The 56,075-nt window shown below is 68.6% G+C and carries 51 protein-coding genes (2 of these 51 cut by a window edge); 21 read left to right on the top strand and 30 right to left on the bottom strand.

What is annotated here, in order from left to right; all coding sequences use genetic code 11:
* From ACRSCF_RS02795 to ACRSCF_RS02775, 5 genes are all read left to right on the top strand, one after another.
* On the top strand, window positions 1-203 hold the 3' end of the coding sequence (locus ACRSCF_RS02795; protein ID WP_016449270.1) for an MBL fold metallo-hydrolase. The gene continues 763 nt to the left of window position 1, outside the view; 203 of the gene's 966 nt are visible here — the last part of the coding sequence; its start codon lies beyond the left edge, outside the window; its stop codon occupies window positions 201-203.
* A 134-nt stretch (window positions 204-337) separates the two neighbouring features.
* Entirely contained in the window at window positions 338-2,029 is a 1,692-nt protein-coding gene (locus tag ACRSCF_RS02790; protein ID WP_034368449.1) for an FAD-dependent oxidoreductase, read from the top strand.
* 31 nt (window positions 2,030-2,060) lie between these two features.
* Window positions 2,061-2,327, top strand: coding sequence for a DUF2783 domain-containing protein (locus ACRSCF_RS02785; RefSeq protein ID WP_013800326.1), 267 nt, complete (start codon window positions 2,061-2,063; stop codon window positions 2,325-2,327).
* A gap of 104 nt (window positions 2,328-2,431) precedes the next feature.
* Window positions 2,432-3,403, top strand: a complete 972-nt coding sequence (locus tag ACRSCF_RS02780) for a Bug family tripartite tricarboxylate transporter substrate binding protein (RefSeq protein ID WP_034368445.1) — start codon at window positions 2,432-2,434, stop codon at window positions 3,401-3,403.
* A 651-nt stretch (window positions 3,404-4,054) separates the two neighbouring features.
* Window positions 4,055-5,245 (top strand): hypothetical protein, encoded by a 1,191-nt coding sequence (locus ACRSCF_RS02775; protein ID WP_244387752.1) that lies wholly within the window; start codon window positions 4,055-4,057, stop codon window positions 5,243-5,245.
* A gap of 100 nt (window positions 5,246-5,345) precedes the next feature.
* Here the strand turns inward: ACRSCF_RS02775 and ACRSCF_RS02770 are convergent, their stop codons facing one another.
* The 9 genes from ACRSCF_RS02770 to ACRSCF_RS02730 form a co-directional block, all read right to left on the bottom strand.
* Window positions 5,346-6,092 carry an ABC transporter ATP-binding protein gene (locus ACRSCF_RS02770; RefSeq protein ID WP_034368442.1) on the bottom strand — a complete coding sequence of 249 codons (747 nt, stop codon included), beginning with the start codon at window positions 6,090-6,092 and terminating at the stop codon, window positions 5,346-5,348.
* Window positions 6,089-7,981 (bottom strand): branched-chain amino acid ABC transporter ATP-binding protein/permease, encoded by a 1,893-nt coding sequence (locus ACRSCF_RS02765; RefSeq protein ID WP_244387751.1) that lies wholly within the window; start codon window positions 7,979-7,981, stop codon window positions 6,089-6,091. Before ACRSCF_RS02765 ends, ACRSCF_RS02770 begins: the two co-directional genes overlap by 4 nt.
* Window positions 7,978-9,006, bottom strand: a complete 1,029-nt coding sequence (locus tag ACRSCF_RS02760) for a branched-chain amino acid ABC transporter permease (protein WP_012202505.1) — start codon at window positions 9,004-9,006, stop codon at window positions 7,978-7,980. Before ACRSCF_RS02760 ends, ACRSCF_RS02765 begins: the two co-directional genes overlap by 4 nt.
* Before the next feature lie 83 nt (window positions 9,007-9,089).
* On the bottom strand, window positions 9,090-10,241 hold the full coding sequence (locus ACRSCF_RS02755; RefSeq protein ID WP_016454722.1) for an ABC transporter substrate-binding protein: 1,152 nt from the start codon (window positions 10,239-10,241) through the stop codon (window positions 9,090-9,092).
* A gap of 36 nt (window positions 10,242-10,277) precedes the next feature.
* A complete protein-coding gene (locus tag ACRSCF_RS02750; RefSeq protein WP_016449263.1) occupies window positions 10,278-10,937 on the bottom strand; it encodes a TetR/AcrR family transcriptional regulator in 660 nt (219 codons plus the stop codon).
* A gap of 17 nt (window positions 10,938-10,954) precedes the next feature.
* Window positions 10,955-12,259: a phenylacetate--CoA ligase PaaK gene (paaK, locus tag ACRSCF_RS02745; protein WP_212646619.1), complete on the bottom strand. Its 1,305-nt coding sequence runs from the start codon at window positions 12,257-12,259 to the stop codon at window positions 10,955-10,957.
* 12 nt (window positions 12,260-12,271) lie between these two features.
* Window positions 12,272-12,739, bottom strand: a complete 468-nt coding sequence (gene paaI / locus ACRSCF_RS02740) for a hydroxyphenylacetyl-CoA thioesterase PaaI (protein ID WP_034368708.1) — start codon at window positions 12,737-12,739, stop codon at window positions 12,272-12,274.
* Between the two features lie 10 nt (window positions 12,740-12,749).
* Entirely contained in the window at window positions 12,750-13,532 is a 783-nt protein-coding gene (locus ACRSCF_RS02735; protein WP_013800319.1) for an enoyl-CoA hydratase-related protein, read from the bottom strand.
* Between the two features lie 230 nt (window positions 13,533-13,762).
* The gene (locus ACRSCF_RS02730) at window positions 13,763-14,758 is read right to left on the bottom strand and encodes a tripartite tricarboxylate transporter substrate-binding protein (protein WP_016450384.1); all 996 of its coding nucleotides are present in this window, start codon (window positions 14,756-14,758) and stop codon (window positions 13,763-13,765) included.
* Window positions 14,759-14,935: 177 nt separating this feature from the next.
* Here ACRSCF_RS02730 and hemE point away from each other — a divergent pair, with 177 nt between their 5' ends.
* The 3 genes from hemE to ACRSCF_RS02715 all read left to right on the top strand — a co-directional run bounded on the left by hemE (window position 14,936) and on the right by ACRSCF_RS02715 (window position 20,120).
* Complete coding sequence (gene hemE / locus ACRSCF_RS02725) at window positions 14,936-16,048, top strand: uroporphyrinogen decarboxylase (protein WP_016450383.1); 1,113 nt, start codon at window positions 14,936-14,938, stop codon at window positions 16,046-16,048.
* A gap of 510 nt (window positions 16,049-16,558) precedes the next feature.
* Entirely contained in the window at window positions 16,559-18,760 is a 2,202-nt protein-coding gene (gene priA, locus ACRSCF_RS02720) for a replication restart helicase PriA (protein ID WP_047219278.1), read from the top strand.
* Window positions 18,761-18,983: 223 nt separating this feature from the next.
* Window positions 18,984-20,120, top strand: coding sequence for an asparaginase (locus ACRSCF_RS02715; RefSeq protein ID WP_016450381.1), 1,137 nt, complete (start codon window positions 18,984-18,986; stop codon window positions 20,118-20,120).
* A gap of 198 nt (window positions 20,121-20,318) precedes the next feature.
* Here ACRSCF_RS02715 and ACRSCF_RS02710 read toward each other — a convergent pair whose 3' ends face one another.
* The 9 genes from ACRSCF_RS02710 to ACRSCF_RS02670 all read right to left on the bottom strand — a co-directional run bounded on the left by ACRSCF_RS02710 (window position 20,319) and on the right by ACRSCF_RS02670 (window position 27,577).
* Entirely contained in the window at window positions 20,319-21,182 is an 864-nt protein-coding gene (locus tag ACRSCF_RS02710; RefSeq protein WP_016450380.1) for a ChbG/HpnK family deacetylase, read from the bottom strand.
* Window positions 21,179-21,601, bottom strand: a complete 423-nt coding sequence (locus tag ACRSCF_RS02705; RefSeq protein ID WP_017406517.1) for a GtrA family protein — start codon at window positions 21,599-21,601, stop codon at window positions 21,179-21,181. Before ACRSCF_RS02705 ends, ACRSCF_RS02710 begins: the two co-directional genes overlap by 4 nt.
* 2 nt (window positions 21,602-21,603) lie before the next feature.
* A complete protein-coding gene (locus ACRSCF_RS02700) occupies window positions 21,604-22,608 on the bottom strand; it encodes a glycosyltransferase family 2 protein (protein WP_016450378.1) in 1,005 nt (334 codons plus the stop codon).
* On the bottom strand, window positions 22,605-24,224 hold the full coding sequence (locus ACRSCF_RS02695; protein ID WP_034368704.1) for a glycosyltransferase family 39 protein: 1,620 nt from the start codon (window positions 24,222-24,224) through the stop codon (window positions 22,605-22,607). Before ACRSCF_RS02695 ends, ACRSCF_RS02700 begins: the two co-directional genes overlap by 4 nt.
* Window positions 24,225-24,332: 108 nt before the next feature.
* Entirely contained in the window at window positions 24,333-25,283 is a 951-nt protein-coding gene (locus ACRSCF_RS02690) for an AEC family transporter (protein ID WP_016454507.1), read from the bottom strand.
* A 124-nt stretch (window positions 25,284-25,407) separates the two neighbouring features.
* A complete protein-coding gene (locus tag ACRSCF_RS02685; protein ID WP_016450375.1) occupies window positions 25,408-25,767 on the bottom strand; it encodes a hypothetical protein in 360 nt (119 codons plus the stop codon).
* Between the two features lie 93 nt (window positions 25,768-25,860).
* On the bottom strand, window positions 25,861-26,262 hold the full coding sequence (locus ACRSCF_RS02680; RefSeq protein ID WP_016450374.1) for a roadblock/LC7 domain-containing protein: 402 nt from the start codon (window positions 26,260-26,262) through the stop codon (window positions 25,861-25,863).
* Entirely contained in the window at window positions 26,259-26,822 is a 564-nt protein-coding gene (locus ACRSCF_RS02675; protein WP_016450373.1) for a GTP-binding protein, read from the bottom strand. The genes ACRSCF_RS02680 and ACRSCF_RS02675 overlap by 4 nt, the downstream gene beginning before the upstream one ends.
* Window positions 26,819-27,577 carry a hypothetical protein gene (locus ACRSCF_RS02670; RefSeq protein ID WP_016450372.1) on the bottom strand — a complete coding sequence of 253 codons (759 nt, stop codon included), beginning with the start codon at window positions 27,575-27,577 and terminating at the stop codon, window positions 26,819-26,821. The genes ACRSCF_RS02675 and ACRSCF_RS02670 overlap by 4 nt, the downstream gene beginning before the upstream one ends.
* 281 nt (window positions 27,578-27,858) lie before the next feature.
* On the opposite strand from ACRSCF_RS02670, the gene ACRSCF_RS02665 reads away from it, so the two are divergent.
* From ACRSCF_RS02665 to ACRSCF_RS02650, 4 genes are all read left to right on the top strand, one after another.
* Entirely contained in the window at window positions 27,859-29,928 is a 2,070-nt protein-coding gene (locus ACRSCF_RS02665) for an ATP-dependent helicase (protein WP_016450371.1), read from the top strand.
* A gap of 18 nt (window positions 29,929-29,946) precedes the next feature.
* On the top strand, window positions 29,947-30,453 hold the full coding sequence (locus ACRSCF_RS02660; protein ID WP_034368701.1) for a hypothetical protein: 507 nt from the start codon (window positions 29,947-29,949) through the stop codon (window positions 30,451-30,453).
* 87 nt (window positions 30,454-30,540) lie between these two features.
* A complete protein-coding gene (locus ACRSCF_RS02655; RefSeq protein WP_016450369.1) occupies window positions 30,541-31,761 on the top strand; it encodes a phospholipase A in 1,221 nt (406 codons plus the stop codon).
* A 166-nt stretch (window positions 31,762-31,927) separates the two neighbouring features.
* Entirely contained in the window at window positions 31,928-32,380 is a 453-nt protein-coding gene (locus ACRSCF_RS02650) for a hypothetical protein (RefSeq protein WP_012202483.1), read from the top strand.
* Window positions 32,381-32,404: 24 nt separating this feature from the next.
* Here ACRSCF_RS02650 and ACRSCF_RS02645 read toward each other — a convergent pair whose 3' ends face one another.
* Window positions 32,405-32,875: a universal stress protein gene (locus tag ACRSCF_RS02645; RefSeq protein WP_012202482.1), complete on the bottom strand. Its 471-nt coding sequence runs from the start codon at window positions 32,873-32,875 to the stop codon at window positions 32,405-32,407.
* A gap of 135 nt (window positions 32,876-33,010) precedes the next feature.
* Between ACRSCF_RS02645 and tgt the strand changes: the two genes are divergently transcribed.
* Window positions 33,011-34,183, top strand: coding sequence for a tRNA guanosine(34) transglycosylase Tgt (tgt, locus tag ACRSCF_RS02640; protein WP_012202481.1), 1,173 nt, complete (start codon window positions 33,011-33,013; stop codon window positions 34,181-34,183).
* Between the two features lie 45 nt (window positions 34,184-34,228).
* On the opposite strand, the gene ACRSCF_RS02635 is transcribed toward tgt, so the two are convergent.
* The gene (locus tag ACRSCF_RS02635; RefSeq protein ID WP_012202480.1) at window positions 34,229-35,179 is read right to left on the bottom strand and encodes a LysR family transcriptional regulator; all 951 of its coding nucleotides are present in this window, start codon (window positions 35,177-35,179) and stop codon (window positions 34,229-34,231) included.
* 111 nt (window positions 35,180-35,290) lie between these two features.
* On the opposite strand from ACRSCF_RS02635, the gene ACRSCF_RS02630 reads away from it, so the two are divergent.
* Together ACRSCF_RS02630 and ACRSCF_RS02625 are read left to right on the top strand one after the other, a co-directional pair.
* Window positions 35,291-36,421 carry an aryl-sulfate sulfotransferase gene (locus ACRSCF_RS02630; RefSeq protein ID WP_034369025.1) on the top strand — a complete coding sequence of 377 codons (1,131 nt, stop codon included), beginning with the start codon at window positions 35,291-35,293 and terminating at the stop codon, window positions 36,419-36,421.
* A complete protein-coding gene (locus ACRSCF_RS02625) occupies window positions 36,418-37,416 on the top strand; it encodes a Bug family tripartite tricarboxylate transporter substrate binding protein (RefSeq protein ID WP_016454503.1) in 999 nt (332 codons plus the stop codon). Before ACRSCF_RS02630 ends, ACRSCF_RS02625 begins: the two co-directional genes overlap by 4 nt.
* A gap of 34 nt (window positions 37,417-37,450) precedes the next feature.
* On the opposite strand, the gene ACRSCF_RS02620 is transcribed toward ACRSCF_RS02625, so the two are convergent.
* From ACRSCF_RS02620 to ACRSCF_RS02590, 7 genes are all read right to left on the bottom strand, one after another.
* Window positions 37,451-38,227 (bottom strand): hypothetical protein, encoded by a 777-nt coding sequence (locus ACRSCF_RS02620; protein ID WP_017406527.1) that lies wholly within the window; start codon window positions 38,225-38,227, stop codon window positions 37,451-37,453.
* Window positions 38,228-38,324: 97 nt separating this feature from the next.
* Window positions 38,325-39,485 (bottom strand): GGDEF domain-containing protein, encoded by a 1,161-nt coding sequence (locus ACRSCF_RS02615; RefSeq protein WP_034369027.1) that lies wholly within the window; start codon window positions 39,483-39,485, stop codon window positions 38,325-38,327.
* A 193-nt stretch (window positions 39,486-39,678) separates the two neighbouring features.
* Complete coding sequence (locus tag ACRSCF_RS02610; RefSeq protein ID WP_016450360.1) at window positions 39,679-40,893, bottom strand: GGDEF domain-containing protein; 1,215 nt, start codon at window positions 40,891-40,893, stop codon at window positions 39,679-39,681.
* Window positions 40,894-41,000: 107 nt separating this feature from the next.
* Entirely contained in the window at window positions 41,001-42,098 is a 1,098-nt protein-coding gene (locus tag ACRSCF_RS02605; RefSeq protein WP_034369029.1) for a zinc ribbon domain-containing protein, read from the bottom strand.
* A gap of 67 nt (window positions 42,099-42,165) precedes the next feature.
* Window positions 42,166-42,984 (bottom strand): DUF2145 domain-containing protein, encoded by an 819-nt coding sequence (locus ACRSCF_RS02600; RefSeq protein WP_016450358.1) that lies wholly within the window; start codon window positions 42,982-42,984, stop codon window positions 42,166-42,168.
* An 8-nt stretch (window positions 42,985-42,992) separates the two neighbouring features.
* Window positions 42,993-43,463: a hypothetical protein gene (locus tag ACRSCF_RS02595; protein ID WP_016454497.1), complete on the bottom strand. Its 471-nt coding sequence runs from the start codon at window positions 43,461-43,463 to the stop codon at window positions 42,993-42,995.
* 37 nt (window positions 43,464-43,500) lie between these two features.
* The gene (locus tag ACRSCF_RS02590; RefSeq protein WP_012202471.1) at window positions 43,501-43,974 is read right to left on the bottom strand and encodes a YiaA/YiaB family inner membrane protein; all 474 of its coding nucleotides are present in this window, start codon (window positions 43,972-43,974) and stop codon (window positions 43,501-43,503) included.
* Between the two features lie 310 nt (window positions 43,975-44,284).
* Between ACRSCF_RS02590 and ACRSCF_RS02585 the strand changes: the two genes are divergently transcribed.
* A complete protein-coding gene (locus tag ACRSCF_RS02585; RefSeq protein ID WP_034368814.1) occupies window positions 44,285-45,469 on the top strand; it encodes a saccharopine dehydrogenase family protein in 1,185 nt (394 codons plus the stop codon).
* Here ACRSCF_RS02585 and ACRSCF_RS02580 read toward each other — a convergent pair.
* The gene (locus tag ACRSCF_RS02580) at window positions 45,466-47,430 is read right to left on the bottom strand and encodes an MFS transporter (RefSeq protein ID WP_034368816.1); all 1,965 of its coding nucleotides are present in this window, start codon (window positions 47,428-47,430) and stop codon (window positions 45,466-45,468) included. The two genes, ACRSCF_RS02585 and ACRSCF_RS02580, sit on opposite strands and share 4 nt — an antisense overlap.
* A gap of 11 nt (window positions 47,431-47,441) precedes the next feature.
* Window positions 47,442-48,266, bottom strand: coding sequence for a hypothetical protein (locus ACRSCF_RS02575; RefSeq protein ID WP_034368819.1), 825 nt, complete (start codon window positions 48,264-48,266; stop codon window positions 47,442-47,444).
* Between the two features lie 114 nt (window positions 48,267-48,380).
* On the opposite strand from ACRSCF_RS02575, the gene ACRSCF_RS02570 reads away from it, so the two are divergent.
* The 5 genes from ACRSCF_RS02570 (at window position 48,381) to ACRSCF_RS02550 (ending at window position 53,578) form a co-directional block, all read left to right on the top strand.
* On the top strand, window positions 48,381-49,121 hold the full coding sequence (locus ACRSCF_RS02570) for a helix-turn-helix domain-containing protein (protein ID WP_012202467.1): 741 nt from the start codon (window positions 48,381-48,383) through the stop codon (window positions 49,119-49,121).
* A 182-nt stretch (window positions 49,122-49,303) separates the two neighbouring features.
* Window positions 49,304-49,693 carry a YXWGXW repeat-containing protein gene (locus tag ACRSCF_RS02565; protein WP_012202466.1) on the top strand — a complete coding sequence of 130 codons (390 nt, stop codon included), beginning with the start codon at window positions 49,304-49,306 and terminating at the stop codon, window positions 49,691-49,693.
* A gap of 162 nt (window positions 49,694-49,855) precedes the next feature.
* Window positions 49,856-50,863, top strand: coding sequence for a Bug family tripartite tricarboxylate transporter substrate binding protein (locus ACRSCF_RS02560; RefSeq protein WP_034368821.1), 1,008 nt, complete (start codon window positions 49,856-49,858; stop codon window positions 50,861-50,863).
* 65 nt (window positions 50,864-50,928) lie between these two features.
* Window positions 50,929-52,410 carry a SidA/IucD/PvdA family monooxygenase gene (locus ACRSCF_RS02555; protein ID WP_244387750.1) on the top strand — a complete coding sequence of 494 codons (1,482 nt, stop codon included), beginning with the start codon at window positions 50,929-50,931 and terminating at the stop codon, window positions 52,408-52,410.
* 7 nt (window positions 52,411-52,417) lie between these two features.
* Window positions 52,418-53,578: a CMD domain-containing protein gene (locus ACRSCF_RS02550; protein WP_244387749.1), complete on the top strand. Its 1,161-nt coding sequence runs from the start codon at window positions 52,418-52,420 to the stop codon at window positions 53,576-53,578.
* 152 nt (window positions 53,579-53,730) lie between these two features.
* On the opposite strand, the gene ACRSCF_RS02545 is transcribed toward ACRSCF_RS02550, so the two are convergent.
* Window positions 53,731-56,075: the 3' portion of a PepSY domain-containing protein gene (locus ACRSCF_RS02545; RefSeq protein WP_034368826.1), read on the bottom strand. 274 nt of this gene lie beyond the right edge of the window; only the last 2,345 of its 2,619 coding nucleotides appear in the window; its start codon lies beyond the right edge, outside the window; its stop codon occupies window positions 53,731-53,733.

The following is a 56,075-nucleotide window of genomic DNA, read 5'->3' as shown; positions in this document are numbered from 1 at the left end:
GCGCCGACGCCCAGCAGGACCTGCGCAAGGTCTACGAGGCCGCCTTCGCCAAGCTGCAGCCCAAGTACGGCCAGTGGGTGATCTTCAACCACTGCATGCCCTTCGATGTGACCCGCGCCTACGACGAGGCCTCGGGCCATGCCGACCCGCGCATCTGGACCGCCGAGCGCGACCGCCAGATGTGGGAAGCGCTCGAAGGCTGAACCACGGCGGCGTGCCGGTCCTGAGCACCGGCACGCCTGCCCATCGCACCCGCCCGCGCACCGGCATTCCCTGATGCCGGCGGGGATGGCTGCGCCTTTTCTCTCTCATACGCCCACGACAGAGGACGAACCCCATGTCCCACCCCGCCATCTCCCTGCAAGCGCTGCGCGGCAGCGGCGCAGACATACAGGCCATCCACATCCCCTACGAGCGCCATGCCGACCAGGACGCCGGTGCGGACACGCCCGCCCGGCATCCCGTGGTCATCGTCGGCGCCGGCCCCGTGGGCCTGTCGCTGGCCATCGACCTGGCCCAGCGCGGCCAGCGCGTGGTGCTGCTGGACAACGACTGCCGGCTGTCCACGGGCTCGCGCGCCATCTGCTTTTCCAAGCGCACGCTGGAGATCTGGGACCGCCTGGGCGTGGGCCAGGCGATGGTGGACAAGGGCGTGTCCTGGAACCTGGGCAAGGTCTTCTTCAAGGACCAGCCGCTGTACCGCTTCGACCTGCTGCCCGAGGACGGCCACGAGCGCCCGGCCTTCATCAACCTGCAGCAGTACTACGCCGAGGCCTACCTGGTCGAGCGCGCCCTGCAGCTGCCGCTGATCGACCTGCGCTGGCACAGCAAGGTCACGGCGCTCGAGCCGCAGGCCGAGGGCGCGCTGCTGACCGTGGAGACGCCCGACGGCAGCTACCGCATCGATGCGCAATGGGTCCTGGCCTGCGACGGCTCGCGCTCGCCGCTGCGCGGCCTGCTGGGCCAGGAAAGCCATGGCCGCATCTTCCGCGACCGCTTCCTGATCGCCGACGTGAAGATGCACGCCGAATTCCCCACCGAGCGCTGGTTCTGGTTCGACCCGCCCTTCCACCCGGGCCAGAGCGTGCTGCTGCACCGCCAGCCCGACGATGTCTGGCGCATCGACTTCCAGCTGGGCTGGGACGCCGATCCCGAGGAAGAGAAAAAGCCCGAGAACATCATTCCCCGCATCCGCGCCCTGCTGGGCAAGGACGCGCCCTTCGAGCTGGAATGGGCCAGCGTCTACACCTTCGCCTGCCTGCGCATGGACCGCTTCGTCCATGGCCGCGTGGTCTTTGCGGGCGACAGCGCCCACGGCGTCTCGCCGTTTGGCGCACGCGGCGCCAACAGCGGCGTGCAGGATGCCGAGAACCTGGCCTGGAAGCTGGACCGCGTGCTGCGCGGCCAGGCCGATGCCTCGCTGATCGCCACCTATGGCGCCGAGCGCGAATACGCGGCCGACGAGAACATCCGCAACTCCACGCGCGCCACCGACTTCATCACGCCCAAGAGCGAGATCAGCCGCCTGTTCCGCGACGCCGTGCTGGACCTGGCGCGCGACCATGAATTCGCGCGCCGCATCGTCAACAGCGGGCGGCTGTCCGTGCCGGCCACGCTGCATGGCTCGGCGCTCAACACGCCCGACACCGACACCTTCGACGGAACGCAGCTGCCCGGCGCCGTGCTGGCCGATGCGCCCATGCGCCGGCCCGGCGTGGACGGCACGGCCTGGCTGCTGCGCGCACTGGGACCGGACTTCACGCTGCTGCACTTCGGCCCCACGCCGGCCTGGGCGCAGGCGCTGCCCGGCGTGCTCAACCTGTCCATCGCGACAGAGGGCGAGGCCCATGCACCTGACGCCGACCTCATCGATGCGCGCGGCCTGGCGGCCAGACGCCTCGATGCGCGCCCCGGCACCAGCTACCTGCTGCGGCCCGACCAGCATGTCTGCGCGCGCTGGCGCCGCCCCGACGAGGCCGGCGTGCGCGCCGCTCTCCAAAGAGCCTGCGGCGCCGCCGCCACGGCCTGAACCTCTTACGCCCCGTCCACAGGAGACCGCCATGCTGCTGTCCACCCACCCCAACCTGCAGGCCTGCGACGATTTCTACGAAGCCCTGATCGCCACCCACCAGGGGCTCGACACCGCGCAAAGCCATGCCCTCAATGCCCGCCTCGTGCTGCTGCTGGCCAACCACATCGGCCACCAGGGCACCTTGCTGCATGCGCTCGAACTGGCCCGCGCCAGCGCAGGACTTGCGCCTGCCGGCGCGGACCCGGCCGAGCGCGGCGCCGTGACACCGGTCGCCCCGGTGCACGCGGCCGCCTGAAGCCGCGCGCCGCCGCCCGCGCGGCGGCCTGCCATCCCCACAAAGGCGCCCGCCTCACACCTTGGACATCTCACAAGGGCGCCGCATACAACATGGAGACAAGGATGCAACGCAAGCAGTTTCTGGCCGCACTGGCCTGCTCGGGCCTGGCCCTGGCCGCAGGGCCTGCCGCCCTGGCACAGGACAAGCCCTTGGAATGGGTCGTGGGCTATGCGGCCGGCGGCGGCTCGGACGTGGTCGCCCGCGTCATCGCCGAAGCCATGGGCCGCAACATGGAGCGGGTCATCGTCATCAACAACAAGCCCGGCGCGGGCACCAACATCGCGGCCGAGTACAGCGCCCGCTCGCGCGACCACGGCAACCTCATGTTCACGGCCGACTTCGCCACGCTGGCGGCCAACCCCTTCCTGTTCAGCAAGCTCAACTACAACGCCGAGCGCGACTTCAAGCCCGTGGGCATGCTGGTGCGCTTTCCCATGCTGCTGGTGGTCAACAACGAGGTGCCCGCCACCAACCTCGCCGAATTCCTGGCCTGGGCCAAACAGCAAAAGACCGGCGTGAGCTGGGGCTCGGCCGGCCTGGGCAGCCCCCACCACCTGGTGGGCGAGCTGTTCCGGGAGCAGGCGGGCCTCACCAACATGACCCATGTGCCCTACCGCGGAGCAGCCCCTGCCGTGCAGGACGTGGTCGGCGGCCAGATTCCCGCCATGTGGGCCGACAGCGCCACCATCATTCCCTTCCTGAGCGAGAAAAAGCTCAAGGCCATCGGCGTGGCCAGCCCCGCCCGCGTGGACGTGCTGCCCCAGGTCGCCACGCTGCAGGAGCAGGGTCTGAAAGGTTTCGAGGGCTATGCCTGGCAGGGCATCGTCGTGCCCACGGGCAGCTCGGCCGAGGTGGTCAAGAAGTTCAGCCAGTCGCTGCAGCAGGCCCTGGCCGACACCCGCACCAAGGCACGCCTGGCCGCCATGGGCGTGGAGCCCATGCCCGGCAGCGCCGAGCAGATGGACCAGTTCGTGCGCGCCGAGCGCGGCAAGTGGGGCCGGGTGATCGCGACCAACAACATCAAGCTGGACTGAGCGAGCCCTCGCCGCCCCGAGCGGCGATGACTCCATGAAAGTGCCCGACCTCAGCAGGCCCTTGCGCCGATGGTCGGCACTTCCAGCAAATCCAGGGGACAGATGCCGCCTTGCTGGGAATTCCCGTGCGCTCCAGGCAAGACATCCACAGTGGCAAAGCCCCGTTCAGCAAATCCACCACACCTCCCAGACGGCTCTACCTGGCAAGCCTTTGCCTTTCCAAGCTTGCGGGCGCAGGACCGCCCGGCCCGCCCCTGGTTCCCAAGCCTTCGGATCACCAGCGCATGGCGTTCATGGTCATAGGCAGCGGTCCTCTACCTGGATCTCAGGTCGAATGGCGTCTCCGGTGCGCCTTTGGGAACCGCAACCTGTTTCGGTCTTGCCATGGATTGACAGATGTGCCTAGGGTTCAGCCCATGGACCATTTCCAAATTAGACGGCCGAGCGCATACACCAGCGCGTGGCATTGACGACTTCCACAACTCGCCCTCTCGCCCAGGCTCCGGAAATCCGTCCCCATCAGATAACGGGCGACAACCCTCCTTTTCACACACCTCCCTGTCAACCAGGGCGTGCATTTGCCTACCTGTGGCGGTGCTCTTGCCAAGGCAGCGTTCATAAGCCACTCACGGATTTATCCGAGCAAATCCTGTGAAATATCAGAATATTCTTATAGGCTGCGTCCTCATTTTCAGATTCAGCCGTATTCCATACATCCCCCAAAAAACTTCCAATACACCTTGCCCAGAAAATAACAGAGAAAAATTAAAACACCCTTCTCACTTCAAATTCTGCGTTTTCTTAGAATTTTTCAAGAGCAATTCGGGATTGCAAAGTATAAATCGCAAGGGAAAATCATCTCAAAAGCCCAATCTCTGGAAAAATCTCCCGGCATGGCAAGGAAATTTCAGGCAGCGTATTGCGATGACAAACGAGCTATCAAATCGCGTGGAACAGAATCATTGCTCCGGCCAATGTGCATGCAAACCTTCAACAAAGAAATTGGTAGATATGTCTTCGAACAATAATATGATCATATTAGTGGCAGTCTTGATCACCACTGCCTCGGCAATAGGCTTATATGTCTACCTAGATACCAACTCATCGGAGCCCATCAATCCGCAGACGGGTATGCTGGCAAGCGAACACAGGGCGCCATCCTCAACGGCGCAAGGCACTGCATCGATCAGCATGGAGGAACTTCTCGAAAAAAAGAAACAAGCAGTTTTCAGCTACTCCAGGGAGGGAAATTTCCCTGACACTCGTGCTCGTCTGAAAAATTCCTTCGACGATAAAACCCTGACCGCAAACGAGTATTACGGCGAATTGGCCCATATGCTTTCAATCTCGGCGGATGCCCCTGCAAGTATCATCAAGGAAGTTCTGGAATCAGGAAATAAATATGGCCGTGATGTACTGCTGGGCAATCTAGGCAGCAACCTTGAACTGCCCAACAGCATCTCCGCTGCCGAGAGGAATGCCATTTTCGACATGGTAAACGGCGCCAAACCGGAATTGGGTGGTGGTATCCATGAACTGGGATTTTCAGATGTCTTCAGATATGAGGATTGGCTGAAATCCCTCAAGGCGTATGCTCCTGACGAAGCGATTTTTCATAAAACGCTTGAAAATCTCATTCAAACAAGGATGGCTGACCCCAGGGAAATGCTGGCGCTGCAGTCCGCATTTCGGGACGAAAAATTCTTGAACCACATAGACCCCATCGCCCGCAAAAGATACTTGTTTTATATTTCGGGATACATCAAAGACTATCCAGGCAACAGCGTCGCCCAAAGCATCAACAAGGCAAGGCAGGATTATCTGGATGAGATGAAGCGCTGATGCTGGCGGTGGATTGAATTGGATGACTTGGCGGCATGCCTGTATGTCACGACCACAACCACAGTCACCAGAACCAGACAACAGCGCTCACTCCACTCACTTATGCGGCCACCGCCTCCGCACTGCGCCCCATCCCCAGATAGGTATCGATGATGCGCCGGTCATGCAGCAGCTCCCTGGCCGCGCCGCTGAGGGCCACGGCGCCCATCTCCAGCACGTAGGCACGGTCGGCCACCTTGAGGGCGGCGCGCGCGTTCTGCTCGACCAGCAGCACCGAGACGCCGTGGTCGCGCAGGCCGGCCACGACCTGCAGCACCTCGCGCACGATCAGCGGCGCCAGGCCCAGCGAGGGCTCGTCCAGCAGCAGCAGGCGCGGGCGTGCCATCAGCGCGCGGCCGATGGCCAGCATCTGGCGCTCGCCGCCCGACAGGGTGGAGGCCATCTGCGGGCGCCGCTCCCTCAGGCGCGGGAAGATGGCAAAGACCTCGTCCATGCGCTGCGTCTGGTCGCGCAGGCCCCGGCGCCAGCGCGAGAAGCCGCCCAGCAGCAGGTTGTCCTCCACCGACATCTCGCCGAACAGCTCGCGCTTTTCGGGCACCAGGGCCACGCCGTTGGCCACCATGACCTCGACGCCGGGGCGTGCGATGCGCTTGCCGTCCAGATGGATCTCGCCGCGCGAGGGCAGCAGGCCCATGGCGGCCGACAACAGCGTGGTCTTGCCCGCGCCGTTGGGGCCGATGACGGTGACGATCTCGCCACTGCGCACATCCAGATCCACCTGGTGCACGGCCTCCACGGGACCGTAGGACACGCTCAGGCCCTTGAGCTGCAAAAGGGTGTCGCTCATGCCGTCTCTCCGGTTGCCTCGTCGTCGTCGTCGCCGCCCAGGTAGGCATCCAGCACGCGCTGGTTGACCTGGATCTGGGCCGGCGTGCCTTCGGCGATCACGGTGCCGAACTCCAGCACCGTGATGCGGTCCGCAAGATTCATGACGAACTCCATGTCGTGCTCCACGACGAGAATGCCCAGCCCCTCGGCGCGCAGCTGGCGCAGCAGGTCGGCCAGGGCCTGTTTTTCCAGGTGGCGCAGGCCGGCGGCCGGCTCGTCCAGCAGCAGGGCCGCGGGCTGTCCGGCCAGGGCGCGTGCGATCTCCACGATGCGCTGCTGGCCCAGGGCCAGCGAGGCGGCCGGCACATCGGCGAAGGCGCCCAGGCCGCAGCGCTCGATCTGGCGGCGCGCCTCGGCCAGTACCGAGGCCTCCTCGGCCCGGTCCAGGCGCAGCATGGAGGCCAGCCAGCCCCGGTGCGCGCGCCGGTGCGCGCCCACGGCCACGTTCTCCAGCACGCTGCGCTGGCCCAGCAGGCGCACATGCTGGAAGGTGCGGCCCAGGCCCAGGGCGGCAAAGCGGCGCGAGGGCGCATCGTTCATGGCCTGGTCCATGAAGCGCACCTGACCCTCGGTGGGCGAGTCCACGCCCGAGACCATGTTGAAGAAAGTGCTCTTGCCCGCGCCGTTGGGACCGATCAGCGCATGCACCTCGCCGGCCTTGAGCGTCATGGCCACATCGTTGTTGGCCACCAGGCCGCCGAAGCGCTTGGTCACATGCTCGGCCGCCAGCAGCACCTGGCCCGCCGCAGGCAGCGCGCGCTGCGCCAGCGGCGCCGCGTCCGCCAGCTTCAGATCGGACACGGGCCGGCGCACCCAGCGTGCCGTGAGCGCCTGCAGCGTGGGCCACAGGCCTTCTGCAAAGCGCTGCAGCACCAGCACCATCAGCAGGCCGAAGACGATGACCTCGAAGTTGCCGCTGGTGCCCAGCAGGGCCGGCAATATGTCCTGCAGCTTTTGCTTGATCAGCGTGATCAGCGTGGCGCCCAGCACCGCGCCCCACAGGTGGCCGGCGCCGCCGACCACGGCCATGAACAGGTACTCGATGCCCACGTTGAGGTTGAAGGGCGCCGGGCTCACGAAGCGCTGCATGTGGGCGTAGAGCCAGCCCGACAGCGTGGCCAGCAGGGCCGCCAGCACGAAGAGCTTGACGCGGTAGTGCGCCGTGTCGATGCCCATGGACTCGGCCATGACGCGGCCGCCGCGCAGCGCGCGGATGGCCCGGCCCTCGCGCGAGTCCAGCAGGTTGTGCAGCAGCCACAGCGCCACCAGCAGCACGGCCCAGATCACCACGCCCATGGCGCGCGGCGAGGCCAGCGAGACGCCGCCGATCACCAGCGGCGCAATGCCCGTGATGCCGGTCTGCCCGCCCAGGAATTCCATGTTGCCGAACAGGTAGTACAGGCTCAGCCCCCAGGCGATGGTGCACAGCGGCAGGTAGTGGCCCTGCAGCTTGACCGTGACCGCGCCCAGCAGCCAGGCCACGACGAAGGTGATGAGCAGGCCCAGCGCCAGGCCCACCCAGGGCAGGCCCGCCGCGCCCACCAGCCCGCCCAGCGCGGCCACCGAGGCCGGTGCCGTGCACACCCAGGCCGTGGCATAGGCGCCGATGCCCACGAAGGCCGCCTGGCCGAACGAGGTCATGCCGCCCACGCCGGTCAGCATCACCAGGCCTGCCGCCACCATGGCGAACAGGCCGATGTAGCTGAGGATGACGACGGTGAAATCAGGCAGAAAGCCCCAGGACGCGGCCAGCAGCGCAATGGCGGCCACCGTGAGCACGCGCGTGCTGATGCCGCCCGAGGCGGCCTTGGCAGGCGCTGCGGCCTGCGAGGAAACGGGGGCGCTCATTCTTCTTCCTCCACATGGTGGCTATTGCGCGATCGCCACCACAGCACCGGGATGATCAGCGTGAACACCAGCACCTCCTTGTAGGCACTGGCCCAGAACGACGAGAAGGCCTCCAGCAGCCCGACCAGCAGCGCGCCGGCCAGGGCCAGCGGGTAGCTGGCCAGCCCGCCCACGATGGCGGCCACGAAGCCCTTGAGGCCGATCAGAAAGCCGGTGTCGTAGTACACCGTGGTCAGCGGCGCGATCAGCAGGCCCGAGATGGCGCCGATCAGCGCGGCCAGCGCAAAGCTCACGTCGCCGGCCATGGCCGTGGGAATGCCCATGAGGCGTGCACCCACGCGGTTGATGGCCGTGGCGCGCAGCGCCTTGCCGATCATGGAGCGCTCGAAGAACACGAACAGCAGGGCCACCAGCACCAGGGTCACGCCCACCACCACCAGGGACTGGCCCGAGATCGTGATGTCGCCCAGGCGCAGCTGCGCCTCGGAAAACGCGGGGGTGCGCGAGCCTTCGGCCCCGAAGAACAGCAGCCCCAGGCCGACCAGCACGCCGTGCATGGCCACCGAGACGATGAGCAGCATCAGCACCGAGGCATGGGCCAGCGGCCGGTAGGCCAGGCGGTACAGCAGCGGCCCCATGGGCGTGATCAGCACCAGGGTGGCCAGCGCCTGCAGCATCAGCGAGGACGGGCGCAGCCCCCAGGCCAGGGCCACGGCAATGGCCGGCAGCGCCAGGCACCACAGGAAGGTGGCGGGCCAGCTCACCTGGCTGCCCGCGCGCCAGCGCAGCAGGTCCACCACCAGCACGGCGGCGGCCAGGGCCAGCAGCAGCCACAGCGTGGTGGGCACGCGTCCGGCCTGCATCATGGCCAGGGTGAGCGCGCCGAAGGCGACGAACTCCCCCTGCGGGATGAAGATGATGCGGGTGACCGAGAACACCAGCACCAGGGCCAGCGCCATCAGGCCGTAGACGGCGCCGTTGACGATGCCGTCCTGCCCCAGCAGCAGGGCGATTTGCAGATCCATGATCGACTTTCGAGCAGACGCGGCCAAGCGCCACAGCGGCCGCCACCAGGCGCGGCAGCCGCTGCGGCCTCAGACCTGCAGGTTCAGGGCTGGTACTTCCAGGTACCGTTCTCGATCTTGACCATGACGGCCGCGCGCTGGTCCAGGCCCAGGTGGTCGGTGGGCGTCATGTTGAAGATGCCGTGGGCGCCGGCCACGTCCTTGGTCTGCTCCAGCGCATCGCGCAGCGCGGCGCGGAACTCGGCCGTGCCGGGCTGGGCCTTCTTGAGCGCGGCGGGAATCGCCGCTTCGAGCACGCGGCCCGCATCCCAGGAATGCGCGCCAAAGGTCGAAGCCGTGCCCTTGCCGTTGGCGGCCTCGTAGGCCTCCACATAGGAGACGGCGGACTTCTTGACCGGATTGCTGTCGGGCAGCTGGTGGGCCACCAGCACGGGGCCGGCGGGCAGCAGCGTGCCTTCCACATCCTTGCCGCCCACGCGCAGGAAGTCGGCATTGGCCACGCCGTGGGTCTGGTAGATCTTGCCCTGGTAGCCGCGCTCCTTGAGCGACTTCTGCGGCAGTGCGGCCGGCGTGCCCGAGCCGGCGATCAGCACCGCATCGGGCTTGGCTGCCATGAGCTTGAGCGTCTGGCCCGTGACCGAGGTGTCGCTGCGCGAATAGGCCTCGGTGGCGGTGAGCTTGAGGCCCTTGGCCTCGGCCACCTTGCGGAATTCCTGCAGCCAGCTTTCACCGTAGGCGTCGTTGAAGCCGATGTAGCCCACGGTCTTGATGCCGGCCTTGGCCATGTGCTCGCCGATGGCGGCGGCCATCATGGCGTCGTGCTGGGGCGTCTTGAAGACCCAGAACTTCTTGGCATCCACGGGCTCGACGATCTTGGCCGAGGCCGCCAGCGTGATCATGGGCGTCTTGGCCTCGGAGACCACGTCCACCATGGCCAGGGAGTTGGGCGTGATGCTGGAGCCCAGGATCACGTCGACCTTGCTCTCGCTGATCAGCTTGCGCGTGTTGGCCACGGCCGCCGTGGTGTCGGAGGCGTCGTCCAGGATGATGTAGTTGACCTTCTGGCCCGCCACCGTGCGCGGCATCAGCGCCACCGTGTTCTTTTCGGGAATGCCCAGCGACGCGGCCGGCCCGGTGGCCGAGACCACCACGCCCACGTTGATGTCGGCCAGGGCCGAGCCCCAGACCGTGGCCAGGGTTGCGGCCAGCAGGCCCAGTTTTGTCATGCGCTTCATGTCTGTCTCCTTTGTGTTGGATGGGGCGCGGTGCCGTCAGGCGCCACAATTTACCGTGGTAACTATTTTTTTGCCAGCGGTTTGATGCACGGGTTTGCCTGGGGTCTGCACGGCAGGCAAGCCTCCGAGGAACAGGTCGGCCACCACAGGGGCCATGGCCTCGTGGTCCAGCGTTCCGTCGGGCCGCAGCCAGGTGAACATCCAGTTCATCATCCCGAACAGCAGCATGGCCAGCGCCTTGGACAGGCCCGCGCCGTCGGCGTCCGGCCGCAGCTGGGCCACCGCCTGGGCAAAGGCCTCGACCACAGCGCGCTCCTTGCCCACCACGCGCTGGCGGTCCTCGTCCTGCAGGAAGCGCACGTCCTCGGTCAGCACGCGGTGGGCATGGCGGGCATGGGCGTACTCCTGCACGAAGCGCTCGATCAGCATGCGCAGCCGCGGCTCGGGCGGCAGGCCCATGGCCTGCACCTCGTCCACCAGGGCCTGCAGCCGCGTCATGTGGCCGTCGGTGATGTCCACCAGCAGCGCGTACTTGTCGCGGAAGTAGTGGTAGATGGTGGGCTTGGACAGGCCGCAGGCCTGGGCCACCTCGTTCATCGAAGTGCCGGGGTAGCCGCTGCGCGCGAACAGCGCGGCGGCATGGCCCAGGATCAGTTCGCGCTGGTCGTCGTATCCGGAAGATCGGCCTCGGGCCATGGGACTCCTGTGCGCGCTCAGCGGCTGCGGTGGTCGATCACGCGGCGGGCCTTGCCCACCAGGGTGCGCTCTATGGAATCGGGCCGCAGCACCTCGACCTCGGCGCTCACGCCGACCAGGGTCTTGATGCGCTGCTGCACCCACAGGGCCAGCGCCTCGGTGTCGCCCTGCGTGCCCGGCTGCATCTCGCAGCGCACGGCCAGCCGGTCCAGGTTGCCGTCGCGCGTGACCACCAGCTGGTACTGGCCCGACAGCTGGGCGTTCTGCAGCACGATCTCCTCGATCTGCGTGGGAAACAGGTTCACGCCGCGGATGATGAGCATGTCGTCGCTGCGCCCCACGATCTTGCCCATGCGCCGGAAGCTGCGCGAAGTCGGCGCCAGCAGCCGCGTCAGGTCCCGCGTGCGGTAACGAATGATGGGCATGGCTTCCTTGGACAGCGACGTGAAGACCAGCTCGCCCTCGCTGCCGTCGGGCAGCACCTCGCCCGTGTCCGGGTCGATGATCTCGGGATAGAAATGGTCTTCCCAGATCACCGGCCCGTCCTTGCTTTCCACGCATTCGCTGGCCACGCCCGGGCCCATGACTTCGGACAGGCCGTAGATGTCCACGGCATCCAGCCCCGCCTTGCCCTCGATCTCGCGGCGCATGGCCTCGGTCCAGGGCTCGGCGCCGAAGATGCCGATCTTGAGCGAGCTCTCGCGCGGGTCCATCCCCTGGCGCTGCATCTCCTCCACGATCACCTGCATGTAGCTGGGCGTGACCATGATGATGTCGGGGCGGAAGTCCTGGATCAGCTGCACCTGCTTTTCGGTCTGCCCGCCCGACATGGGCACCACGGTGCAGCCCGCGCGCTCGGCTCCGTAGTGGGCGCCCAGGCCGCCCGTGAACAGGCCGTAGCCGTAGGCCACATGCACCATGTCGCCGGGCCGCCCGCCCGCCGCGCGGATGGAGCGCGCCACCAGGTTCGCCCAGTTGTCGATGTCATTCAACGTGTAGCCCACGACCGTGGGCTTGCCCGTGGTGCCCGAGGAGGCATGCACGCGCGCCACCTTCTGGCGCGGCACGGCGAACATGCCGAACGGGTAGTTCTCGCGCAGGTCCTTCTTGGTGGTGAAGGGAAAGCGGGCCAGGTCGGACAGCGTGCGCAGGTCGGACGGATGAACGCCCTTCTCGTCGAAGGCGCGGCGGTAATGCGGCACATGGTCGTAGGCATGCTGCAGCGACCAGCGCAGGCGCAGCAGCTGCAGCGAGGCGATCTCGTCGCGGCTGGCGGTTTCGATGGGATCGAGTTCGCCGGGGGCGGGGCGCTGGACAGGCATGGCTGGGCCCTTTCAGACGGGCTGGTTCAGGCCGGGCACGGTGGGCCGGCCCTTGAAGCTGTGCGAGCGGCCACGGAACAGCGCGATCACTTCCTGGCGCTGGTTGGTGACCTGCACGTCATAGACGCCGGTGCGGCCTGCGCGCGAGACTTCGCGGGCCTGCGCGGTGAGCACGTCGCCGGGCCGGCCGGGCGCGACGAAGTCCACGCTCAGGCCCGAGGCCACCGTCATCTCGTTGCGCGCATTGCAGGCATAGGCAAAGGCCGTGTCGGCCAGCGCCGTGATGAAGCCGCCGTGGCAGATGTCGAAGCCATTGAGCATGTCGTTGCGCACGGCCATCTCCATGCGCGCCGTGCCGGGCGCGATCTCGGTGATGCGCAGGCCCAGTCCTTGCGCGGCGCGGTCGCGCGCCAGCATGCCGTCGCGCACCTGCTCGGCCAGTCGCTGGGCGGCCTCGCCCGGGGTGTGGTTGTCTTGCATGGCGGGCTCCTCAGCGGTCCGAGAACACGGCAGCCCGCTTGCCCAGAAAGGCGGCCACGCCCTCCTGGTAGTCGTGGGCTGCGCCCAGCTGGCCCTGCTGGCGCGCCTCGCGCGTGAGCGCATGTTCGTAGTCCAGCAGCTGGGCCGAGTCCATGGCCTCCCGCGTGCGCGCCAGGGCCCGCACCGGCATGGCGGCCAGGCGCTGCGCCAGGGCCTGGGCCTCGCTGCGCAAATCGGCATCTTCCACGCAGCGCCAGATCAGGCCGATGCGTTCGGCCTCGGCCGCAGGCAGCTTGTCGCCCAGCAGCGCAAGGCCCAGGGCGCGCGCACGGCCCACCAGGCGCGGCAGCAGCCAGGTGCCGCCGCAGTCGGGCACCAGGCCGATCTTGGCAAAGGCCTGGATGAAGCTGGCCGAGCGTGCGGCCAGCACCAGGTCGCAGGCCAGCGCGATATTGGCGCCCGCGCCGGCAGCCACGCCGTTGACGGCGGCCACCACGGGCACGGGCATGGACTTGAGACGCAGGCACAGCGGCTGGTAGCGGCGCTCGATCAGGTCGCCCAGGTTCTGGTCGGGCGCGGCCTCGGGGTCGGAGAGATCCTGGCCCGCGCAAAAGCCGCGCCCCGCGCCCGTGAGCACCACGCAGCGCACCGAGGCATCGCCGGCAGCCTGTTCCAGGGCCGAAAGCAGCTGCTCGTGCAGCTGCGCGTTGAAGCTGTTGAGCGCGTCGGGGCGATTGAGCACCAGGGTGCGGACGGCGTCGTGCTGCTCAACCAGAACCAGCGATGGGGGCATGGAAGTCTCCGTGGCCTGTCTGCCGTCTTTATGCGGCAGATCAAACATAATTTACCGAATGGTCGGTAAATGTTAGTCGCCAGACCCTTTCCACCACAAGCGCCCAGGCACCGAGGAAACCCTAGGCCCCATGAAAAATGACCCCCACGCTGCCCCCCGAGGGGGCGTTTTTCATCTTGGGGCGGCCCGGCGATGAAAAAAGGCCCGCACGGGCCATTTTTCTTGAAGGTTCAGGGCTTGAAACCCGAGCGCTGCACCACCGGCGTCCACTGGGCGCGGTAGGCCTTGAGCATCTCGGCCGTCTGCGCGCTGCTGCTGGAGACCGGGGTCAGCCGGCTGGCCTCGAATTTCTGGCGCGTGTCGGGCTCCTTCATGATCTCCTGCACCATGCGCGACAGGCGCTCGGCAATGTCGGGCGCCATGCTCTGGGGCGCGAACAAGGTGTTCCAGCCCATGCCCGACAGGTTCAGGCCCGATTCCTTGAGCGTGGGGATGTCCGGCGCCATCGTGCTGCGGCGCTCGCCCGACACGGCCAGCACGCGGATCTTGCCGGCCTCGTGCTGGGGCAGCAGCACGTCGAAGGTGTCGATGGCCAGCGGCACCTGGCCGCCCACCAGGTCGGTCAGCAGCGGGGCCGAGCCCTTGTAGCCCACGGTTTCGGTCCGGACCTTGGCGGCCTCGCCCAGCATCAGCGAGAAGAAGTGCGGCAGGCTGCCCGTGGCCGGCACGCCCACGTTGGCCTGCTGCGGATTGGCACGCAGCCAGGCCAGCAGGTGCGACAGCTGCCTGACGGGCACGGCACTGGCCACGGCCACGCCGAATTCATAGCGGTTGACCTCGCTGACCGGGCGGAAGTCCTTGTCGGGGTCGTAGCCCGAGTCGGGGAACACCAGGGGCGCCACCAGCATCACGGCCGGGTTGGCCAGCAGCAGCGCGGGCTGGGAGGCCGGCGCGTTCTTCACATACTGGGCCGACAGGCGGCCGCCCGCGCCGGGCTTGTTCTCCACCACTACGGGCGAGCCCACGCGCGCCTGCAGCTTGTCGGCCACGATGCGCGCCACGCGGTCGGTGGCGCCACCGGGCGGGTAGCCCACGACGATGCGCAGCGGCGCCTTGCCCGGAAACAGCGGCTCGGCCGCCGTGGCACTTCCAGCCAGCCCGCTGGCAGCCCAAACGGCCGAGGCCGGTGCCAGGGCCAGGATCTGGGTCAGGGTTCTTCGCTGCATCGCAAACTCTCTCCTTGCATGGACGGATTCCTGTGCGGAACGCACGCCGCACAATGTAGCGGCCTCAAAAAGCCCGTTGCCGCCGATATTGACCAGGGTTAACCCGGGGCAAGACGCCCTGCGCTGCTCGGGCATCGCGGCAACCTGGCGAAGCCGACTCGGCGACAATCGCCCACCATGAGCTTCGCCCCCCTGACCAACGACACCTTCCTGCGCGCCTGCCGGCGCCAGGCCACCGACTACACGCCGCTGTGGCTGATGCGCCAGGCGGGCCGCTATCTCCCCGAATACAAGGCCACGCGCGCCCGGGCCGGCAGCTTCATGGGCCTGGCCACCAACGTGGACTACGCCACCGAGGTCACGCTGCAGCCTCTGGAGCGCTTCCCGCTGGACGCGGCCATCCTGTTCTCCGACATCCTGACCGTGCCCGACGCCATGGGCCTGGGCCTGTCCTTTGCCGAAGGCGAAGGCCCGCGCTTTGCCAAGGTGGTGCGCGACGAGGCCGCCGTGGCCGAGCTGGCCGTGCCCGACATGGACAAGCTGCGCTATGTGTTCGACGCCGTGACCAGCATCCGCCGCGCGCTCGATGGCCGCGTGCCGCTGATCGGTTTCTCGGGCAGTCCCTGGACCCTGGCCTGCTACATGGTCGAGGGCAAGGGCAGCGACGACTACCGCCTGGTCAAGAGCCTGATGTATGCGCGCCCCGACCTGATGCACCGCATCCTGGCCATCAACGCCGACAGCGTGGCCGCCTACCTCAACGCCCAGATCGATGCGGGCGCCCAGGCCGTGATGGTGTTCGACAGCTGGGGCGGCGTGCTGGCCGATGGCGCCTTCCAGGAATTCAGCCTGGCCTACACGAAGCGCGTGCTGGCCGGACTCAAGCGCACGGGCGTCGATGGGCAGGACGTGCCGCGCATCGTCTTCACCAAGGGCGGCGGCATCTGGCTGCCCGACATGAAGGACCTGGACTGCGAGGTGCTGGGCCTGGACTGGACGGCCAACCTGGCCCGCGCCCGCGCCATCGTCGGCGGCGAGGTGGGCGGACCCGGCAAGGCGCTGCAGGGCAACATCGACCCCAATGTGCTGTTCGCGCCGCCCGAGCGCGTGGCCGAGCAGGCGCGCGCCGTGCTCGACAGCTTCGGCGCCCCGCACACCGACAGGACCACCACGGGCCCCACGCACATCTTCAACCTGGGCCACGGCATCAGCCAGTTCACGCCGCCCGAGCATGTGGCCGCCCTGGTCGAGGCCGTCCACGGCCATTCGCGCGCCATGCGCCAGCGCTGAGCGCCCGCCCTGCTCCTCATCACACGCAGGACCGGATGCCAGCGCAGCGCCGGCCCCCTGCCGTGACAGCCACCGGCCCGGCTGGGCCGCGCTGTCCACAGTCCGCGCGCCCGGCCGGCGCTTGCTGCACAAGATGGCCACAGACCATCTTATGCACAGAAAAATCTGAGCGAGGTCTTAGGACTCACAGTTGTCACCCGCACCTGCACGCGGGCGACATATCGATATAAGCCGTTGTTTTTGAAGATTTTTTTTGATAGCACCGTTTTCAGAATGCACCACTCGGAAAGGTCAGACAAATGGGGGGATGGCCATAGATCCGAATAATCCCCACAAAGTTATCCACAGAAATTGACGATATACCCAGAAACCCGTAGCCACCGCCCGGGATGTCTGGTGTAGAACGCCGCTTCCCACGCCTCGGACGCTGCCCAAGGCTTATGCTTGGCGGCTTTGTTGCCGCTGTTCGTGCCCTGCGGCGCCAGCGTTTTCAGGCCCCGCTTTCTTCCCATGCCCCTTCCCGCCCATACCGTCCATGTCGCCGTCCAGACGCCGGCGCACAGCGCCGTGGGTGATCTGCTGAGCTACACCTGCGAGCAGCCGCTGGAGCCGGGCACCCTGGTGCGCGTGCCGCTGGGACGCCGGGAACTGCTGGGCGTGGTCTGGGACGCGCCGGCCCAGCCGCCCGCCGTGCCCGAAGGCGTGGAGCTGCGCGCCATCTGCGCCGTGCTGGAGGGCATCGCGCCGCTGCCGGCGGCCTGGCGGCGGCTGGTGGCCTTCGCCGCCTACTACTACCAGCGCAGCGTGGGCGAGATCGCCGTGACGGCCCTGCCGCCGCAGCTGCGCGACATGACGGCCGAGCAACTGGCGCGCCGGCTCAGGCCGACCAAGGCCGCGGCGAAGAGAGCGGCCAAGGCTGCAAAGGCGGAACAGGCGCAACCGGCGCCTGGCGCTGCGCCTGCATCAGCGCTCGCACCGGCCCCGGCCGCCGCAGACATTCCCCCCATCGTCCTCAGCGCCGAGCAGGCCGACGTCTTCACGCAGATCGCCGCCCACCCCGGCCCCTTCCTGCTCTACGGCAGCACGGGTAGCGGCAAGACCGAGGTCTACCTGAGGACCACCCAGGCCGCGCTGGATGCCGACCCCGGCGCCCAGGTGCTGGTGATGGTGCCCGAGATCAATCTCACGCCCCAGCTGGAGCAGCGCTTCCTGGCGCGCTTTGCGCCGCAGTATGGCGCGGCCTGCGTGGTCAGCATGCACAGCGGCATGACCAACCCGCAGCGGCTCAAGAGCTGGCTGGCGGCACACACGGGCACGGCGCGCATCGTGCTGGGCACGCGCATGTCGGTGTTCGCCAGCCTGCCGGGGCTGTCGCTGATCGTGGTGGACGAGGAGCACGACGCCAGCTACAAGCAGCAGGAAGGCGCACGCTACTCGGCGCGCGACCTGGCCATCTGGCGCGGGCGCGATACCGGCGCCAAGGTCATCCTGGGCAGCGCCACCCCCTCGCTGGAGAGCTGGCACGCCAGCCGCCCGCCCAATGCCGAAGAGCCGCAGGGCGGCCGCTACCTGCGCCTGCACATGCCCAGCCGCATCGGCGCGGCCGCCCTGCCGCGCGTGCGCCTGGTGGACATGGGCCAGCAGCCGCGCAAGGCCGTGTTCTCGCCGCCGCTGATCGATGCCATCACCGAGCGTGTGCAGCGCGGCGAGCAAAGCCTGGTGCTGCTCAACCGCCGCGGCTTCGCGCCCGTGCTGTTCTGCGCCGACTGCGGCTGGAAAAGCGACTGCCCGCACTGCAGTGCCCACCAGGTCTTCCACAAGGCCGACCGCACGCTGCGCTGCCACCACTGCGGCTACACCCAGCGCGTGCCCATGGCCTGCCCCGGCTGCGGCAATCCCGACATCCTGCCGCTGGGCAAGGGCACGGAGCAGCTGGAGGAAGAACTGGCCCGCCTGCTGCGCAACGTGCAGCGCCCCGACCGCGAGCCCGCCCGCGTGGCGCGCATAGACGCCGACACCACGCGCGCCAAGGGCGCGCTGGAGGAGCAGCTGGCCCAGGTGCATGCCGGCGACATCGACGTGCTGGTCGGCACCCAGATGGTGGCCAAGGGCCATGACTTCCGGCGTATCACCCTGGTGGCCGCCGTCCAGCCCGACAGCGCGCTGTTTTCCAGCGACTACCGCGCGCCCGAACGCCTGTTCAGCCTGCTGATGCAGGCGGCCGGCCGCGCAGGGCGCGACGCGCACTACGTGGCCGCCCAGGGCAGCCATCCGGAGATGTGGATACAGACGCACGACCCGTCCCATCCCGTCTACACCGCGCTGCGCTCGCACGACTACCCTGCCTTTGCGGCGCGCCAGCTGCGCGAGCGGCGCGATGCGGGCATGCCGCCGTTTGCCTTCCAGGCCATCGTGCGGGCCGATGCGCGCAGCCAGGAGGCCGCCCAGGCCTTTCTGGCCGCCGCCGCCCAAGCCGCGCGCCAGGCCGGCCTGCCCCATGTGGACGATGTGTTTCTCTACCCGCCCATTCCCATGTCCGTCCAGCGCGTGGCCAATGTGGAGCGGGCGCAGATGCTGATCGAGTCGGCCCAGCGGCCCGCCCTGCTGCGCTTTCTCTGGGCCTGGCAGGCGCATCTGCACTGGATCAGGGCACAGCCCGAGCACCGCGCCCTGGTGCGCTGGCTGGTGGACGTGGACCCGCTGGCCATCTGAACGTGGCACAGCCTCTGGAACGGCCCCAAAAAACCTCAAGCCTTTCAGGCCTTTGGCGCAATCCCACAAAGCATTCACCGCTACTTTTTCGGAAGCGCTTTTAGCGCATCCGCCGCACGGCTCCCATCGGGATTTGCGCTGATGCAGGCGGGGCATGTTTATTGCATCGTGCCGCATTCAGCCCACAAGGCTGGATCATTCAATGCCTTTCCAGGAGCGATACATGCCGTTCACCCCCTTCCGTATGACCTTGATGGCCGTCGCGCTTGCGCTGGCAGGCTGCGCGTCCCAGCCCGGCGCCAGCCAGGCCCCCGCAGCCGCAGCGCCCGCCACGGCGACCGCCCCTGCACCCGCTCCCGCCGCACAGGCCGGCAAGCCCAACGTGGTCGTCCTGGCCACGGGCGGCACCATTGCCGGCGCGGGCGCCAGCGCCGTCAACAGCGCCACCTACACGGCCGCCAAGGTCCCCGTGGACAAGCTGCTGGCCGGCCTGCCCGAGCTGAGCAACATCGCCAACGTCTCTGGCGAGCAGGTGTTCCAGATCGCCTCCGAAAGCTTCACCAACAAGGAACTGCTGACGCTGGCACGCCGCGTCAACGAGCTGGCCAAGCAGCCCGGCGTGGACGGCATCGTCGTCACCCACGGCACGGACACGCTGGAGGAGACCGGCTACTTCCTGAACCTGGTGGTGCCTACCGACAAGCCCATCGTCATGGTCGGCTCCATGCGCCCCGGCACGGCCATCTCGGCCGACGGCGCGCTGAACCTGCTGGGCGCCGTGGCCACGGCCGCCTCCAAGGACTCGGCGGGCAAGGGCGTGCTGGTCAGCATGAACGACAACATCGACTCCGCGCGCGATGTGGCCAAGCTCACCAACATCAAGACCAATGCCTTCTCCAGCCAGTGGGGCCCGCTGGGCATGGTGGTCGAGGGCAAGACCTACTGGTTCCGCGCCCCCGTCAAGCGCCACACCAGGGGCAGCGAGTTCAACATCGAGCAGATCACCGACCTGCCCGCCGTGGACATCGTCTATGGCTACGGCAACGTGCCCGCCACGGCCATCGACGCGCTGGGCAAGGCCGGCGTCAAGGCCATCGTGCACGCCGGCACGGGCAACGGCTCGGTGGCCGACCGCATCGTGCCCAAGCTCAATGAACTGCGCCAAAAGGGCGTGATCGTGGTGCGCAGCTCGCGCGTGCCGGCCGGCTTCGTGCTGCGCAACGCCGAGCAGCCCGACGACAAGTACGACTGGGTCGTCGCCCATGACCTGAACCCGCAGAAGGCCCGCCTGCTGGCCGCCGTGGCCCTGACCAAGACGCAGGACACGAAGCAGCTGCAGCGCATCTTCTGGGAATATTGATAGGCACCCCCTGAGGCGCTGGCGCGCCTTCCCCCCGTGGCACGGCGCCTCTCTACCCGCTTCGCGGGGGAGGGGGACGACAGCCTCGCTGCGGGGCGGCCCTTGCTTGCTGTCCCTTGCTTTGGGCCTCGTCGGTTTTTTGCGCTGCGCCCACATGGCCCGGTCCATTTTTGGCCGGGCCTTTTCTATTGCTGCTTCTTAGTTCGTTGTGAACAGCGGGGTGAGGGGGCCTTGGGCGATGTGGCAGTGCGCTTGTTCGAGGGCCTGGGCGAAGGCGTCGGAGCGCAGGTAGGCGTATTCGACGGCGCGCTGGGCGCCTATGGCGTCGCCCTGGACGGGGGCGGTGGCGGGGTGGCACATCATGAGGCTGCCGGGCTGCAGCTGGGCCAGCCATTGGGCCATGTGGCGGCCATAGCCTTCGGGCGTGGGCTGGTCGAAGGCGTAGACGCCGCCGAAGCCGTGGTTGAGCGGCACGCCCTGGCGGCGCAGGCGGCGGGTGGTGGTCCAGCCGCCGAGCAGGGCGATGATGGCGGCCTTGGGGTCGCGCCAGAGCTGGCCGGCCGGGGTGGTGGAGCGGACCCAGGGCAGGTCGTCGGCGTTGTCGCCATAGCGCTGGCGCAATTCCTGCACCAGCGCGGCGCGCACGCCGGGAAGCTGGTGCACGTGCTGGTGGCCGTCGATGAAGTCGGGGGCCATGCCCAGCGCGTCCTCGAAGGCGTCGAGCTGGCGGCGCCAGGCGTCGCGCATGGCGGCGCCGCCGAGTGCGCCGGCATAGGCGCGCGCGATCACGGCACCGATGCCGGCGGCGGGCTGCAGGCCATGGCCCTCGGTCAGGTTGAAGTGCAGGCCCAGCGACAGGCGCGGGCGCAGCGCGGGCAGGCGCCTGGCCGCCTGCCTCCAGTGCGGCGAGGTGGTCATGCAGCTGGTGGCCGACAGCCGGCCCTGCAGCGTGAGCTGCTCCACGGCCTCGTCGACCAGGGGGTGCAGCGCATAGTCGTCGGCGCACAGGACGACGGTTCTGGCCGGGGACTTCTCCCCGTTTATGGCAGGCATGGTGTTCATGGGGATTCCTTGCGTCCGGGGGCCGCAAAGGCCCAGAACTTGGCCAGGACGAAGGTGCCCACCGCCACCAGCACCAGCACCAGGGCCAGGCTCCAGAAATAGTGCCAGTGCAGCCAGTGCAGGGCCGCCCAGTACAGCAGCTCGTTGGCCACGAAGGAGACGCAGGCCACGGCGAAGTATTTGGCCACCACGGCCCGGCCACGTGCCTGGGTCTGCACGAAGGTGAACAGCGCATGGCCGTTGTAGCTGACCACGAAGGCCACGAGAAAGGCCAGCACATTCGCATGCAGCGGCGCCATGCCCGCCAGCTGCACCAGCAGGGCGACCACGGCCAGGTGCGTGGCGGCCGCGCAGCCGCCCACCAGCACGAACTGCAGCGCCTGCGGCAGGCGGCGCAGCTGCGCGATCACATCGTGCATGGCTACTCCCGCGGCGCCAGCGGGCTGCGGTCCTCGTCGCGCGCCAGCAGATAGGTGGGGCGGCGCTTGACCTCGTCATAGATCCGGCCGATGTACTCGCCCAGGATGCCGATGGACATCAGCTGCACGCCCGAGAACAGCATGATGCTGGCCGCCAGCGTAGGCCAGCCGTCCAGCGGGTTGCCGAAGATCAGCGTCTCCATGGTGATCCACAGCCCGTAGAGCAGGGCCGCCAGCGAGATCATCCCGCCCACGATGCTCCACACGCGCAGCGGCAAGGTGGTGAACGAGGTCAGCCCCAGCAGGGCCAGCGAGCCCAGGCGCCGGAAATTGAAGCTGGACGCCCCGGCCGTGCGGTCGGCCGGCACGAACGGCAGTGCCGCCGCCTTGAAGCCCACCCAGGCGTACAGGCCCTTCATGAACCGGTGGCTCTCGGGCAGGGCCTTGAGCGCGTCGGCCACGCAGCGGTCCAGCCAGCGGAAGTCGCCGGCATTGGGCGGGATCTTCACCAGGTTGCCGGCATTCATGAGCCGGTAGAACAGGTTGGTGCCCACCCGCTTGGCGCCGCTTTCGGCGCCCCGGTCGGCGATCACGCCATAGACCATGTCGTAGCCGGACTGCCACAGTTCGCACATCTGGGGCAGCATCTGCAGCGGATGCTGGAAGTCGGCGTCGATCAGCACCACGGCATTGCCGCGCGCATGGTCTATGCCGGCCGACAGGGCCGCCTCCTTGCCGAAGTTGCGAGACAGCGCCAGGTAGCGCACGGGCAGCTCCTGCGCCATGCGCAGCGCGATCTCGTGCGTGGCGTCGCGGCTGCCATCGTTGACGACGATCAGCTCGTAGTCGGGCGTCAGCGTGCGCACCATCGCGTCCAGGGCGCGCAGGAACGCCTCCAGGTTGCCCTCTTCATTGTGGGCCGGCACCACGCAGCTCAGCCGCAGCGGCGCGCGCGGCAGCATTCCCTTGGGAGCGGCCGGAGCAATGTCAGCATGCAATTCGGTCATAGGCCAGCATTGTCAGCGGGCTGGCTGCCCGCGCGCGGCAACACATCAAAAACCGCATACGCATAAGGTGTGGGCACAGGAAAACGCCAGCCCGAGCGTTGCAGCGTGAGCACACGCGGCTCCTGCGGCAGGCCCAGCTTCGCCAGCCAGGCCTGCGCCTGCTGCTCGCAATCGCGCGATTTCGCGGTCGGCCCGGGCTCGCCGGCCACGGGGCCGCGCGGGCACAGCAGCAGGCCGGGCTGGCGGCGCCAGTCCGCCAGCGCCAGCACACGAGCATATTCGCTGTCGGGCAGGCCGGGGATGGTGCGCAGATGCGGCTGTGCATAGAAGGAGAGCATGGCGTTTTCCGCCCAGTCGCCGCCCACCCACTGCAGCGGCTGCTGCGGGTGGCGCTGGTTCCAGGACAGCACGATGGCCTGGGCCGCATCGGCCGCGGGCCGGTAGTAGTCGGAGCTGCTCTTGCGCGCATTGCCCCAACCCGCGGCCACGCCAATCACCAGCACCACGGCCAGGCTCGGCCACCAGGCGCGGCGCAGCGCGGCCAGGGCGGCCTGCGTCGCGGCAGGCGCCTCGGCGTCCAGGTTGCGCAGCCACAGCAGCACGAAGGCATAGCCGATGGGAATGGCCCAGGGCGTGGACAGCTCCACCACGCCGGTGGCGCCAAAGCCCAGCGTCGCCAGCCAGGGCATGAGGGCCAGCCAGAACAAGGTGTCGCCCCGCCCCTGCCAGGCCCAGCTGCGGCGCAGAAAGCGCGCGCTCCAGCGCAGCCAGCCACCGCCTTGCTGGCGGGCCTGCATGAAGCCATACACCAGGCACACGGCCAGCCAGGCCGGCAGCCAGTAGAAGATGGGCGCCAGCGCAAAGCGCAGCACATAGCTCCACACCACCTGCCCGCCGCCCTGGTCCATGGCATAGCCCAGCGTCACCCACTGGTGGTGGGCAATCCAGGCCACATGCGGCGCCAGCGCCAGGCCAAAGGCTGCCAGCGCCACATAGGGCCTGGGAGTGAGCAGCCACTGGCGACCTTCGCGCACCAGGAGGATGGGCAGCAGAAAACCGGCCAGGAACACGCCGCTGTAGTACTTGCTGAGCATGCAGGCGGCCGAGACCACGCCCAGGGCCACGCTGAAGGCCAGGCCCCGCACACCCTTTTCCTGCCAGCTGGCCAGCAGCAGGGCCGCCGCCCAGGGCCACAGGGACAGCAGCTGGCTGTTGGCGTTGAACTTGCCGGCCAGCGTCGTATACGGGAAGCACCACAGCAGCAGCAGCGCCCCCAGCGGCGCCAGGCGCGCCAGCCCCAGGCGCCGGCCCAGCACATAGACACCCCACAGGCCCACGCCCACATTGGCATAGGACAGCAGGCGGTAGAAGGCGTCGTTCTGCGGAAACACCATGAACCACAGGCCGACCACCCAGGCGAAGAACGGCGGGTGCTTGTGCGTGCCCAGCTGCAGCGGCTGGGACCAGGCATAGTTCTCCAGCATGTCGTGGTAGCCGTCCAGGTTGCCATTGGCCAGCCAGGACACCAGGGCCCAGAGCAGGCAGGCCAGCGTCACCATCCAGAGCAGGCCCGCGCCCGTGGGGGCGCCGGCCGGGGCAGAGGGGGAGGGTTTCATGCAATCCCGTCGAGGTGGTGAAAAAACATGGGCGCGATTGTAGAGAGCGCCAGCCTGCCGACAGGCCTGGACTGACCGGGCCTGCCCAGTCCTGCCGCTCGGACCGGCTCAGGTCATCAACGCCACGGCACCCGAGAAACTCAGGAAGGCCAGCACCGTGGACACCAGGATGATGCGGGCCACCCGCCCGCCATGCGCACCGAAGCGCTCGGTCAGCAGCGAGACATTGCTGGCGCTGGGCAGTGCGGCCAGCAGCACCAGGGCCACGAAGGCCTCCTCACCCAGAGGCAGGCCCAGCGCCATGGCCGCGCGGGCCACGGCCCAGACCAGCAACGGATGGACCAGCAGCTTGGCCAGCGCGATGGGCACGTAGTCGCGCGCGGCCACGCGCTCATGGCTGTTCATCTGCGAGCGCGCCAGCACGGCGCCTATGGTGAACAGCGCCACGGGCGAGGCCGCGCCCGCCAGCATGGCCACGGTGCGGTCGATGGGGCCGGGCAGCGTCCAGCCCGCCGCCGACGCCACTGCGCCCAGCACGATGGACCAGGGCATGGGGTTGGAGGCCATGCCCGCCAGCGCGCGGCGCAATGCCACCGCCACACCGTGCCCGCCCGGCATTCCGAGGCGCGACAGCGCAATGCACAGCGAGGTGGTCACCACCATGTCGATGGCCATGGTGACGATGACCGGGCCCGCCGCACGCTCACCCAGCAGCGCCACCAGCATGGGCACGCCCATGAAGCCGGTATTGGGGAAGGCGGCCACCAGCGCGCCGAAGGCCGCATCGTTCCAGCCCACGCGCCGCAGCGTGAGCGCCACGGTGGCGCCCACCATCAGCAGCGCGCACAGCAGGTAGACCACGGAGACGCCCACATCCAGCAGTTGCGCGATCGGCGTCTGCGCGCCAAAGCGAAACAGCATGCAGGGCAGCGCGAAATACAGCACGAAGGCGTTGAGCCCCGGTATCGCCGCCTGCGGCAGCACGCCACGCCAGGTGGCTGCGAAGCCGCAGGCCACGAGAGCGAAGAAGGGGAAGGTGATCAGCAGGACGGACAGCACGCGGCGATTCTGGCAGCAAGCCGGCGTGTACGCTGCGCGCCCGTGGCGCACCGGTGACGGCGGGCGAAAAAAAACCTGCCGGAATCCGTCTCCGGCAGGTCTGGCGGCAAGAGCGCGGGCGCTCTCAGAGTGCCAGGTCCTTTTCGATCTCCTGCACCTTGCGGCGGGCCAGCGCCAGGTTGGAGCGGCTCTTGTCCAGCACCAGGTAGAAGAACACGCCTTCATGGGCGGCCACGGGCCGGATGACGTGGTACTGGTGGGTCAGGGTGATCAGGATGTCGTCGATGGCATCGTCCAGCTTGAGCATGCGCATGGTCTTGAGCTTGGCGCGCACCACCTCCGTGTTGCCGGCGGCGGCCAGCTCCATGTCGAGGCCGGAGCCCGCGCTGCCCATCAGCATGCCGCTGGTGCTGTCCACCAGGGCTGCGCACAGGGCGCCATCGATGCCCAGCAGGCCGTTCAGAGAATCATGTATCGAAGCCATATGCCACCTCTTTCAAATAGCAAGGGCAGGCGATGCGATGGACTCATCGCGCCCGCTCCTCGGGGGAGAAAACTCTTGAATCGGATACGGGGGTCAGAGACGGGACAGATCGCCGGCCACTTCGCCCGCGGCCCACAGCGCACGTCCCAGCAGGGCGCTTTGATCGACCACCATGCACAGGATGGCCGGGTGGCTGCCGCCGACGGCCTGGAAAAGGACGGTACCCAGTTCGGTCTCGAAGGTCAGGCGGTGGCAGGACTTGTGGCCTATCTCGGCGGCCACGGCCTTTGCCATGGCCATCAGCGAGCCCGCCATGGCAGACAGGCGCTCCGTCGGCAGCTCGCTCTTGACCCGCAGGGCCGTGATCTCGAAACCATCGGGCGTGCACAGCAAGGCGATATGCACGCCCTCGAGAGGCGCCACCACGCGATTGAGTGCAACTTGGCCAGCTTCGATCACGGTGGAGGAAATCTGGGGATGCGTTGGTGTCTTCATGCCTGACTTTGCAAGGAAAGCAAGGAAACGAGCACCCCCAGCGCATCCAGCAACTGCTGCCGGTCACGGGGGTCCGCCTGGATGACAGGCACTATACCGCGACCTCGATCGGCCAAGGCGGTGCTGAACGCCTCCTGCTGTTGTTCGCTGGCGTCACGGCAACTGAGCAGCAGCACCTGGGGTTCGACCTCCAGGGTGGCGATCTCGGACAGGAGCTGCGCGGCATAGTCCGGCGCCGAGGCATCGCCCACATCCACCATCAGCAGCACGCCCACCGAAGCATTGAGCACCCAGCGGCGCACGAAGTCGAAGCGGTCCTGGCCCGGGCTGCCCACCAGTTGCAGCCGCATTCCCTCGCCCAGATCGATCTCGCCGAACTCCGCGCCCACGGTGGTGAACTCCTTGGAATGGGCGGCCCGGTCGAGATTGGGCACATCCGTTGCGGCCATCAGCGCTCCGCACAGGCTGCGCAGCGCCGTGGTCTTGCCGATGCCCATGGGGCCGATCAGGCTCACCCGCACCAGTCCCGCACCGGGCTGGTCGCTCATCCACATGCTCATGCCTGCCCTCCGCGGCGTATCCAGCCGGTCAGCCGCTGCACCCACTGGCGCGACAGGCCTGGCGCCACGGCAGTGGCAGCCCCGTGCGCCTGCGCGCGGTGGCCGCCCAGCGGCGTTGGATCGTCCGCACGGGCCGGCCTCAGGCTGCAATCGAGCGTGCCGCGCAGCCGGGGGTGGCGCAGCAGCTCGGCCACGGCGGCAGGCGCCATGCCGCTGTGCTCGCACAGTGTGGCCACATCCATCGGGCCACGGCACAGCATGGCCAGGGCCCGCAGGGATTCGGCACTGTTCCAGGGCGCGGGCAGCGCCACCCAGGCCTTGAGCCGGAATTGGTAGCGGCAGCCCTCAGCCTGCTGCCGAAGATCATCCAGCGCGCGCACCAGGGTCTGCGAGGACGCCACCTGCTGGCGCACCGTCCAGTCCATGAGGAAGACGGCGGCCCGGTCCAGCATGTCGATCAGGTCGGAGAGCGTGAAATCCAGATCCAGATAGGTGGCCAGGCGCTGGGGCGTGCGTTCCAGGTGCTGCCCCTGGGGTACACCGCCCACATAGACCACGCAAGGCAGCCATCCGGCCGCCTCGGGCACGGGCAGGCTGCCGTCCACCACCAGCACCTGGGCGCTGACCAGGGGCACCTGCCGCCAGCCGCGCAGCGACTTGCGGGACGCCACGGCAAACAATGTCTCAAAACGCTGCTTGAGCAGCGGCGACCACAGCTCGGCAGCCAGGCCAATCTCATCGGTAGTGCGAGCCAACTTCAACGCCTCCCCGGATAGCAGCGGGAAATGAACAGATCGAGGTCGCCTGGAGCAAATATAGGCGAGCACTGATATTTTCGATAGTTTTCACTCAACGATCACAACCATCAATGTGAACTTTTCTATCGGTGGCTGTACAGCCACAGACAGCTCCCCGCGGGTCGCGAGATTTGTCGCCGAATTCCAAGGGTGCTTACACCTGCCCGGACGGCCCCGACCCCCGAAGCGGTATGCTCCCGCTTCCCTCACTTTCACGCCTTTCCCCGCGCAACGCACCCATGTCCGCAGGACTCAATCTGGCCCAGCTCCAGGCCGTCCACTACACCGAAGGCCCCTGCCTGGTCCTGGCCGGCGCGGGCTCGGGCAAGACACGCGTGATCACGCACAAGATCGGACGCCTGATCGAGACGGGCATGGCGCCACGGCGCATCGCAGCCATCACCTTCACCAACAAGGCAGCGGCCGAAATGCGCGAGCGCGCGGCCGGCCTCATCGGCCGACAGGCCAAGGATGTGCTGGTCTGCACCTTCCACGCCCTGGGCGTGCGCATGGTGCGCGAGGACGGCCATGTGCTGGGCCTCAAGCCCCAGTTCAGCATCCTGGATGCCGACGACGTGACGGGCATCCTCAAGGACTGCTCGGGCGGCACCACCGACCTGGCCACGGCGCGCCAGTGGCAATGGACCATCAGCAACTGGAAGAACGCCGGCTGGGACAGCCGCAAGGCCCTGGCCATGGCCCAGGACGACAACGAACGCAGCACGGCGCTGATCATGCAGCGCTACGAAGAGCGCCTGACCGCCTACCAGAGCGTGGACTTCGACGACCTGATCGGCATGCCCATGCGCCTGCTCAAGAACCACGCCGAGGTGCGCGAGAAATGGCAGCGCCTGCTGGGCCATGTGCTGGTGGACGAATACCAGGACACCAACGCCACGCAGTACGAGCTGCTCAAGCTGCTGGTGGGCAGCCGGGCCCACTTCACGGCCGTGGGCGACGACGACCAGAGCATCTACGGCTGGCGCGGCGCCACGCTGGACAACCTCAAGAAGCTGCCGGTGGAGTTCCCGCAGCTCAAGGTGATCAAGCTGGAGCAGAACTACCGCTCCACCTCGGCCATCCTGCGTGCGGCCAACAACGTGATCCAGCCCAACCCCAAGCTCTATCCGAAGACGCTGTTCTCGGAGCTGGGCGAAGGCGAGCCCGTGCGCATCGTGGACTGCGACACCGAGGAGCACGAGGCCGAGCGCGCCGTGGCCCGCATCCAGAGCCTGCGCGCGGCCAGCAACCCGCCGCCGGACTGGAAGGATTTCGCCATCCTCTACCGCGCCAACCACCAGGCCAAGCCCTTCGAGAAGGCCTTGCGCAAGGCCAACATTCCCTACAAGGTCTCGGGCGGCACCAGCTTCTTCGACCGCGCCGAGATCAAGGACCTGTGCGCCTGGTTCCGGCTGTGGATCAACAACGACGACGACCCCGCCTTCCTGCGCGCCATCGGCACGCCCAAGCGCGGCATAGGCCACACCACGCTGGGCAAGCTGGGCGAGTTTTCCTCGCAGCACAAGCTCAGCATGTTCGGCGCCCTGTTCGCGCACATGCTGGAAGCGGCCCTGCCCAAGAAGGCGCATGACAGCCTGCTGGAGTTCGGCCGCTACATCAACGACCTCGAATACCGCGCCCGCCACACGCTGGGCGCCGAGCAGTCGCGCGGCTTCATGCTCGACTGGCTCAAGGAGATCGGCTACGAGCAGTACCTCTATGACAGCGAGGACAGCGAATCGGTGGCCGCCGCGCGCTGGAGCAACGTGCTGGAGTTCTGCGACTGGATGGCCCAGCGCGCCGGCGGCCAGATCGAGGATGCGGCGGGAACGACCACGCACACCGAGGTCAAGAGCCTGCTGGAGGTGGCGCGCAACATCGCCCTGCTGTCCACCATCAGCGAGCGCGAGAAGGAGCAGGACATGGTCATCCTGTCCACGCTGCACGCCTCCAAGGGCCTGGAGTGGCCGCATGTGATGCTGGTCGGCGTGACCGAGGGCATGCTGCCCTTCAAGCTCGACGACGACGATGGCCGCCAGCAAAAGGTCAGCGACGAGACCGCCCAGCGCCTGCAGGAAGAGCGCCGCCTCATGTACGTGGGCATCACGCGCGCCCGGCGATCGCTGGCCGTGAGCTGGACCAAGCGCCGCAAGAAGGGCCGCGAGATGGTCTCCACCCTGCCCAGCCGCTTCATCAAGGAAATGGGCCTGGACGCCGCCACCTCGCGCGAAGACCCGCGCGAGAAGCTGCGCCAGCTGCGCGCCGAGTTCGCGCTCAAGGCACAGCAGTCCACGCCCGCCGACTCCTGATTCCCCGAAAGACACCGCATGCGTTTTTACCGCCCCGTTCTCAGCCTGGCGCTGGTGGCCGTGACCGCCGCCTGCTCCAGCACCGCCTTGCAGCCCACTGCCCAGGCCACCCCACAGTCCACCGCCCAGGCCAAGGCCGCACCCAAGGCCGCCCGCACAGCCTCCGCACAGCCCCCTCTCTCATGCCCCGAGGGCGAGGAAATGAAGGACAGCCAGCTGCAGGGCGAATGGACAGGCACGGTCGAAGGCCAGGCCCAGCCCGTGCGCCTGCAGCTGGGGCCGCACCCCCAGTGGAAGGGCAACGTCAAGGGCACGATCGCGCGCGGCGCAGACACCCGGCCCATGGTCGGCGACGTGGCCGATGACCACATCACGCTGGAAGAAAGCGCCGACGGCAAGCGCATCACCGCCACCTGGCTGGGCGATGTCGTCGAAGGCAGCTGCGCCCGCGAGATCCGCGGCAACTACCTCGAAGGCGAGGATGTCGCGCCCCGGCCCTTCGTGCTGCGCAAGCTCGCGCCCTGACCGGCCCCCGAGCCTGCACACGAGCCCCTGCTGCCTCTTCACTCATTACCCCTTACTCTTCGCTCCTTCCATCACCGGACCCAAGCCATGACGAATCCTCCACACCTGGATCGCCGCAAGCGCCCAAGCCGCACGCCGACACCCCTGCAGTGGGCCCTGGCCATGGGCCTGGGCGCCACGCCCTGGCTCGGCGCCCAGGCGCAGACCGCGCCCCGCCCCCTGTCCGAGGACGCCTGGCGCCAGTGCGCCGCCACCACGGACAACCAGTCTCGCCTGGCCTGCTTCGACACCTGGGCACAGCAGCAGCAACCGCTGACCGCGCCGCCGGCCACCGGCTGGAGTGCTCCGGCCGCCAGCGCCGCAGCCGATCCTGGCGCCCTGCCCACGCCCGCCCCCGTGGTGACGGCCGACAGCGGCCAGGGCCTGGCGCTGCCCACCACCCCCACCAACGGCGGCTGCCGCGACCCGCGCTACAGCGAGCTGTCGCGCTACTACGAGCTGGAACCGGGCAGCGACTGCGGCACCTTCAGCTTCCGCGGCTATCGGCCCATGTCCGTGTCCGTGGTGACGGCCGACCATGTCAACCGGCAGCCCACCACGCCCGGCAAGGACCCTGCGCAGTCGCAGCCCTACAAGACCGAGGAAATGCGCGTGCAGCTGTCCGTGCGCACCAAGGTCGCCCAGGGCCTGCTGACCGGCAGCACCTCGGCGGGCAAGGACTCGCTGTGGGTCGGCTACACCCAGCAGTCGTACTGGCAGCTGTTCAGCCCCGCCATCTCGCGGCCCTTCCGCAACACGGACCACGAGCCCGAGATCTTCTACGTCTACCCCACCGATGCCCGGCTGCCCTTCGGCTGGCGCTGGCGCTACAGCGGCGTGGGACTGGTGCACCAGTCCAACGGCCAGAGCGATCCGCTGTCGCGCAGCTGGAACCGCTGGTATCTGATGACCGGCTTCGAGCTGGACAACCGCTGGCAGCTGCACGCCAAGGCCTGGCAGCGCATCCGCGAAAGCGCCGAGCACGACGACAACCCGCGCATCCAGGACTACATAGGCCGGGGCGAGGTGAAACTGGGCTGGAACGTCAATGCACAGAACTATCTGGGCTTCACTGCGCGCGGCTCGCTGGGCCAGGGCCGCGGCTCCGGCCGCGTCGAATGGCTGCGCACCCTAGGCGAAGGATGGAACGGTGGCAAGAGCAATTTGCGCCTGCATGTCCAGCTTTTCAGCGGATACGGTGACAGCCTGATCGATTACAACTACAAGCGCACCGTGCTCAGCGTGGGCTTCAGCCTTCTGGACTTCTAGAAGGCCGGCCCTCGCGGGCACGCTTTGCCGCTTGCCCTTCGCGGGGAAGCCCCGCCCCGCTGGCTGCATTGCCAGCGGCCGGGGCCATGCGTCAGAATGCGCCGATGCCCCGGGCCTTTTCAGGCAGGCCCGGAACCCGCCCCAGAACGAACCGCGGAGGTCCGCCATGGATTTGCAATACCAGCTCAAGGCCGGCAGTTACTGCCTGTACGACATGCGCGAGACGCCCAGTGCCATCACGGGCGAGCGCCGCTGCCGGCTCAGGACCGAGCTGGTGGCCATTGCCTTCGACCTGGTCACGGGCCAGGTCCATGAGCATGGCTCGCCCACGCGCATCCATGCCTGGGCGCTGTGCACGCGCAGGCGGCTGCGCGCGGCCGGCGACTGGGACCAAGCCGACAGCATCGTCGTGGTCTCCGGACCCCTGCCGGTGGATGAGATCAACAAATGCCTGGGAATACGCGGCTACTGCCGCCGCATGTTCCAGCGCCTGGCCAGCCTGCCGCACGGCAAGCTGCAACCCCACGCGCATGCGCACGCTCATGGTGCCTACGGAGCTTACGGCGCCCATGCAGGCCGGCACCAGTCCCACCAGGGCCAGCAACGGCGGGCCGCCTGAAAGCCCGCGCGCGCCCGCCCCCCCTCACTCGGGACCCAGGTCCTCTTCCCCTTCTTCATCTTGCGGCTCGGCATGCTTGACGATGGTCACGGGCAGCCGGCTGTTGCGTGCCACCTCGCGCGAGACCGAGCCGATCAGCACGCGCCGCAGGCCGCCCTGGCCCAGTGCGCCGATGATGATCTGCTCGCAGCCCGTGCTCTCGGCAATGTCGGCCAGCGCGGCGGCGGGTTCGCCCAGGCCGATCTCCACCTCGTAGGAAATGCCGGCCGCCCGCACCAGGGCCACGGCCGGCGCCACCAGGTGCATGCCGGCGTCCACGCTGGCGGCGGCAATCATGTCCGAGTCCTGCGTGGCCAGCTCGAACAGCGAGGCCTCCTGCTGCACATGGGCCAGCACGAAATGCGCCTGCAGGCCCTGGCGCACCAGGGAGATGGCGTGGTGCACGGCATCCAGCGAGGGCTCGGACCCATCGACGGCAATCATGATCTTCAGCATGCGGACCTCCTTTTTTGTAGCTGGCGAATCGCAACCACCCCAGTGTAGACGCGGGCCGGCTAAGCCAGACGGGCTCCGGGGACAGTCACGGAGCGTCCGACACGCACATGCGGCCATCTGGGACAATGGAGGGCTATGCTGCAATTCGACCTGCTCAAGACCGATCCCTCCAGCCACGCGCGCCGCGGCCAGCTCACGCTCAACCACGGCGTGGTGCAGACACCCATCTTCATGCCCGTGGGCACCTATGGCACCGTCAAGGGCGTGATGCCGCGCAGCCTGCAGGAGATGGGCGCGCAGATCATCCTGGGCAACACCTTCCACCTGTGGATGCGCCCGGGGCTGGACATCATGCAGAGCTTCGGCGGCCTGCACGGCTTCGAGAAGTGGGACAAGCCCATCCTCACCGACTCGGGCGGATTCCAGGTCTGGAGCCTGGGCGCCATGCGCAAGATCACCGAGGAAGGCGTGCACTTCGCCAGCCCGGTCAACGGCGACAAGCTGTTCATGTCGCCCGAAGTCAGCATGCAGATCCAGACCGTGCTGAACTCGGACATCGTCATGCAGCTGGACGAATGCACGCCCTACGAGACCAACGGCCACAAGACCACCGAGGCCGAGGCGCGCAAGAGCATGGAGATGAGCCGCCGCTGGGCCAAGCGCTCCAGCGACGAGTTCCAGCGCCTGGGCAACCCCAATGCGCTGTTCGGCATCGTGCAGGGCGGCATGTACGAGAACCTGCGCGAGGAATCGCTGCAGGCCCTGGTCGAGATGGACTTCCCCGGCTACGCCGTGGGCGGCGTCTCGGTGGGCGAGCCCAAGGACGAGATGCTGGCCATCATGGCCCACACGCCCCACCGCCTGCCGGCCCACAAGCCGCGCTACCTGATGGGCGTGGGCACGCCCGAGGACCTGGTGCAGGGCGTGGCCGACGGCGTGGACATGTTCGACTGCGTCATGCCCACGCGCAATGCGCGCAACGGCACCATCTTCACGCGCTATGGCGACCTGAAGATCCGCAATGCGCGCCACAAGACCGACCACCAGCCGCTGGACCCCAGCTGCACCTGCCATGCCTGCGCAGGCACCAGCGGCGTGAGCTGGGAGCAAGGCGGACGCGACGGCTTCTCGCGCGCCTACCTGCACCACCTGGACCGCTGCGGCGAGATGCTGGGCCCCATGCTCACCACCATCCACAACCTGCACTACTACCTGAACCTGATGCAGGAAGTGCGCAATGCGCTGGAGGCGGGCAACTTCACTGAAATGCGCGCACGCTTCAAGGCCGAGCGCGCCCGGGGCGTCTGACGCCCCGCAGCCGAACGTTCAGGTCACTCAGCTGGCCAGGGTCGCTCAGGTCGCCAGGTCCTTGAGCGACCAGGACACGCCGGTCTCGAAGCCGGCGCGCATCTCGTCGGCCACGCGCTCCAGCTCGTCCAGAAACAGCCGCATGGCGGCTGCCTTGGTGTAGCCGATGCGCTGGTACAGGCAGCCGGGCAACTGCGCACCTGCGTCGTGCAGGGGCCGCCAGAGCAGGCGGCCGGCCGCCACATCCTCGGCCACGTTGTCGGGCACCAGGAATCCCAGGGCCGTGCTGCCGGCCACCAGGCGCCGCACCATGGGCACGGAGCTGGTCTCCACCAGCGGCCGCTGCTGGTGCAGGGCCGCGCTGTCCATCTGCTCCAGCATGCTGCGCAACTCCATGCCCGGCGCCATCAGGATCAGCGGATAGTCCACGCAATCGCGCAGGCGCAGCAGGCGCGGCTCGGTGGCCAGCGGATGGCCGGGGGCCATCACCGCGCCCAGCGGCTGGGGCCAGGCGCGCACCTCCTGCACGCCGGGCGGCGGCGGGCGGCGCAGGCAATAGGCCACGTCGATCTCGCCCTGCGCCACGCCGCGCAGCAGCTCCTCGCCCGTGCCCGAACGCACGCTGAAGGTGATGCCCGGATAGCGCCCGTGCAGGCTGGCGATCACCAGGGGCAGCAGGTACTCGGCCGTGGCATGGGACACGCCCACGCGCACATGGCCCCGGCGCAGGGCGCGCAGGTCCTCCACCTGGGCCAGCGCGTTGTCGAAGTCACGCTGGCTGCGCCGCACGGCCGCCAGCATCAGCTCCCCGGCCGTTGTCAGCTGCATGCCGCGCGGCAGGCGGTCGAACAGCGGCACGCCGACCTGGGCCTCCAGATTGAGGATTTGCTGGTTCACGGCGGCCGCCGTCAGGTGCAGCGTGACGGCGGCCTTGCGCACCGAGCCACGGCGCGCCACCTCGTCAAAACAGCGAAAGGCCTGGGAGATTGCGGGCATGGCGCGGAGTGTAAATTTTTATCTGACACCTCATCCAAAACAAACAGCTATTCCTGACGCTTGCGACTGCCTAGAGTGGCGCTCATTCCCGGCCTCCTTTGAAAGCAGCCCATGGCAAGCACCGTAGACCAAGTCACCCAGCGCCGCCGCGGCGTCGGACTCATCGCCCACGACCCCGCCCTCTCGGCCGGCGGCTACACCCTGATCGCGCCGCAGACGGCCGACGGCCATGTCTACCTGGTGGACATCGAAGGCCGCGTGGCCCATGAATGGAAGCTGCCCGTGCGCGCGGGCCGGCACGCCGTGATCCTGCCCAACGGCAACCTGGGCTACAACGGCAACCACCCCCGCTCGCCAGACCGCTATGCGCCGTGGTCCATGTGGCATGGTGGCGATTTCTACGAGGTCACGCCGCAGGGCGAGATCGTCTGGCGCCACGAGGACCCGGACCACCACCATGACGCGCAGTGGCTGCCCAACGGCCATCTGCTCTACGCCGCCTGCGCGCCCGTGCCTGCGGGCTTTGCCGAGCGCGTGCCCGGCGGCACCGCGCACGGGCCCGGCGAGGTGATGTACGGCGACGTGATCCGCGAGGTGGACCGCAGCGGCCGCCTGGTCTGGGAATGGAAGGCCTGGGAGCACTTGGCGCCCGAGGACTTCCCCATCCACCCGGGCTTCGGCCGCTACCACTGGCCGCTGGTCAACGGGCTGGGCGTGAGGGCCGACGGCAGCGTGCTCATGAGCCTGCGCACCACCTCCGGCATCATTGCCGTGGACAAGGCCAGCGGCGCGGTGACGCTGCACATTCCGCCGTCGGTGGTCTCGCACCAGCATGCGCCCGTGGCGCTGGACAACGGCCACATCCTGGCCTTCGACAACGGCAACTTCCGCGAAGGCGCCCACGTGGCCTTCTCGCGCGTGGTGGAGATCGATCCGGCCGACCACCGCGTGGTCTGGAGCTACCAGGACGAGATGGTCAACGCCTTCTACACCGCCTTCATGGGCAATGCCCAGCGCCTGTGGAACGGCAACACCCACATCACCGAATCGGCCACGGGCCGGCTCTTCGAGGTCACGCCTGCGGGGGAAGTGGTCTGGGAATACATCCTGCCCTGGTTCGCCGAGTATCCCGATGCCGCAGCGCGCCGCACCGGCCCCGGCCGGCTCAACAGCGTGTTCCAGACCTGGCGCTACCACGCGGACCAGCTGCCCTGGCTGGGCGCTGCCGGGAGGCTGGCATGAGCCTCAACCGCAGGCAACTGGCGGCCTGGATGCTGGGCGCGCCCTGGCTTTCGCCGGCAGCCCGCGCCTCCACGGCTGGGGCCGACGCCTGGCCCAGCCAGCCGCTGACCGTGGTGGTGCCCTTTTCGCCAGGCGGCAGCGTGGACGTGGCCGCACGCCTGGTCATGCCGAGGCTGGCCGAGCGGCTGCACCAGCCCGTGGTCATAGAGAACACGGTGGGCGCCTCGGGCACCATCGCCACCCAGCGTGTCATCAAGGCCCGGCCCGACGGGCACACCGTGCTGTTTGGCGTGGCCAGCTGCGTGCTGATCGCGCCGCTGGTCTCGCCAGAACGCTTTCGCTATGACGGCCTCAGGGAGCTGCTGCCCGTGGCGCCCGTGGCCTCTTCGGCCTTCGTGCTGGCAGGCCGCCCCGACCTGCCGGCCGCCACGGCGGCCGAGCTGGTGCAGCTGTCACGCCAGCAACCGGGCCGGCTGACCGTGGGCACCGACGGCGTGGGCACCAGCCTGCACCTGACGGCCGAAATGCTCCAGCAGCAGGCCGGCCTGTCATGGACGCATGTGCCCTACAAATCCGGCCCGCAGGCGCTGACCGAGCTGGCAGGCGGGCAGATCGACCTGGCCGTGCTGCCCGTGGCCCTGGTCCAGTCCTTCGTGCGCGAGGGCAAGCTGCGCGGCCTGGGGGTGACATCGCGCCAGCGGGCCGCCACCTTGCCGCAGACACCCAGCCTGTCGGACACGGCGGTCTGGCAGGCGTTCGATGTCGAAGCCTGGCAAGGCCTGCTGCTGCCAGCCCGCACCGATGCCCGCATTGCAGAGCGCCTGGCCCGGGAGACCGCCGCCGTGCTGGCCGAGCCGGAACTGGTGCGCAAGCTGGCCGAGGCCGGCTTCAAGCCCATGGTCATGGAGCAAGCCCAGTTCACCGCCCACCTGCAAAGGGAGAGAAAGCTGCTGGAGGCCACCGTGCAGGCCGCCCGCCTGCAAGGCACAGGCTGACCCGGCCAGGCCTGGCCAGGCGCTGCTTGCGGTGCTACTGCAGGGCGCCGGGCGAGACAAACGAGAGGCCCGCCATCTGCACCAGGGTCCGGCCCCGGGTCAACGGGTAGGAGGGCGAAGGAGACAACGCGCGCGGCTGCAGCCGGAAAAAGGCCTTGCCGCCACAGCGCTGGCCCAGCATCTCGAACTCGGCGCCTTCCAGGCGGCAATCCACCTGCAGGCCCGGTGCGGGCTCATGGGCGATGCCAGACAGCTGCGACAGGCGCTGCAGCGCATCGGGCTCGGGCAGCACGGTGGTTTCGGCGCTGCCATCGACATGCTGGACATGCACGGGCCGGCCAGCCAGGACCTTGAGCGGATACACCAGTTCCAGGCCCGCCCGCCCGGCGCGCAGGCCCCGCTGCAGGCCGCCGTCGACATCCCCCTGGGCACGCGCCCAGCACGTGAAGCTCAGTCCGCGCGCCGAACCCACGATGCGCACGCGCCAGGCCAGGCTCAGCTCCTCGCAGTCCACCACCGTTTCGTAGAAGGCCTCGAAGCGGCCGGCCCGCTCGCGCAGGCTCAGTTCGCCCGCGCCATGCACACAGCGGTCACCCTGTCCGTCGCGCGCCACAAAGGCCATGGAGCGCAGGATGTCGACGCCGCCATAGCGGACATTGCGCAGGCCGCCGTCGGCCAGTTCGGCGCGGAGCGGGCCGGCCTGCAACTGGCGGGGGCCGGACTGCAGATGCCTATCCCAGCCTTGCGCAGACACCACGATGCCAGCGCCCTCGGGCCCGTTGCCGGCGATTTCAGCGAACCATTGGTTCATATTTGCACCCTTGTCCATTCCGAGCATGGATGCCGATGCTATGGACGATCGGTGCGCATGAATAACGATGTTTTCTGTCACTCGTCGTGAGCTGCACTCACAAGCGGTCAGGCATTCCGGCATCAGTCCGGGGGGCCGGGGCGCCGCTCAAGGCCTGCGGGGTCTGTTGCGGCTCCAGCACCGTGCAGTTGCGGCCCTGGGCCTTGCCTCGGTACAGCGCCGCATCGGCGCGCGCGATGGTGGCCTCCACCGATTCGCCCGTGCGGTACTGCGCCGCGCCCAGCGTGCAGGTGACGCGGGCGCCCTCGCCCAGGGTGTGCGTCCACGGAGCCTCGGCAATGCGCAGGCGCAGGCGCTCCAGCAATTCGCCGGCCTGGGCAAGGCCGGTGTCCGGCAGCACCAGCAGGAATTCCTCGCCGCCATAGCGGCCCACGCCATCTGTACTGCGCAGCTGCGACTTCAGCAGCGCGCCGAAAGCGCGCAACACGCGGTCGCCGCCTTCATGGCCAAAGCTGTCGTTGATGCGCTTGAAGTGGTCTATGTCCAGCAACGCCACGCACAGCACCTCGCCACGCTCCTGGGCGGCGGTGCGCACTTCGTGCAGCCGCTCCATCACGCCGCGCCGATTGCTGACGCCGGTCAGGTCGTCATGGCGCAGCAAGGCCTCGATCTGCGCCAGCGCAGCGGCCAGCTTGTCATTGGCGATGCCCAGCCGGTACTGCATGCTGCGAAAGAAGGTCGCCTGCACGCTGCAGCGCACCACGGCCCCCAGCACCACGCCGAAGGCCAGCAGCTGGCCCGCAGCCGTGTCCGTGGTCATGCGCATCAGCGGACCCCGCCAACAGATGATGGCGGCCACGGCAACAAGGGTACCTATCCACGTCAGCCAGAAGCTGGTGCGGCTGCGTGCGAGAAAACCGTCGGCGCTGAAGGCGATCAGCATCACCATCGACTGGAACGCCAGCGCGGGTGCCGCCATGACCATGCCCAGCACGCCGATGATGGACACCAGCTGGTGCGTGAGGAACATGCCCGGATCGCGCAGCTTGTGGCACCAGTCGCTGGCATAGGCCCAGGTGATGAAGCCCATGCCGGCCGCCACCCACAGTCCATAGCCCAGCACCACGGGCCAGGGCGCGTAGCCGGCCCATGCATGGCCCAGGAACAGCAGCAGCGCATAGAGATGGCTGAGCAGCACGGAGATGTGCAGCTGCCAGGTGCGGCGTTTCCAGCGCTCCAGGTGCAGCGCCTCGTCCACCAGCGGTGACGCCGGCTTCGGCCCCCAAAGGAGGCGGTCGGGAAGATTCCGGGAAATGGAGGAAAGCACGGGCATGCAATGAAGCGCGGCGGGCCGGCGGCCCCGATGGGCGCCCATTGTGACCGCATCCGGGAAATCCCGAGGAGCGCGCTCCCCCGCAGGGGATGAACAGGCCCTATCGCAGGCTGTGCGTCTAGGACGCGCGCGGCGGCCGCACATCCTCGGCCACCACGATCTGGTTGCGCCCGCAGGCGCGGCCATGCAACAGGGCTGCCTCGGCCCGCTGCACCAGCCGCTCCGAGGTCTCGCCCGCCTGGAACTCCGCCACGGCCAGGGTCAGGGTCAGCGGGTCCTTGTCGGGATCGGGGATGGGCGTTTCGCTCCAGCGCTGCTGGCGCACACCCTCGCGCACGCGCTGCAGGGCCCAGACGGCCTGGACCGAGGCGGTATCGGGCATCACCAGCATGAAGGTGTCGTCGCGGTAGCGGCCTATGCCGTCCACGGTGCGCAGATGCGTGACCAGCAGGCCGCTGAGCATGAGCAGCACGCGGTCCTGCAGCGAGGGGCCCTTGTAGGCCTGGTGAACACCCACGCGCTCCACCCACGGGTCCAGCTCCAGCAGCACCACGCAAAACGGCTCGGGCTTGCGGGCATGGCGTTCGCGCAGGCCATCGACGACATCCATCAATCGCGCGTAATTGGCCACGCCGGTGAGTGTGTCGCGCCCCGTGGGCAATTGCAGCGAGCCCACGCGTTTTTGCAACTGCTGCACATCGTCGGCCAGTTGGCCGCAATAGCTCGACAGCTGCGCCAGCTCCTCGGTGTACTGGCGCTGCATGCGGCTCAGCGCCTGCCACAGCGCCAGCGCATGCACGGCCAGCGGCAGCAGCACGCTGGCCAGCCACAGGATGCGCACGGCGACCGGGCCCGGCGCCATCTGCGGCATGGGCCTGGCCACCACCACGGCGCAGAGCATGGCCAGCATGGCGCACAGCACCACCACCTGGCCCGTGGGCAGATGCAGCGCCTGCTCGCGCTCGCCATCCCAGGGCAGCCAGGCGACGGCCGCCAGCCACAGCAGGGCACAAGCCCAGGCCAGGGTCGGCTGCCATGCCGCCAGCAGCAAGGCCATCGTGGCCTGTATCCAGCCATGGCCGCGCAGCGTCCGGGTCAGCGGCAAGCCGGCTGCATGGCAGCGCCAGATCCAGGCCATGCCGGCCAATGCCGACAGCGCGGCGTAGGCCGCCCATGCTTTCCATGAAGAAGGGCCCGCCAGCACATGACCTGCCAGAAGGGCCGCCCCCACGGCCCAGGCCGCAAGGGGAAGGACATGGGCGGACCCGCCGGCCGGTGGGTGGGCGGGTTGCGCTGGCGTGTGTTGTGGGGGATACGGCAGCTGGCGTGACATGGCATCCTCGCTGAAGACATCTGCGCCCCGGCCGAGCGCGCAAGCCATGGTGTACCACAACCCCGTGCAGCTTCAAGGGGCTTGGAGCCCCTGACAGCCAGGCCGGCTCAGCCTGGCGCCGGCCCGGGCTCCTGCGCCCGGGGCAGCACCGCGCCCGCCTTCCTGCCGTGGCCATCGGCCTGGGCGCCGCAGCTGTGGCAAAAGCGTACAAAGGCGCTCTTGCGGGTGTTGCAGCTGCCGCAGCGGTCGAACAGGCCGATGCCGCAGTGGGGACAGAAGTCGATGGCGCCGTCCTTCAGATCCACGGGGCGCTCGCAGCCCGGGCACACGCCCTTGGCCAGGCGGGCCAGGGCCACGTCGTAGCCCAGTTCCTGGCGCCGCTGCGTCTCCGGCAGCGATTCCTGCTGCTTTTGCCTTTCAAGATAGCGGTTCAGGCCCAGGATGGCCGCGCGCCCCAGCAGCACCGTCACCACGATACCGACCACATAGCGCACGTAGCCGCCGTAGTCGGGCAGGTACGGCACAAGTTCAACGAAGAAAGCGAACAGCGCAAAGAAGATGAATCCCCAGACGAAGGGCCACCAGGTGCTCTTGCGCTGTTTGGCGAACAGCCAGCCGGCCGCCAGCAGCAGCGGCAGGGTCAGCGCCAGGCGGTAGAGAAAGACACGCAGCTCGACGGCGCGCATCTCCGTGCGCCAGGATTCCATGGCACCGTCGCGCAGATCGTCCCATTGGCGGTTGGCCGCGTCCAGGCGCTGCCGCGCCCGCAGGCTCGTATCCTGCAGCCGCTCCACGGAGGCGCGGGCGGTGTTCTCTTCCTGCTTGATGGCATCGAGCGCCTGGGTGCGCGACAGCAGCTCGCTGTCCTGCTCGGGCCGGGCGGTGGCACGGCGCGTGGCCACCCAGTTGTCGAAGGTCTCGCGCGCCGAGCGGTAGCGCGACTGCGCGGCCTGGTACTTGAGCCGTGCGTTCTCCAGCGCCGTTTCCGCCTTGTCGTGGTCGGCATCGGCGGCCTTGATCTCGGCCTTCACGGGCTCGGCCGCCTCGGGCGCGATGAAGTCCTCCACCGTGCGCGGCGACTCGACCTGGGGCAGGTCGCCCACCACCAGGCCGCCCAGGCCGATGAGGAAGGACGCGAACACCACCGCCACCAGCCACAGGCCTCGGCGGAACCATTTCTCGGGCAGACGCAGGGCCTTGCTCATGGGGAAACTCCTGTTTCAGTGGCCTGCGGCCGAGGAAGACCGCAGGCGGAGAAAGAGCCGGTCCGACTCAGGGCAGCACGCGCACCGGACCCGCCAGCTGGCTGCGCTGCAGCCACTGCGTCACCGATTCCACGGTCACGGTCTCTATGCGGCTGGCATAGCGCTTGTCGTTGGGATGGTCGTCGAAGGCGATGTTGGCGGCCGTCACGCGCCCGCCCAGCCGCGACAGCGCGCGGATGACCAGCACACCCGGCTCGTAGCCCTTGAACTGCAGCCAGGCCTGGGCCTGCTGGCGCCGCTGCACCGTGGCCGGCTCCATGGCGGCGGCCAGGGTTTCGGTGGCCCACTGGTTGGACTGCTGGTAGCGCTGCCCCCAGGCGTAGCTGACCATGCTGTAGGGCTCGTGCTGCAGGCGCAGCACGGTCTGGGGCTGGGTCAGAAAGGTCCACAGCGCCTGCTGCACGGCGGGCGTGGGCACCTGAACGCCGGCCTCGTAGCGCCACAGGTCGTCCAGGAAGAACTCGCCCAGGCCCTGGCGGTAGACATGGCCGCCGGCCGTGCCGCATTCGTTGAGTTTGTGCGCCACGCGCCAGGGGCCTTCGGGGGTCCTGTAGGCCCAGCCGTAGTGCGAGTAGTGCAGGTCGTACTTGCTCAGGTCCTGGCCCACGCGCGCCAGCAGCACGACACGGGTGCCGTTCTTCGCGTATTCGGCATCCAGCGCCTGGGATGTGCGCTGGGCCAGGTCCAGGCCCTTTTGCAGGGATTGGGGGGTGAGGGGCTTGTCCTCGCAGCTGCGCCCTGCATGGGCCGTGCCCAGCGCGGCGGCCAGCAGCAGGCCCAGGCAGGCGGCACGGGCTGCAGGGGAAGGAGAAAGCAGCGGTTTCATGGCGGTCATCACAGGCGTTCGTTGTGCAGCAGGGCCTTGCCCATCTCGTTGGGAATGAAGGCCAGCACCTTGCCGGCGGCCGAGATGATGACGCCCGTGCCGATCACGCTGCAGGTCAGCACCGTGCCCACGGCGTAAGCCGAGGCGGAGGCGCCCCGCCCCACCACTTCCACGCTGGCCTGGGCGCCGTCGGAGGCACGCTCCAGCAGGTAGACCGTGCCCGTGGCCGAGGCCTGCACCGCCTTCACGGTCAGCACCGCGCCGCCCACCGACAAAGCGGCAGGCACGGCCACCACGGCGCCAGCGGCCGCCGAAGCCACCGAAGCCGTGCCCACCACGGAGGCCACGGGCAGCATGGACAGCGCCACCGAGGCCTCGCTTTGCGCATGGGCAGGCGCCATGGCCAGGGCTGCGCACAGCGCACCAGCGGCCAGCAGGGCACGCGGCAGGCGCGCGAAAACGGATTGGTTGACCATCATTGCTTGGACTCCTGGAAATGCGGGGAAGGGGTGGACATCACTCGGCGTCGGCCGGTTGCGCGGCCTCGCGGCGGCCATGCATGCGGGCCTGCGCCAGGTCGGCCTCGTGGCGGTCACGCAGCATCTTGGCCAGCGTGAAGGCGGTGGTGATGAGATAGAGCCAGCTCACGCCCAGGAAGGCCTTGTAGGTCACGTTGATGTCCATGCTCACCAGCCCCCAGCCGGTCAGCGCCATGGACACGGCAAAGCCGCCCCAGACCACCAGCTTCCACATGGGCGTGTCGCCTGCGCCGCTGCGGCCGCCCTCGTTGTCCCGCACGAACTTGGCCAGCACGAAGGCGGCCGAGAGGCAGAACACATAGCCCATCACCATGAAGGCCTGCTCCAGCTGCTCGCCGGGCAGCCATGCCAGGCCGATGGCGCACAGCGAGACCGCAATGCCGAACGACACCCACACCTGCAGTTGCCAGGCCCGGGTATCACGCTGAACGACGATGGGAGAAGAGGACATTTGCCGAGGTGCCCCTCAAGGGCATTGGTTGAACACGGGACGCATGGTGCCCAGACGTAACTTGCGTGTCTGCATTCAACCGTAACAGTGGCCATACACAGGCCATCGAGTATCTTCAAACGGTACTTTTCAAGTTTTTGACTGTTGTTTACACCCCAAAAAGTTCCTGCATGTGACACCAGCACACAGGACATCGGGCACGGCACCTGGGCGACAGGAACCCTGCGGCGCGCCACAGACAATGCGCCCACCCCGGCTGCAGTGCAGCGGGCAATCGCACGTTCGCCACGCTGATTGATGGAGATCTCCCATGACCAAACCCTTTGACCTCGTCGTCCACGGCGCCACCGGCTTCACGGGCCGGCTGGTGGTGGAGTACCTGCTCAGGCGCTACCCCGCAGGCAGCGGCCTGCGCTGGGCCATGGGCGGGCGCAATGCCGCCAAGCTCGCGGCCGTGCGCGACGAGCTGGGCGCGCCCGCCGATACCCCGCTGGTGGTGACCGACACCGGCAATCCCGCAAGCCTGCAGGCGCTGATGGAGCAGACCCGCCTGGTGCTGACCACGGTCGGCCCCTACCAGCTCTACGGAAACGAACTCGTGGCCGCCTGCGCCAGCGCCGGCGTGGACTATGTGGACCTGTGCGGCGAGCCAGCGTGGATGCGCCAGATGATCGATGCCCACGAGGCCGCAGCCCGGGCCAGCGGCGCGCGCATCGTGTTCTCCTGCGGCTTCGATTCCATTCCCTTCGACCTGGGCGTGTTCATGCTGCAGCGAGAGATGCAGGCCCGCTTCGGCCAGCCCGCCCAGCGCGTGCGGGGCCGGGTGCGCAAGATGAAGGGCACGTTCTCGGGCGGCACGGCAGCCAGCCTCAAGGCCACCATGGCGGCGGCCGCCGCCCAGCCGGGCGTGCTGGAGCTGCTGCGCAATCCGTTCTCGCTCACGCCGGGCTTCGAGGGCCCGCGCCAACCGTCCGGCAGCAAGCCCATGGTGGACGAGGTGCTGGGCCTGTGGGTGGCGCCCTTCGTGATGGCGGCCATCAACACGCGCAACGTGCACCGCTCCAACTTTCTGCTGGGCCATGCCTATGGCGCCGACTTTGTCTACGACGAGATGATGGTCACAGGTGCGGGCGAAAAGGGCGAGGCCCTGGCCAACGCCGTGGCGGCCGACAAGTCGCTGGGCGCGGACGACGGCCCCCAGCCTGGCGAGGGGCCATCGCGCGAAGAGCGTGAATCGGGCTTCTACGACGTGCTGTTCATCGGCACCGACACGGCCGGCCACAGCCTGCGCGTGGGCGTCAAGGGCGACCGCGATCCGGGCTACGGCTCCACGTCCAAGATGATCACCGAGGCAGCCGTCTGCCTGCTGCAGGACGCCCCGGACACGCCCGGCGGCATCTGGACCACGGCGCCCGCCATGGGCAACGCGCTCATCGCCAGGCTCAAGGCCAATGCCGGCCTGAGCTTCACGGTAGAGGAACAGAACCCCTCTTAAGCCGCCAGCAGCCGCTGCACGCGCTCGCGCAGCAGCGCGGGCTGCACCTCGGCCTGGGCCATGGGCTGGCCCACGTTCAGGCCCACGCGGTTGAACAGGCCACGGCGGAAGGGCCGCACCATGGCGCCGCCCTGCTCGATGCGGCTGAAGTACGAGCCCCAGAGATTGGTCAGCGCCATGGGGACCACGGGCACCTGCAGGCCATCGGCCTGGGCGCGCTCGACGATCTTCATGATGCCGCCCCGGAACTCCTGCAGCTGCCCGTCGCGCGTGATGCCGCCCTCGGGGAAGATGGCCAGCAGATCACCCTCGCGCAGCACCTGGGCGGCGCGCTCGAAGGCTGCCTCGTAGGTGGCGGGATCTTCCTTCTGGGGCGCGACGGGGATGGCCTTGGCCAGGCGGAACAGCCAGCCCAGCACGGGCACGCGGAAGATGCGGTGGTCCATCAGAAAGTAGATGGGCCGGGGGCTGGCGGCCATGAGCAGCACGGCATCGACAAAGCTCACATGGTTGCAGGCCAGGATGGCCGCGCCGGTGGCCGGAATGTGCTCGTCGCCCTGCACCTTGAAGCGGTACACGAAGCGCGAGGCCACCCAGGCCACGAAGCGCAGCAGGTACTCGGGCACCAGCAAGAAGATGTAGGCCGCCACCACGGCATTGGCAATGCCCGTGATCAGGAACACCTGGGGAATGCTGAAGCCCGCCGCCAGCAGCGCGCCGGCCAGCACGCTGGAGGCGATCATGAACAGCGCGTTGAGGATGTTGTTGGCCGCGATGATCCGCGCGCGGTGCGTGGGCTGGCTGCGCATCTGGATCAGCGCGTACATGGGCACGCTGTAGATGCCGGCCGACAGGGCCAGCATGCCCAGGTCGGCCATCACACGCCAGTGCGCGGGCTGGGCAAAAAAGGCACCCACGCCCATCAGCTCGGAGGCCGGCAGCGCGCGCGAGGCAAAGAACAGGTCCACGGCGAACACGCTCATGCCGATGGCGCCCAGCGGCACCAGGCCGATCTCCACATGGCGGCGGCTGAACACCTCGCACAGCAGCGAGCCCGTGCCGATACCCACAGAGAACACCACCAGCAGCAGCGAGGCCACATGCTCGTCGCCATGCAGCACCTCCTTGGCAAAGCTGGGGAACTGGGCGAGGAACACGGCGCCGAAGAACCACATCCAGCTGATGCCCAGCAGCGAGCGGAACACGGCGGGCTGCTCGCGGGCCAGCTGCAGGTTGCGCCAGGTTTCGGTGAAGGGGTTCCAGTTGATGACCAGGTGCGGGTCGGTGGCCGGCGCATTGGGGATGAACTGCGCAAAGATCCGCCCGATCACCGCCAGCGCCAGGCAGGCCACGGCCACCTGCATATGGCCCACCTCGGGCACGGCCACCAGCAGGCCGCCTGCCACGTTGCCCAGCAAGATGGCCACGAAGGTGCCCATCTCCACCATGCCGTTGCCGCCCGTCAGCTCGCGCTCGCTGAGCACCTGGGGCAGGTAGGCGAATTTCACGGGGCCGAACAGCGTGGAGTGCAGGCCCATCAGGAAGACGCAGCCCAGCAGCAGCGGCACATTGGCCTGGATGAAGCCCCAGGCGGCCAGCGCCATGATGGCGATTTCCAGGTTCTTGACCAGGCGGAACATGCGCGTCTTGTCCCACTTGTCCGTCAGCTGGCCCGAGGTGGCCGAGAACAGCAGGAACGGCAGGATGAACAGCGCCCCGATCACCAGCCCCGCCATGGCCGAAGGCAGCCAGGAGACGCTGAGCTGGTAGGTCACCATCACGGTGAGCGCGAACTTGAACAGGTTGTCGTTGGCCGCCCCCGAGAACTGCGTCCAGAAGAACGGCGCAAAGCGCCGCTGGCCCAGCAGGGCGAACTGGTTGGGGTGCTCGTGCGCGGCCGATGGCACGGCGCCGGCCGTTGCGGTGGGGGCAGACGGGCTGCCGGTCTCTTGCTGGAACATCTTGTCTTCCCTCAACGGTTGGTGGCGCCGCCGTGGCCGCACGCATCGGCGCACATTGTGCCCGTACTGGCCATGCGCGCCGTGCCGGCCGCACGCAGCGCGGCGATCACGGGCAGGGCGGCGGCCGCCGCCGCCACATGCTTGAGGCTGTGGCCGGACACCAGCCCGCCCGTGGCCTCGAAGACGGCCGCATCGCCCCACTCCAGCAGCTTGGCCGCCCCATACCAGGCAATCACCACGCCCAGGCGCAGCGCCAGCGCGCCATGGCGCGGCGCCACGCAGGCCAGGCCCAGCACCGCCATCATGCCGCCGCCCTGCACCAGCGCCCAGGGCAGCAGGTTGCCGCCATGCAGCCAGACCAGCACCGAGGCCACGGCGGCGACCAGCATGGCCACCGCAGCGCGCACGGCCACACGGTCGGCAATGCGCGATTGCAGCGCCAGCCCCAGCATGCCGGCAAAGGCCACGGACATGCCCAGCCGGTCGCCGGCCAGGGTGGCATCGTGGGGTGCCCAGTGGTAAACGGACGAACCTATGGCCGAACACGCCAGCCCCGTGAAGAACAGCGCGGCCAGCCAGCGCAGGGCCGGCGCCAGCGCCTGGCTGCGCCGGTCCAGCAGCAGGCGCGCGCCCGCCACGGCGGCCCAGGCAAAGCCCAGGTTGCTGAGCACATCCAGCGCATGGGGCAGCGCCCCCCAGGCGCGCTGATCGGCAAACGCGTGAAAGTCCTGCGGCTGCGGCACGGCGGGGCCAAGCCAGGCGGCCAGCAGCAGCAGGGCAGCGCCCCAGTACAGCGCGCGCAGGGCGGCGGCCGGTGAAATCGATACGGATGGCATGTGTTGCTCCTCGTGAAAAGTGAGGCGGAGTGTGGCGAGCCATCGGCCCTTCCAGCATCGTTTTTCTGCACCCGCCGCGCAAACCAGCACCTCGGGTATCGATAATCGCTACCCATGAGCACCACTGCCGACCTCGTCATCGCCCTCAAGAAGGAACTCAAGGCCGCCCAGATGACCTATGCCGACCTGGCGCGCGCCCTGGGCATGGCCGAGTCCAGCGTCAAGCGCATGCTGGCCAAGGGCGACATGCCGCTGTCGCGCATCGATGCCATCTGCCGCGCGCTGAGCCTGGACTTCGCCGACCTGGCGCGCCGCGTGGCCGACAGCCAGCCGCTGCTGCAGGAGATGACGCCCGAGCAGGAGAACGCCGTGGTCGCCGACCGCAAGCTGCTGCTGATGGCCATCTGCGTGCTCAGCCAGTGGACGCTGGAGCAGATCGTGGCCACCTACCGCATGACCGAGGCCGAAGGCATCCGCTACCTGGCCCAGCTGGACCGCATCGGCATCATCGAGCTGCGCCCCGGCAACCGCTACCGGCTGCGCCTGGCCAAGACCTTCCGCTGGCGCGCGCGCGGGCCGGTGATGGAGTACTTCCGCGAGAACGCCGTGCTCGACTATTTCGGCGGCGGCTTCGACCAGCCCGGCGAGGGCATGCTGATGGTGCACGGCTCCATCGGCCGGCATCTGGCGCCCAGCTTCGTGGAACGCATACAGCGGCTGGCCCATGACTTCTCCCAGCAGCACCTGCAGGACCAGCGCCTGCCGCCGGGCCAGCGCGAGGGCTACACCCTGGTGCTGGCCATGCGCAGCTGGGAATTCACTGCGTTCACGGCGCTCCGAAGAGGCACTGTCTGACGGCGGCTGCGGGACGGCAGCCTGCGCTGCAGCGCCTGGCAACAAGGCTTCACCAAGGCGATACACAAGATTGCAAGACTTCGCGGCGCGGCAACCCGGGATTGACGATGGACCTGCACCATGCAGTCATGGATTCCTTTCACCAGGACTCCAGCCCGATGAACCAAGGACAAGGAGCCGCCATGATTTCCCTTCGCACACCGCTGATCGCCGCCACCCTGGCCCTGGCCGGATGGGCCGGCACCGCGCAGGCCCAGGCCAACGTGACCTATGCGGCGCCGGGCGCCGCCATCTCGGTCCAGTTCGGCGCGCCGCCTCCCATGCGCTACGAGGCCGTTCCTGCACCGCGCCGCGGCTACGTCTGGGCACCCGGCTACTGGCGCCCGCAGGGCCACCGCCATGCGTGGGTGGCCGGCCACTGGGTCAAGGCGCGTCCCGGCTATGTGTACCGCCAGCCCGTGTGGTCGCAGCACGGCGGCCGCTGGGGCTACGCACCCGGCCGCTGGGACCGTGACCGCGATGGCGTGCCGGACCGCCATGACCGCCGCCCCAACAACCCCTACCGCCATTGATGGGCGCTTGCGCCCGGCATGAAGCCCGCCCCATCGGCGGGCTTTTTGCTGAGCGCTGCGGCCATGCCCACACTGGCTTCATACCAACATATGCATATAAAAGTGGCTCATTAAGTTCTCAGGAAAATATGGGAATTGATTCACCGGATTTCCCTGCACACCATGCGCCCCTCGTTTTTCCGCTCCTGGATTCCCGCCGCCGCCGCGGCCCTGGCCGTCTTCGGCTCCACCGCAGCGGTGGCAGCCGATTCGGCGGCTTCGTGGCCGCACCAGCCCGTGACCATGATCCTGGGCTTCCCGGCAGGCTCGGGCGTGGACGTGATCGCGCGCGGCGTGCAGGAGCCGCTGTCCCAGCGCCTGGGCCAGCCGCTGATCATTGACTACAAGTCGGGAGCGGCCGGCAACATCGCCAGCGAGATCGTGGCGCGCGCCAAGCCGGACGGCTACACGCTGGCCTTCGGCACGGCCGCCACGCACGGCAGCAATGCGGCGCTGTACAAGAAGCTGCCCTTCGACGTGGAAACCGACTTCGTGCCGGTGGCGCCGCTGATCGATGTGTCCAACGTGCTGACCATCAATCCCAACGTGATCAACGTCAAGAACCTCAAGGAGTTCGTGGACGAGATCAAGGCCAACCCCGGCAAGTACAACTACGCCTCCACGGGCAACGGCGCGGGCACGCACATGGCCTTTGCCGAGTTCAATGCGCGCCTGGGCCTGAACATGGTCCACGTGCCCTACAAGGGCGGCCCCGAGGCCATCACCTCGGTGCTGCGCGGCGAGACCTGCTGCATCATGAACCAGGTCCAGACCGTGCTGCCCCACTACAAGAGCGGCAAGGTGCGCCTGCTGGGCGTGACCACGGCCAAGCCCGTGGAAGTCATCAAGGAAGTGCCCACCATCGCCTCCAGCGGCCTGACGGGCACCAAGGGCTTCGACAGCTCGATCTGGTTCGGCATCTTCGCACCCAAGGGCACGGACCCGGCCATCGTGGCCAAGCTCAGCCAGGCCGTGCGCGAGGTGCTGGAGCTGCCCGAGGTGCGTGCGCGCTTCGAGTCCCAGGGCAATGCCATCCGCATAGAAACGCCCGAGCAGTTCAAGAAAACCGTGCACAACGACCGCCTGAAGTGGGCACAGGTGGTCAAAGACGCGAAAATCAGCATCGATTGATGCCGCGCGCGCCCGCAGGCCCTGCCCCGCTGGCGCGCCTTTCCTCGTGAGTTCCTGGTGAGTCTATGTCCCTGACCGAACCGGCAGCCCCGGCCCCTGCGGGCCTGGCTGCCCTTGAAGAACGCCTGCGCGACGACCTCGTCGCCCTGGGCTGGCCTGCCAAGGCCTGGATTCCTCCCTCCAACCGCGACGGCCAGCCCGTGCACGATGTCCTGGTCATCGGCGCCGGCCAGGCCGGCCTGGCCCTGTCGGCCGCGCTGTCCCAGCTGGGCATCGCGGCCGTTTTGCTGGACAAGGCCCCGCTGGACTTCGAAGGCCCCTGGGCCACGACGGCGCGCATGGAAACCCTGCGCTCGCCCAAGGAGCTGACCGGCCCCGCGCTGGGCCTGCCCTCGCTGACCTTCCGCGCCTGGTTCATCGCCCAATGGGGCCGCGAAGCCTGGGCCGCGCTGGACAAGATCCCGCGCCTGCAGTGGATCGACTACCTGCGCTGGTACCGCCGCGTGATGCGCTGCGACGTGCGCAACGGCCACCAGGTCACGGCCATCCGCCCGCAGGCCGACGGCACGGTCGAGGTCGATGTGACGGCCGATGGCGCCTCGCGCACCTGGCTGGCGCGCCGCGTGGTGCTGGCCACGGGCCGCGACGGCCTGGGCGGCCCGCAGATCCCCGCCTTCATGCAGGGCGTGGACCGCAGCCGCTGGGCACACTCCTCCGACGTGCTCGACTACAGCCGCCTGGCAGGCCTGCACGTGGGCGTGGTGGGCGCGGGCTCGTCGGCCATGGACAGCGCGGCCACCGCGCTGGAGAACGGCGCCGCCAGCGTGGACCTGCTGGTGCGCCGCAGCGACCTGCCACGCATCAACAAATCCAAGGGCTCGGGCACGCCCGGCCTCACGCACGGCCAGTTCCTGCTGCCCGACGCCTGGAAATGGCGCATACGCCACTACATCAACGTGCAGCAGGTGCCACCGCCGCACGGCAGCACGCTGCGCGTCTCGCGCCACGCCAACGCCCACTTCAACCTGGGCTGCGCCGTGCAGAAGGTGGAGCAGGCAGGCGACAAGCTGCGCGTGAGCACGCCGCGCGGCGTGTTCGTGCTGGACTTCCTGATCGTCTCCACCGGCTTTGCCATCGACTGGCGCCAGCGCCCCGAGTTCGCCGACCTGGCGCCCCATGTGCGCATCTGGAGCGACCGCTTCGTGCCCGAGGCGGGTGCCGAGGACCAGGAACTGTCGGACTCGCCCGACCTGGGCCCGCTGTTCGAGTTCCAGGAAAAGACGCCCGGCGCCCTGCCCGGCCTGGACCATGTGCACTGCTTTTGCTATCCGGCCGCGCTGTCGCACGGCACGGTGTCGGGCGATATCCCCGCCATCAGCGACGGCGCGCGCAAGCTGGCCCAGGGCCTGGCCTCGCTGTTCTACCGCGAGGACCTGGAACACCACTACGCCCAGCTGCAGTCCTATTCCGAGCCCGAGCTCGACGGCGGCGAATGGACGCCCGCCGACCCCGAAGCCCGCGTGCGGGCCCTGGCAGACAAGACCTGAGATACCCATGACCACCGCCAACGACACCATCGACCGCCTGGCCGGCCTGACCGACCAGTCCCCCGTTTTCGCCACGCGCCGCCAGCGCGACAAGGTGGCCATTGCCACCCAGGCCTGCGAGGACCTGCTGCTGGGCGACGGCCTGGCCGACAGCCTGTCGCGCGCCGAACGCCTGGTGCTGGCCAGCGAGCAATGCCGCGTCAGCGGCGTCCAGGCCCTGGCCGATGAATACCGCCAGCGTGCCGAGTCCCTGGGCGACGCCCTGACGCCCGCGCTGCGCACCGTGCTGGCCCAGCCCGGCGCCCAGACCGGCAACGCCCGCCTGGATGCGGCCCTGCACTTCGTGCGCACCCTGGCCCTGCACCCGGCCGAGAGCGACCGCGCGGCCCTGCTGGCCATGCCCGAGTCCGGCCTGTCCATCGACGACACCGTGCTGGTGGCCCAGCTGGTGGGTTTCATCGCCTACCAGTTGCGCCTGTTCGCGGGCGTGCAGGCCATGGTCGCGCTGGGCGGCCAGGCCAGCACGCCGGCTGCCGAAGCCGCCGCCGCACCCTTCGTGCACCCCGCCAACCTGCCGCCACCGGGCGAGCCGCTGCGCCGCAACGGCTACACCAGCGAGACGCTGGACTGGACGTCCTGGCTGCCCGTGCTCGACCCCGCCATGGCCACGGCCGAGCAGCAGGCCGTGCTGGACCTGAGCCACCCCAAGGCGCGCACGTCGGACTTCTACCTGCTGCTGGCCCGCCAGCCGCGCGTGCTGTCGGAGCGCTCGCAGGCCTTCAACGCCATCATGTACGCGCCCGGCGGCCTGTCGCGCGCCGAGCGCGAGGTGGCGGCCACGGCCGTGTCGCGCTCCAACGGCTGCGTGTACTGCGCATCGGTCCACGCCCAGCGTTTCGAGCAACTGGCCAAGCGCAACGATGTCATGGCACAGATGTTCGACGACCCCGACACGGCCGGCACCAATGCGCGCGAACGCGCCATCATCCAGTCCTCGCTGGCCCTGACGCGCGCGCCGGGCAGCTTTGGCGCTGCCCAGCTGCAGCCGCTGCGCGATGCCGGCCTCACGGACCAGGAAATCCTGGACATGCTGCACTCGGCCGCGCTGTTCGGCTGGGCGAACCGGTTGATGCTCAATCTCGGCAAGGAGAGGTACATCACCCCCTGAGGCGCTTACGCGCCTTCCCCCGTATGCACGGCGCCCTCTCTCGCTACGCGGGAGGGGGACGACACCCTCGCGGCGGGGCGGCCCTTGCTCGGTGTCCCTGACTTGGGCCGCGCCAGTTTCATGCGCTGTGCATTAAGACGCGGCGCTTCACCTCAGTACACATCCCTGCGGTAACGGCCTTCGACGATCAGGTCTTCGACGGCGGTAGCGCCCAGGATGTCGGCCAGCGCGGCATCGACGCCTGCGGCCATGCCGTCGGCGCTGCCGCAGACGTAGAGCACGGCGCCATCGGCGATCCAGTCGCGCAGGGGTTCGGCGGCTTCGCGCAGGGCGTCCTGCACGTAGCGGCGCCGGGCCTGGTCACGGGAATAGATGAAGTCGGCACGCTCCAGCTTGCCGGCAGCCAGCCAGTTGGAGACCTCGGCCTCGCAGTACCCGTCATGGGCCCGCTGGCGTTCGCCGAACAGCAGCCAGTTGCGGTGGCGGCCTGCGTGCATGCGCGCCAGCAGGTGGCCGCGCAGGCCGGCATAGCCTGAGCCGTTGCCGATGAAGATGGCCGGCGCATCGGGCTCGGCACCTGCCTCTTCGCGCGGCTCGAAGGCGCGGTTTTCCACCAGTCTCATGGCCACGGAGGTGCCCCGGGCCGCATGCGCCGTCAGCCAGCCCGACGCCACGCCCAGGCCGCCGTCATGGCGGGCCTGGCGCACCAGCAGCCGCACATGGCCGTCCTGCGGCAGCGAGGCTACCGAGTAGCTGCGCGGCAGCAGGGGCCGCAGCGCATCGGCCACGGCCTGGGGCGCGGTGCCGGGGGCGATGTCGCCCGGGGCCGGCAGCACGCTGGCGGCCAGCGCCTCGGCCAGCGTGCAGGTCTGCTGGCGCCATTGCACGGGGGCCGAACCGTCGCATTCCTGGGCAGCCAGCCAGGCCTGCACGGTGGCTGCGCCATGGCGTGGCAGCACCTCGGCCAGCGCACCAGCTCGCCACAGCGGGGCCACGCCTTCGGGCGGTGCCAAGTCCAGCACATAAAGCCCTGCGCCCTGGCTGCCCGCGTTGCACAGGCTGCGCGCCTGCAGCGGCCATGCGGCAAAGGCCGTGGCATCGGCAAGCGGTTCCGCCGAAGACGCAGGCAGGGCATCGCACACGGGCAGCACGGCGCCGAAATGCCCTGCCAGCGCCTGCTGCCAGGCATGCCAGGCCTGGGCGTCCTCGCCATCCATCTCGATCAGCGGAAACACGGGCTGTGCGCCCAGGCGGCGCAGCTGGTGGTCCAGCGCATGACCAAAGCCGCAGAAGGCCGCGTACTGCCGGTCGCCCAACGCCAGCAGGCCGTATTGCAGGTGCGGCAGGGCCGAGCCCGAGGCCGCGCCCAGCAGGCGGGCAAAGCGGCGCGCGGCATCGGGCGGGTCGCCTTCGCCAAAGGTGCTGGCCACGAAGAGCACGCGCCGATGGTGGCGCAGTTGCTCGGCATCCAGCGCCGCCACGGATTGCAGGCTGGCCGCCATGCCTGCGCCGCGCAACGCGGCCACGGTGGCCACGGCCAGGCGCTCGGCGCGGCCGGCCTGGCTGGCGAAGGCGACCAGCACGGTGTCCTGGCCTGCAGGCGCGGACGGTGGCGGGTCCGCCATCAGCGCCTGGCGCTCCTTGGCCAGGGCGCGCGCCTTGCGCCGGCGGTCCAGGTAGAGCATCCAGCCCGTGATGGCGAACAGGGGCATGATCAGCGAGGCCAGCGTCATGAAGATGCGCCCCGGCATGCCGAAATAAGTGCCCATGTGCAGCGGGTAGATGGCGCCCACGGCGCGGCGGCCCGTGGGCAGGTCGGCATAGCGCTCGTCGCGCTGCACCGTGCCATCGGGCAGCAACGCCATCTGGTTGCGCGCGCGCTCATGGGCGGCATCGGCATCCAGCCAGCTGATCTGCAGGGGCTGGCCCGCGCGCTCGGGCAGGCGCAGCTGGGCGAACTGCCAGCCATGGGCGATGCGCTCGAAGGCGGCCCAGCCGGGCGCGATGTCGATGGGCTGCTGCGCGCCAGTCGGCTCAGGCCGGCCGCCACCGGGTTTCGAGGACGGCGCCGCGGGAGCGGCCACGCGCGGCGGCACGCCGGCCCAGCCATCCACCGTGCTGCGCACCACGCCAAAGGCCCAGTACATGCCGGTGCAGGTGAACACCACATAGGCCACCAGGGCCCAGGTGCCCGCCACCGAGTGCAGGCCCCAGAGGAAGGAGCGGCCCTTGAGCGCCGGGTCGAAGGTCAGCCAGGTGCGCCAGGACAGCGGCCGGCGCGGCCAGCGCAGGTACAGGCCCGACAGCGACAGCATCAGCAACAGGCCGGCCAGGGTGCCCGTGATCGGCTTGCCGTCATCGCGCGACAGCAGCAGCCAGCGGTGCAGGCGCTCCACCCATTCGAAGAACTCCGTGCCGTGTTGCTCGGGCATCTGCGCGCCCGTGTAGGGATCGACAAAGACCGTCTGGCCCCGGCGCTGGCCGGCCGGCGGCTTGA

It is taken from the genome of Delftia sp. 11MD, from assembly GCF_050907895.1.
GTDB classification, from domain to species: Bacteria; Pseudomonadota; Gammaproteobacteria; order Burkholderiales; family Burkholderiaceae_C; genus Comamonas; species Comamonas tsuruhatensis.
The sequence above is the reverse complement of the archived record's forward strand: the minus strand, read 5'-3'. Positions and strand labels throughout refer to the sequence as shown.

What these genes read in the sequence shown, in the direction of transcription:
- ACRSCF_RS02790 (WP_034368449.1), top strand. Translation starts at nt 338, where the DNA reads ATGTCCCACCCCGCCATCTCCCTGCAAGCGCTGCGCGGCAGCGGCGCA.
- ACRSCF_RS02785 (WP_013800326.1), top strand. Translation starts at nt 2,061, where the DNA reads ATGCTGCTGTCCACCCACCCCAACCTGCAGGCCTGCGACGATTTCTAC.
- ACRSCF_RS02780 (WP_034368445.1), top strand. Translation starts at nt 2,432, where the DNA reads ATGCAACGCAAGCAGTTTCTGGCCGCACTGGCCTGCTCGGGCCTGGCC.
- ACRSCF_RS02770 (WP_034368442.1), bottom strand. Translation starts at nt 6,092, where the DNA reads ATGAGCGACACCCTTTTGCAGCTCAAGGGCCTGAGCGTGTCCTACGGT.
- ACRSCF_RS02765 (WP_244387751.1), bottom strand. Translation starts at nt 7,981, where the DNA reads ATGAGCGCCCCCGTTTCCTCGCAGGCCGCAGCGCCTGCCAAGGCCGCC.
- ACRSCF_RS02760 (WP_012202505.1), bottom strand. Translation starts at nt 9,006, where the DNA reads ATGGATCTGCAAATCGCCCTGCTGCTGGGGCAGGACGGCATCGTCAAC.
- ACRSCF_RS02755 (WP_016454722.1), bottom strand. Translation starts at nt 10,241, where the DNA reads ATGAAGCGCATGACAAAACTGGGCCTGCTGGCCGCAACCCTGGCCACG.
- ACRSCF_RS02750 (WP_016449263.1), bottom strand. Translation starts at nt 10,937, where the DNA reads ATGGCCCGAGGCCGATCTTCCGGATACGACGACCAGCGCGAACTGATC.
- paaK (WP_212646619.1), bottom strand. Translation starts at nt 12,259, where the DNA reads ATGCCTGTCCAGCGCCCCGCCCCCGGCGAACTCGATCCCATCGAAACC.
- paaI (WP_034368708.1), bottom strand. Translation starts at nt 12,739, where the DNA reads ATGCAAGACAACCACACCCCGGGCGAGGCCGCCCAGCGACTGGCCGAG.
- ACRSCF_RS02735 (WP_013800319.1), bottom strand. Translation starts at nt 13,532, where the DNA reads ATGCCCCCATCGCTGGTTCTGGTTGAGCAGCACGACGCCGTCCGCACC.
- ACRSCF_RS02730 (WP_016450384.1), bottom strand. Translation starts at nt 14,758, where the DNA reads ATGCAGCGAAGAACCCTGACCCAGATCCTGGCCCTGGCACCGGCCTCG.
- hemE (WP_016450383.1), top strand. Translation starts at nt 14,936, where the DNA reads ATGAGCTTCGCCCCCCTGACCAACGACACCTTCCTGCGCGCCTGCCGG.
- priA (WP_047219278.1), top strand. Translation starts at nt 16,559, where the DNA reads ATGCCCCTTCCCGCCCATACCGTCCATGTCGCCGTCCAGACGCCGGCG.
- ACRSCF_RS02715 (WP_016450381.1), top strand. Translation starts at nt 18,984, where the DNA reads ATGCCGTTCACCCCCTTCCGTATGACCTTGATGGCCGTCGCGCTTGCG.
- ACRSCF_RS02710 (WP_016450380.1), bottom strand. Translation starts at nt 21,182, where the DNA reads ATGAACACCATGCCTGCCATAAACGGGGAGAAGTCCCCGGCCAGAACC.
- ACRSCF_RS02705 (WP_017406517.1), bottom strand. Translation starts at nt 21,601, where the DNA reads ATGCACGATGTGATCGCGCAGCTGCGCCGCCTGCCGCAGGCGCTGCAG.
- ACRSCF_RS02700 (WP_016450378.1), bottom strand. Translation starts at nt 22,608, where the DNA reads ATGACCGAATTGCATGCTGACATTGCTCCGGCCGCTCCCAAGGGAATG.
- ACRSCF_RS02695 (WP_034368704.1), bottom strand. Translation starts at nt 24,224, where the DNA reads ATGAAACCCTCCCCCTCTGCCCCGGCCGGCGCCCCCACGGGCGCGGGC.
- ACRSCF_RS02685 (WP_016450375.1), bottom strand. Translation starts at nt 25,767, where the DNA reads ATGGCTTCGATACATGATTCTCTGAACGGCCTGCTGGGCATCGATGGC.
- ACRSCF_RS02680 (WP_016450374.1), bottom strand. Translation starts at nt 26,262, where the DNA reads ATGAAGACACCAACGCATCCCCAGATTTCCTCCACCGTGATCGAAGCT.
- ACRSCF_RS02675 (WP_016450373.1), bottom strand. Translation starts at nt 26,822, where the DNA reads ATGAGCATGTGGATGAGCGACCAGCCCGGTGCGGGACTGGTGCGGGTG.
- ACRSCF_RS02665 (WP_016450371.1), top strand. Translation starts at nt 27,859, where the DNA reads ATGTCCGCAGGACTCAATCTGGCCCAGCTCCAGGCCGTCCACTACACC.
- ACRSCF_RS02660 (WP_034368701.1), top strand. Translation starts at nt 29,947, where the DNA reads ATGCGTTTTTACCGCCCCGTTCTCAGCCTGGCGCTGGTGGCCGTGACC.
- ACRSCF_RS02655 (WP_016450369.1), top strand. Translation starts at nt 30,541, where the DNA reads ATGACGAATCCTCCACACCTGGATCGCCGCAAGCGCCCAAGCCGCACG.
- ACRSCF_RS02650 (WP_012202483.1), top strand. Translation starts at nt 31,928, where the DNA reads ATGGATTTGCAATACCAGCTCAAGGCCGGCAGTTACTGCCTGTACGAC.
- ACRSCF_RS02645 (WP_012202482.1), bottom strand. Translation starts at nt 32,875, where the DNA reads ATGCTGAAGATCATGATTGCCGTCGATGGGTCCGAGCCCTCGCTGGAT.
- tgt (WP_012202481.1), top strand. Translation starts at nt 33,011, where the DNA reads ATGCTGCAATTCGACCTGCTCAAGACCGATCCCTCCAGCCACGCGCGC.
- ACRSCF_RS02635 (WP_012202480.1), bottom strand. Translation starts at nt 35,179, where the DNA reads ATGCCCGCAATCTCCCAGGCCTTTCGCTGTTTTGACGAGGTGGCGCGC.
- ACRSCF_RS02630 (WP_034369025.1), top strand. Translation starts at nt 35,291, where the DNA reads ATGGCAAGCACCGTAGACCAAGTCACCCAGCGCCGCCGCGGCGTCGGA.
- ACRSCF_RS02625 (WP_016454503.1), top strand. Translation starts at nt 36,418, where the DNA reads ATGAGCCTCAACCGCAGGCAACTGGCGGCCTGGATGCTGGGCGCGCCC.
- ACRSCF_RS02620 (WP_017406527.1), bottom strand. Translation starts at nt 38,227, where the DNA reads ATGAACCAATGGTTCGCTGAAATCGCCGGCAACGGGCCCGAGGGCGCT.
- ACRSCF_RS02610 (WP_016450360.1), bottom strand. Translation starts at nt 40,893, where the DNA reads ATGTCACGCCAGCTGCCGTATCCCCCACAACACACGCCAGCGCAACCC.
- ACRSCF_RS02605 (WP_034369029.1), bottom strand. Translation starts at nt 42,098, where the DNA reads ATGAGCAAGGCCCTGCGTCTGCCCGAGAAATGGTTCCGCCGAGGCCTG.
- ACRSCF_RS02600 (WP_016450358.1), bottom strand. Translation starts at nt 42,984, where the DNA reads ATGAAACCGCTGCTTTCTCCTTCCCCTGCAGCCCGTGCCGCCTGCCTG.
- ACRSCF_RS02595 (WP_016454497.1), bottom strand. Translation starts at nt 43,463, where the DNA reads ATGATGGTCAACCAATCCGTTTTCGCGCGCCTGCCGCGTGCCCTGCTG.
- ACRSCF_RS02590 (WP_012202471.1), bottom strand. Translation starts at nt 43,974, where the DNA reads ATGTCCTCTTCTCCCATCGTCGTTCAGCGTGATACCCGGGCCTGGCAA.
- ACRSCF_RS02585 (WP_034368814.1), top strand. Translation starts at nt 44,285, where the DNA reads ATGACCAAACCCTTTGACCTCGTCGTCCACGGCGCCACCGGCTTCACG.
- ACRSCF_RS02580 (WP_034368816.1), bottom strand. Translation starts at nt 47,430, where the DNA reads ATGTTCCAGCAAGAGACCGGCAGCCCGTCTGCCCCCACCGCAACGGCC.
- ACRSCF_RS02575 (WP_034368819.1), bottom strand. Translation starts at nt 48,266, where the DNA reads ATGCCATCCGTATCGATTTCACCGGCCGCCGCCCTGCGCGCGCTGTAC.
- ACRSCF_RS02570 (WP_012202467.1), top strand. Translation starts at nt 48,381, where the DNA reads ATGAGCACCACTGCCGACCTCGTCATCGCCCTCAAGAAGGAACTCAAG.
- ACRSCF_RS02565 (WP_012202466.1), top strand. Translation starts at nt 49,304, where the DNA reads ATGATTTCCCTTCGCACACCGCTGATCGCCGCCACCCTGGCCCTGGCC.
- ACRSCF_RS02560 (WP_034368821.1), top strand. Translation starts at nt 49,856, where the DNA reads ATGCGCCCCTCGTTTTTCCGCTCCTGGATTCCCGCCGCCGCCGCGGCC.
- ACRSCF_RS02555 (WP_244387750.1), top strand. Translation starts at nt 50,929, where the DNA reads ATGTCCCTGACCGAACCGGCAGCCCCGGCCCCTGCGGGCCTGGCTGCC.
- ACRSCF_RS02550 (WP_244387749.1), top strand. Translation starts at nt 52,418, where the DNA reads ATGACCACCGCCAACGACACCATCGACCGCCTGGCCGGCCTGACCGAC.